The sequence below is a fragment of the Acinetobacter sp. WU_MDCI_Abxe161 genome (assembly GCF_025514355.1).
Classification (GTDB): domain Bacteria; phylum Pseudomonadota; class Gammaproteobacteria; order Pseudomonadales; family Moraxellaceae; genus Acinetobacter; species Acinetobacter pittii_E.
Genome location: NZ_JAHPTU010000009.1, coordinates 1 through 57,671 on the forward strand (window position 1 = coordinate 1; position 57,671 = coordinate 57,671).

Annotated in this window: 51 protein-coding genes, 3 tRNA genes and 2 pseudogenes (1 of these 56 running past the window's edge); 39 read left to right on the top strand and 17 right to left on the bottom strand. The window is 39.8% G+C overall.

What is annotated here, in order from left to right; translation table 11 throughout:
* Nucleotide 1: 1 nt before the first annotated feature.
* From KTI78_RS11255 to KTI78_RS11285, 7 genes are all read right to left on the bottom strand, one after another.
* Nucleotides 2-74, bottom strand: a tRNA-Glu gene (locus tag KTI78_RS11255).
* Between the two features lie 121 nt (nt 75-195).
* On the bottom strand, nt 196-1,095 hold the full coding sequence (locus tag KTI78_RS11260; RefSeq protein WP_262446159.1) for a hypothetical protein: 900 nt from the start codon (nt 1,093-1,095) through the stop codon (nt 196-198).
* Nucleotides 1,096-1,213: 118 nt separating this feature from the next.
* Complete coding sequence (locus KTI78_RS11265; protein ID WP_224992069.1) at nt 1,214-2,635, bottom strand: amino acid permease; 1,422 nt, start codon at nt 2,633-2,635, stop codon at nt 1,214-1,216.
* 128 nt (nt 2,636-2,763) lie between these two features.
* Nucleotides 2,764-2,839: transfer RNA gene (locus KTI78_RS11270), tRNA-Glu, on the bottom strand.
* A 25-nt stretch (nt 2,840-2,864) separates the two neighbouring features.
* Nucleotides 2,865-2,940 (bottom strand) — tRNA-Ala (locus KTI78_RS11275).
* 57 nt (nt 2,941-2,997) lie between these two features.
* Nucleotides 2,998-4,506, bottom strand: coding sequence for a glutamate--tRNA ligase (gene gltX, locus KTI78_RS11280; protein WP_262446160.1), 1,509 nt, complete (start codon nt 4,504-4,506; stop codon nt 2,998-3,000).
* 116 nt (nt 4,507-4,622) lie between these two features.
* Entirely contained in the window at nt 4,623-4,922 is a 300-nt protein-coding gene (locus tag KTI78_RS11285; RefSeq protein ID WP_016142869.1) for a hypothetical protein, read from the bottom strand.
* 398 nt (nt 4,923-5,320) lie between these two features.
* Between KTI78_RS11285 and KTI78_RS11290 the strand changes: the two genes are divergently transcribed.
* From KTI78_RS11290 to KTI78_RS11330, 9 genes are all read left to right on the top strand, one after another.
* Nucleotides 5,321-6,322: a sulfate ABC transporter substrate-binding protein gene (locus tag KTI78_RS11290; RefSeq protein ID WP_262446162.1), complete on the top strand. Its 1,002-nt coding sequence runs from the start codon at nt 5,321-5,323 to the stop codon at nt 6,320-6,322.
* Nucleotides 6,323-6,552: 230 nt separating this feature from the next.
* A complete protein-coding gene (gene rsmH / locus KTI78_RS11295) occupies nt 6,553-7,476 on the top strand; it encodes a 16S rRNA (cytosine(1402)-N(4))-methyltransferase RsmH (RefSeq protein WP_262446163.1) in 924 nt (307 codons plus the stop codon).
* Nucleotides 7,476-7,808 carry a cell division protein FtsL gene (gene ftsL, locus KTI78_RS11300; RefSeq protein ID WP_016142872.1) on the top strand — a complete coding sequence of 111 codons (333 nt, stop codon included), beginning with the start codon at nt 7,476-7,478 and terminating at the stop codon, nt 7,806-7,808. Before rsmH ends, ftsL begins: the two co-directional genes overlap by 1 nt.
* A gap of 11 nt (nt 7,809-7,819) precedes the next feature.
* Nucleotides 7,820-9,652: a penicillin-binding protein PBP3 gene (gene ftsI / locus KTI78_RS11305; protein ID WP_016142873.1), complete on the top strand. Its 1,833-nt coding sequence runs from the start codon at nt 7,820-7,822 to the stop codon at nt 9,650-9,652.
* A gap of 3 nt (nt 9,653-9,655) precedes the next feature.
* Nucleotides 9,656-11,155, top strand: coding sequence for a UDP-N-acetylmuramoyl-L-alanyl-D-glutamate--2,6-diaminopimelate ligase (locus KTI78_RS11310; RefSeq protein WP_262446164.1), 1,500 nt, complete (start codon nt 9,656-9,658; stop codon nt 11,153-11,155).
* A gap of 8 nt (nt 11,156-11,163) precedes the next feature.
* Nucleotides 11,164-12,564, top strand: a complete 1,401-nt coding sequence (murF, locus tag KTI78_RS11315; RefSeq protein WP_262446165.1) for a UDP-N-acetylmuramoyl-tripeptide--D-alanyl-D-alanine ligase — start codon at nt 11,164-11,166, stop codon at nt 12,562-12,564.
* Nucleotides 12,565-13,683 (top strand): phospho-N-acetylmuramoyl-pentapeptide-transferase, encoded by a 1,119-nt coding sequence (gene mraY / locus KTI78_RS11320; protein WP_002116751.1) that lies wholly within the window; start codon nt 12,565-12,567, stop codon nt 13,681-13,683.
* A gap of 59 nt (nt 13,684-13,742) precedes the next feature.
* Nucleotides 13,743-14,075: a hypothetical protein gene (locus KTI78_RS11325; protein WP_262446167.1), complete on the top strand. Its 333-nt coding sequence runs from the start codon at nt 13,743-13,745 to the stop codon at nt 14,073-14,075.
* Nucleotides 14,076-14,077: 2 nt separating this feature from the next.
* The gene (locus KTI78_RS11330; RefSeq protein ID WP_016142877.1) at nt 14,078-14,902 is read left to right on the top strand and encodes a putative RNA methyltransferase; all 825 of its coding nucleotides are present in this window, start codon (nt 14,078-14,080) and stop codon (nt 14,900-14,902) included.
* A gap of 59 nt (nt 14,903-14,961) precedes the next feature.
* On the opposite strand, the gene ponA is transcribed toward KTI78_RS11330, so the two are convergent.
* Entirely contained in the window at nt 14,962-17,523 is a 2,562-nt protein-coding gene (gene ponA / locus KTI78_RS11335) for a penicillin-binding protein PBP1a (RefSeq protein ID WP_262446168.1), read from the bottom strand.
* A gap of 161 nt (nt 17,524-17,684) precedes the next feature.
* Between ponA and KTI78_RS11340 the strand changes: the two genes are divergently transcribed.
* The 16 genes from KTI78_RS11340 to KTI78_RS11415 all read left to right on the top strand — a co-directional run bounded on the left by KTI78_RS11340 (nt 17,685) and on the right by KTI78_RS11415 (nt 38,171).
* Complete coding sequence (locus tag KTI78_RS11340) at nt 17,685-18,743, top strand: pilus assembly protein PilM (protein WP_224992062.1); 1,059 nt, start codon at nt 17,685-17,687, stop codon at nt 18,741-18,743.
* Complete coding sequence (locus KTI78_RS11345; RefSeq protein WP_262446169.1) at nt 18,743-19,384, top strand: PilN domain-containing protein; 642 nt, start codon at nt 18,743-18,745, stop codon at nt 19,382-19,384. The genes KTI78_RS11340 and KTI78_RS11345 overlap by 1 nt, the downstream gene beginning before the upstream one ends.
* Nucleotides 19,381-20,160 (top strand): type 4a pilus biogenesis protein PilO, encoded by a 780-nt coding sequence (locus KTI78_RS11350; protein ID WP_239975231.1) that lies wholly within the window; start codon nt 19,381-19,383, stop codon nt 20,158-20,160. The genes KTI78_RS11345 and KTI78_RS11350 overlap by 4 nt, the downstream gene beginning before the upstream one ends.
* Before the next feature lie 11 nt (nt 20,161-20,171).
* Nucleotides 20,172-20,699, top strand: a complete 528-nt coding sequence (locus tag KTI78_RS11355; RefSeq protein WP_262446170.1) for a pilus assembly protein PilP — start codon at nt 20,172-20,174, stop codon at nt 20,697-20,699.
* A gap of 62 nt (nt 20,700-20,761) precedes the next feature.
* Complete coding sequence (gene pilQ / locus KTI78_RS11360) at nt 20,762-22,927, top strand: type IV pilus secretin PilQ family protein (RefSeq protein ID WP_262446171.1); 2,166 nt, start codon at nt 20,762-20,764, stop codon at nt 22,925-22,927.
* Between the two features lie 11 nt (nt 22,928-22,938).
* The gene (gene aroK / locus KTI78_RS11365) at nt 22,939-23,508 is read left to right on the top strand and encodes a shikimate kinase AroK (RefSeq protein ID WP_016142884.1); all 570 of its coding nucleotides are present in this window, start codon (nt 22,939-22,941) and stop codon (nt 23,506-23,508) included.
* Between the two features lie 28 nt (nt 23,509-23,536).
* Nucleotides 23,537-24,619: a 3-dehydroquinate synthase gene (aroB, locus tag KTI78_RS11370; protein WP_016142885.1), complete on the top strand. Its 1,083-nt coding sequence runs from the start codon at nt 23,537-23,539 to the stop codon at nt 24,617-24,619.
* Nucleotides 24,620-24,635: 16 nt separating this feature from the next.
* Entirely contained in the window at nt 24,636-25,520 is an 885-nt protein-coding gene (locus KTI78_RS11375) for a hypothetical protein (protein ID WP_262446172.1), read from the top strand.
* A gap of 461 nt (nt 25,521-25,981) precedes the next feature.
* A complete protein-coding gene (gene gltB / locus KTI78_RS11380; protein ID WP_238514466.1) occupies nt 25,982-30,457 on the top strand; it encodes a glutamate synthase large subunit in 4,476 nt (1,491 codons plus the stop codon).
* A 69-nt stretch (nt 30,458-30,526) separates the two neighbouring features.
* Nucleotides 30,527-31,948 carry an FAD-dependent oxidoreductase gene (locus KTI78_RS11385; RefSeq protein WP_016142888.1) on the top strand — a complete coding sequence of 474 codons (1,422 nt, stop codon included), beginning with the start codon at nt 30,527-30,529 and terminating at the stop codon, nt 31,946-31,948.
* Nucleotides 31,949-32,121: 173 nt separating this feature from the next.
* Complete coding sequence (locus KTI78_RS11390) at nt 32,122-33,009, top strand: metal-dependent hydrolase (RefSeq protein ID WP_262446173.1); 888 nt, start codon at nt 32,122-32,124, stop codon at nt 33,007-33,009.
* A 129-nt stretch (nt 33,010-33,138) separates the two neighbouring features.
* The gene (locus tag KTI78_RS11395; RefSeq protein ID WP_002117090.1) at nt 33,139-33,729 is read left to right on the top strand and encodes a LemA family protein; all 591 of its coding nucleotides are present in this window, start codon (nt 33,139-33,141) and stop codon (nt 33,727-33,729) included.
* 24 nt (nt 33,730-33,753) lie between these two features.
* Complete coding sequence (locus KTI78_RS11400) at nt 33,754-34,836, top strand: TPM domain-containing protein (protein WP_262446174.1); 1,083 nt, start codon at nt 33,754-33,756, stop codon at nt 34,834-34,836.
* Nucleotides 34,830-35,390: a TPM domain-containing protein gene (locus KTI78_RS11405; RefSeq protein WP_125738857.1), complete on the top strand. Its 561-nt coding sequence runs from the start codon at nt 34,830-34,832 to the stop codon at nt 35,388-35,390. The genes KTI78_RS11400 and KTI78_RS11405 overlap by 7 nt, the downstream gene beginning before the upstream one ends.
* A 348-nt stretch (nt 35,391-35,738) precedes the next feature.
* Nucleotides 35,739-36,251 carry a pilin gene (locus KTI78_RS11410; protein WP_057105476.1) on the top strand — a complete coding sequence of 171 codons (513 nt, stop codon included), beginning with the start codon at nt 35,739-35,741 and terminating at the stop codon, nt 36,249-36,251.
* 291 nt (nt 36,252-36,542) lie between these two features.
* Nucleotides 36,543-38,171 carry a PglL family O-oligosaccharyltransferase gene (locus tag KTI78_RS11415; RefSeq protein WP_262446175.1) on the top strand — a complete coding sequence of 543 codons (1,629 nt, stop codon included), beginning with the start codon at nt 36,543-36,545 and terminating at the stop codon, nt 38,169-38,171.
* A gap of 43 nt (nt 38,172-38,214) precedes the next feature.
* Here KTI78_RS11415 and bfr read toward each other — a convergent pair whose 3' ends face one another.
* From bfr to gmk, 7 genes are all read right to left on the bottom strand, one after another.
* Nucleotides 38,215-38,679, bottom strand: a complete 465-nt coding sequence (gene bfr / locus KTI78_RS11420) for a bacterioferritin (protein WP_000678123.1) — start codon at nt 38,677-38,679, stop codon at nt 38,215-38,217.
* 243 nt (nt 38,680-38,922) lie between these two features.
* Nucleotides 38,923-39,117 (bottom strand): bacterioferritin-associated ferredoxin, encoded by a 195-nt coding sequence (locus KTI78_RS11425; RefSeq protein ID WP_000289091.1) that lies wholly within the window; start codon nt 39,115-39,117, stop codon nt 38,923-38,925.
* Between the two features lie 220 nt (nt 39,118-39,337).
* Nucleotides 39,338-39,721, bottom strand: a complete 384-nt coding sequence (locus tag KTI78_RS11430; RefSeq protein WP_002116996.1) for a RidA family protein — start codon at nt 39,719-39,721, stop codon at nt 39,338-39,340.
* A 144-nt stretch (nt 39,722-39,865) separates the two neighbouring features.
* Complete coding sequence (locus tag KTI78_RS11435; RefSeq protein ID WP_016142894.1) at nt 39,866-41,971, bottom strand: RelA/SpoT family protein; 2,106 nt, start codon at nt 41,969-41,971, stop codon at nt 39,866-39,868.
* A 15-nt stretch (nt 41,972-41,986) separates the two neighbouring features.
* The gene (locus tag KTI78_RS11440; RefSeq protein WP_014207816.1) at nt 41,987-42,142 is read right to left on the bottom strand and encodes a hypothetical protein; all 156 of its coding nucleotides are present in this window, start codon (nt 42,140-42,142) and stop codon (nt 41,987-41,989) included.
* Nucleotides 42,143-42,180: 38 nt separating this feature from the next.
* Nucleotides 42,181-42,459, bottom strand: coding sequence for a DNA-directed RNA polymerase subunit omega (gene rpoZ / locus KTI78_RS11445; RefSeq protein ID WP_002116990.1), 279 nt, complete (start codon nt 42,457-42,459; stop codon nt 42,181-42,183).
* 72 nt (nt 42,460-42,531) lie between these two features.
* On the bottom strand, nt 42,532-43,161 hold the full coding sequence (gene gmk, locus KTI78_RS11450) for a guanylate kinase (protein WP_002116973.1): 630 nt from the start codon (nt 43,159-43,161) through the stop codon (nt 42,532-42,534).
* Between the two features lie 122 nt (nt 43,162-43,283).
* Here gmk and ispH point away from each other — a divergent pair, with 122 nt between their 5' ends.
* The 13 genes and pseudogenes from ispH (at nt 43,284) to rplS (ending at nt 54,665) form a co-directional block, all read left to right on the top strand.
* Nucleotides 43,284-44,234, top strand: coding sequence for a 4-hydroxy-3-methylbut-2-enyl diphosphate reductase (ispH, locus tag KTI78_RS11455; RefSeq protein WP_016142896.1), 951 nt, complete (start codon nt 43,284-43,286; stop codon nt 44,232-44,234).
* Between the two features lie 171 nt (nt 44,235-44,405).
* Nucleotides 44,406-44,879 carry a Tfp pilus assembly protein FimT/FimU gene (locus KTI78_RS11460; RefSeq protein ID WP_262446176.1) on the top strand — a complete coding sequence of 158 codons (474 nt, stop codon included), beginning with the start codon at nt 44,406-44,408 and terminating at the stop codon, nt 44,877-44,879.
* Entirely contained in the window at nt 44,873-45,433 is a 561-nt protein-coding gene (gene pilV / locus KTI78_RS11465) for a type IV pilus modification protein PilV (protein ID WP_262446177.1), read from the top strand. Before KTI78_RS11460 ends, pilV begins: the two co-directional genes overlap by 7 nt.
* Complete coding sequence (locus KTI78_RS11470; RefSeq protein WP_262446178.1) at nt 45,433-46,434, top strand: PilW family protein; 1,002 nt, start codon at nt 45,433-45,435, stop codon at nt 46,432-46,434. Before pilV ends, KTI78_RS11470 begins: the two co-directional genes overlap by 1 nt.
* Entirely contained in the window at nt 46,431-47,240 is an 810-nt protein-coding gene (locus KTI78_RS11475) for a PilX N-terminal domain-containing pilus assembly protein (protein ID WP_262446179.1), read from the top strand. Before KTI78_RS11470 ends, KTI78_RS11475 begins: the two co-directional genes overlap by 4 nt.
* An 11-nt stretch (nt 47,241-47,251) precedes the next feature.
* Nucleotides 47,252-47,945, top strand: a pseudogene (locus KTI78_RS17660) (hypothetical protein); the annotation flags it as partial.
* Nucleotides 47,946-48,352: 407 nt separating this feature from the next.
* Nucleotides 48,353-51,397: pseudogene (locus KTI78_RS11480) on the top strand (pilus assembly protein); the annotation flags it as partial.
* Between the two features lie 10 nt (nt 51,398-51,407).
* Nucleotides 51,408-51,890, top strand: a complete 483-nt coding sequence (locus KTI78_RS11485) for a type IV pilin protein (protein WP_239967069.1) — start codon at nt 51,408-51,410, stop codon at nt 51,888-51,890.
* Nucleotides 51,887-52,312 (top strand): type IV pilin protein, encoded by a 426-nt coding sequence (locus KTI78_RS11490; protein WP_239967070.1) that lies wholly within the window; start codon nt 51,887-51,889, stop codon nt 52,310-52,312. The genes KTI78_RS11485 and KTI78_RS11490 overlap by 4 nt, the downstream gene beginning before the upstream one ends.
* A gap of 147 nt (nt 52,313-52,459) precedes the next feature.
* The gene (gene rpsP, locus KTI78_RS11495) at nt 52,460-52,711 is read left to right on the top strand and encodes a 30S ribosomal protein S16 (protein WP_000260334.1); all 252 of its coding nucleotides are present in this window, start codon (nt 52,460-52,462) and stop codon (nt 52,709-52,711) included.
* A 19-nt stretch (nt 52,712-52,730) separates the two neighbouring features.
* Nucleotides 52,731-53,279 (top strand): ribosome maturation factor RimM, encoded by a 549-nt coding sequence (gene rimM, locus KTI78_RS11500; protein ID WP_002116736.1) that lies wholly within the window; start codon nt 52,731-52,733, stop codon nt 53,277-53,279.
* Between the two features lie 42 nt (nt 53,280-53,321).
* The gene (trmD, locus tag KTI78_RS11505) at nt 53,322-54,077 is read left to right on the top strand and encodes a tRNA (guanosine(37)-N1)-methyltransferase TrmD (protein ID WP_262446181.1); all 756 of its coding nucleotides are present in this window, start codon (nt 53,322-53,324) and stop codon (nt 54,075-54,077) included.
* A 219-nt stretch (nt 54,078-54,296) separates the two neighbouring features.
* Nucleotides 54,297-54,665 carry a 50S ribosomal protein L19 gene (gene rplS, locus KTI78_RS11510; protein WP_002116654.1) on the top strand — a complete coding sequence of 123 codons (369 nt, stop codon included), beginning with the start codon at nt 54,297-54,299 and terminating at the stop codon, nt 54,663-54,665.
* Nucleotides 54,666-54,716: 51 nt separating this feature from the next.
* Here rplS and KTI78_RS11515 read toward each other — a convergent pair whose 3' ends face one another.
* Together KTI78_RS11515 and KTI78_RS11520 are read right to left on the bottom strand one after the other, a co-directional pair.
* Entirely contained in the window at nt 54,717-55,658 is a 942-nt protein-coding gene (locus tag KTI78_RS11515) for a lipase family alpha/beta hydrolase (protein ID WP_262446218.1), read from the bottom strand.
* 115 nt (nt 55,659-55,773) lie between these two features.
* Nucleotides 55,774-56,808, bottom strand: a complete 1,035-nt coding sequence (locus KTI78_RS11520; protein WP_262446182.1) for a lipase secretion chaperone — start codon at nt 56,806-56,808, stop codon at nt 55,774-55,776.
* A gap of 153 nt (nt 56,809-56,961) precedes the next feature.
* On the opposite strand from KTI78_RS11520, the gene truB reads away from it, so the two are divergent.
* A protein-coding gene (gene truB / locus KTI78_RS11525) for a tRNA pseudouridine(55) synthase TruB (protein ID WP_016142907.1) crosses the window boundary here: on the top strand, nt 56,962-57,671 show its 5' portion. The gene runs 196 nt beyond the window's last position; the window shows 710 of its 906 coding nt (coding positions 1-710); its start codon is at nt 56,962-56,964; its stop codon lies off the right edge, out of view.

Sequence of the window (57,671 nt, forward strand, 5' to 3'; positions counted from 1 at the left end):
GCGTCCCTACGGGGATTCGAACCCCGGTTACCGCCGTGAAAGGGCGATGTCCTAGGCCTCTAGACGATAGGGACGTTTCAGAGGTGGGCGTATATTAGGTCGATTTAATAAAAGTGTCAAATAGTTTTCTGAAGAAATATTAAAAAAAACAGCCAAGCGATTAAAAATAACTCAAATCGTAGAAAATATATACGTTTAGCCTCCATTTTTCTGAAAAGGCTCAATAATTGCCTTTATAACCGAGGGGTGTTGTAGATACCCTAAAATCTCATGCGGCTGGTTAGCGAAAGTATAAATTTTCTGATTAATAATAGGCGGCTCAAAATTAAATGGAGCCTCGCATAATGGAAATGCGGTCAAAAAATCATCTTGTGAGTAAAAATTAAACCAATCACCATGGATACAGGGTGGTCTAGAAATTGGACTGGCAAGCTTGCTTTGAATCACGCGAAAAGATAAAGGAGAAGCTAGCGTTATAAATCGTTTAATCGAAAACTGATAAGTAGGGTCCGAAAGAAGGTTAAAAGCAATAACCGAGCCGAGAGAATGAGCAACGATAATATAATCTTCGTCTTCTCGCATTTTCTTTAAAATCCGCTCATTCACTTCCTGCATAAACTCAGGATTAGACAAATACATATATGTTTCAATTAAAAACTGCTGGATCAAACTTTCATGCAATTTAGGGAAGTTATTTAAAAGTACGACTAGCTCTTTGAGTACGCGGTCTTTTACAAGCTGAGAAGTGAGATAAAGTCGTTCCGAAAAGCTTTTTTCAGCTGGATCTGTTGCTGGAGGTAATAAGGGAACAAATGGGGTGTGTTCTTTAGCTGGGGGATTGTTGTGATGGAAGTGAATGGGCAAATAATTATTTAAAAATGATTTAGGTAATAACGTATTAAGGTCTAATTGATTGCTTAATTGATATTTAGTCATTAGGTCGCCATAAAACGGCATATGAATATGAAGATCGCGGACATTAATTTTGCAAGGCATTTGTTTTAGGCCGAGCTTAAATACTTTTAACCAATGCTCTTTCAAGCGATGTGCTGTGTAGTTTTGTTGATTCATCCCGTGGATAAATATAATTTTCATTCTATACAAGATTTTGTTTTTAATATAAATTTCAATCTACAACGGTATCTTGTCGAAAACCAGTATGTAGGCAAAAAAAAGTGTAGCTTTTTGCTACACTTTTTTCACAACAATAAGTTTAGGCCTTATTGCGGTAAAAAATAAAATAACTGAGATAGCATAAAGCTGTGAAAATTAGACAGCCTACAAAACCGGCACGCATTTCAGGATCTGCTGCCATACTTAAACAAGTAATAAAACAGAAAACGAAACCTAAAATTGGCACAATAGGGAATAGAGGGGCAGCATATTGTAAGTCTTTAACCGTATGGCCTGATCGATACCATTGGCGACGGAAATTGAACTGACTTAAACAAATACTCATCCATACAATGACCATAGTAAAAGCCGCAACACCAAGCAGATTTTTAAAAATAGTCTCTGGTGCAAATTGCTCTGATAACAAACCCGGAATGGCACCGAACATCGTTACCACTAGAGCTACAATCGGTGTTCCACTTTTTGATAGAGTGGCAAATACGCTAGGCAGTAATTTTTGTTCCGACAGTGACCACATCATACGTGAAGCAGCATAAAGTCCAGAGTTTGCTGCCGAAAGCAGAGCTGTAATAATTACAAACCTAATAATATCATCCGCATATGGAATGCCAATATAATTAAATACAGTAACGAAAGGGCTGCTACTTACGCCGTCACCGCCTAAGCCAGCAAGTTGGAAAGGAAGTAAGGCACTAATAACAATGATGGTACCTACAAAGAAAATAAGTAGACGCCAGATTGCAGCATTAATTGCTTTTGGAACATTTTGAGCCGGATCTTTTGTTTCACCTGCTGCTACACCAATTAATTCGGTTCCTGAGAAAGCAAAATTAACAATTAACATGGTTGTAAAAATAGGAATTAAACCATGAGGGAACCAGCCTTGAGCTGTCAGATTGCTAAATAGAGGAGCAGTTTGGGAACCATGGAATGGAATTAAACCAAAAATTGCTAATAAGCCCAGCACAATAAAGGCAATGACGGTAACGACTTTAACAAGGGCCAGCCAGAATTCAGATTCAGCGAAAATACGAGTTGAACTAATATTTAAGCCAAAAATAGTAACCGCAAAAATAATTGTCCAAATCCACATTGAAATATGCGGGAACCATTCTTGCATGAGTAGAGCAGCGGCTGTGAATTCGGTTCCAAGCGTTGCCGTCCAAGTTAGCCAGTACATCCAAGAAATCATGTAGCCCGTACTTGGACTAATATATTTTTTGGCATATGCACCGAAAGAACCTGAAACAGGCATGTGTACAGCGAGTTCTCCTAGGCAGAGCATAACCATGTAAGCGATCGCGCCACCAAGAATATAGGCAATAATTGCGCCAATAGCTCCAGTTTGTGAAATGACTTCCCCTGAACCTAAAAATAGACCAGTTCCGATCGCTCCGCCCAGTGATAACATCACAAGATGGCGAGTACTCATGGCTCTTTTTAAAGGTGCAGTACTGTTCTGATGCTGATGAGCATCTAGTTGATTGTCAGATGGCTGCATATTACACATTGAGAGAATTAAGAAAGACGCTATTTTAGATAAAATAGACAAATGTGCAATCTAGAAAGAGATAAAGAATAAACAGTAAGGTGACGATAGAGTCTTTTAATAATTATTAAAGCAGAATATGGCGTCCCTACGGGGATTCGAACCCCGGTTACCGCCGTGAAAGGGCGATGTCCTAGGCCTCTAGACGATAGGGACTTGATGAGGCAAACACAAAGGAGCGTGGTGGAGTCAAGCGGGATCGAACCGCTGACCTCTACAATGCCATTGTAGCGCTCTACCAACTGAGCTATGACCCCAGTTTGTGTGAGCGCAATCTTAGGGTGAATGCGCTCACACGTCAACAAAAAAATGAATTAAACTTCGCTAGTTGCGTCATTTTTCGGCAATTTTAAGCTCTCATTGAGTTTTTCCCAATTTTTAACTTCTTTCTTACTTGGTGCACCCACAATTTCTAGGGCATGACGTAAGCGAGCGAAAGTTAAATCAGGTCCAAGCGTAACCATTGACTGCATAACTGGTGTTGAGCTCGTTGAACCGGCAATTGCAATAAAGAACGCTGGCATAAAATCACGTAATTTAATGCCCATCTGATTTGCAAGATCCATTAGGATTTGGCTAACGGTGTCATTATTCCAAGTAAATTGGCCTTCAAGACGCCAAATTGCAAATTGCAAACTTTGACGAACTTGCTCTTGAGTCAATTTTTTACTTTCAAACATTTCTGCTGTGATTTGTGGCATATGGTTGAAATAGAAACCAGCCCAATTCACAGCTTCTGAAAGTAAATTAATACGTGGTTGAATAGCGGCAGCAATGTCTTCTAAAGTGCTGCGGTCACTTTTCCATGTTAATAAGCGGTCTAATAATTGACCTGGAGTTAACCCTTTGATCCATTGACCGTTAAGCCAGTTCAATTTTTCAACGTCAAAAATTGGTCCGCCTAGTGATACACGTTGAATGTCAAAGTTATCCATCATGTCTTGTAATGTGAAAACTTCTCTTTCATCTGGCATTGACCAACCCATACGGCCTAAATAATTTAACAAGGCTTCTGGTAATACACCGATATCGCGGTAGTAGTTAATTGATGTTGGGTTTTTACGTTTAGATAGTTTTGATTTATCTGGGTTTCGCAACAATGGCATGTGACAAAGTGTTGGCATTTCCCAACCAAAATATTGGTAAAGCAATTGATGCTTTGGTGCAGATGGAAGCCATTCTTCACCACGCAATACATGAGTGATTTCCATTAAATGGTCATCAACAACGTTAGCTAAATGGTAAGTTGGTAAGCCATCTGTTTTAAGAAGAACTTGCATATCGACTTGTGCCCAAGGAATTTCAACCTCTCCACGGAGCAAGTCATTAAATTTACAAACACCTTCTTCAGGCACTTTCATACGAATGACATGAGGTTCACCCGCTTCAAGACGGCGAGTCACTTCTTCTTGGGAAAGCTTTAAGCCGCGGCCATCATATTTTGGTGTTTCGCCACGTGCTTGTTGTTCCGCACGCATCTGGTCAAGTTCTTCTGCTGTTGCAAAACAGTAAAAAGCATGACCTTTTTCAACAAGTTCTAATGCGTATTGCTTATAAATTCCCATACGTTCAGATTGACGATATGGTGCATGCGGACCACCTACATCTGGACCTTCAGACCAATTCAAACCTAACCAACGTAATGAATCCAAAATCATTTTTTCAGATTCTGGTGTAGAACGAAGTTGGTCTGTATCTTCAATCCTTAAAATAAATTCTCCACCATGTTGTTTTGCAAAACACATGTTAAATAAAGCAATGTAAGCTGTGCCGACATGAGGAAAACCGGTAGGGGAAGGTGCAATACGAGTACGAACTTTCATAGATAAAGGGTCAGAATAAAAATTGAAACTATTATAACGAAAAAGCCCAGTATTCTGACGTTTTATTTAACGTCAGTCTGGGCTAAAACTGAAACGAAGAGGGGGTGTTTCAGATTTTAAGAAGCATGCGGCTGAAAGATTGCCTGAACAAAACGTGAAAAACGCTCATGTTGTGCAGCTAGAAAATTTTGAGTTGGTGTAACGCGAATCGTATTTAGAACTTTAAGTTCATCATTTGTAGACGGTAACACAATAGGGTTGCGTTTTTGTTGATCTAAAGCTTTTTCAATAAGTGAAGTTTGCTTATCTGAACCAGTTTTATTTGGAGTATCTTTAAGTACTGCTGCTGCAGAGAACTGTGATGCCAAACCCAGCACCAAACTTAAGCTTAACGCTTTTCCATAATGAATTTTCATTGTAAATCATCCCCTCTGTTCATTACATTTCATCTATTTTTTGAGTTTAACAAAATGTAAAATTACGGTAATACTACGATTTAAACATAAATCTTAATAAAAAAGTTGAACTGTGTCACAATTTTTACAAAATTTACCTATATTTTAATCTGGTCGACTTAAATGTAAACCATATGTATCCTTTGCACTTCATTATTTATCAAATTAATGTGTAGATAAAGTGAAGGTCCTAAATAAGTTGTAAGAATAATTACAAAATTTTTCAAAAATGAATAACTCAGACTTTCTAAAGTATATCTTTAAAAAAGATTAGTAATAAAGATATAAATATAAGTAATTGATTGTAAAAAATAAAATTAAAAATATAGTAAAACTAAAATGAATGATGGATTTTGTAAATGAAAAAAATATCAATAATGGCTGTCGCTTTGTATATGGGAATGGCGGTAACAGCAGCTCAAGCAGCTACTTCTTTTTTAAATGTCTCTTATGACCCGACGCGGGAGTTTTATCAAGAATATAATCAGGCTTTTGGTAAGTTTTGGAAACAGCGGACAGGGCAAGATGTTGAATTTAAACAATCACATGGGGGATCTGGTAAGCAGGCTCGTGCAGTAGCAACAGGGCTTGAGGCTGATGTAGTAACGTTAGCACTTGCGAATGACATTGACGAGATTGTGAAAGCTGGTTTTATTCAACCAAATTGGCAAAAAGGATTTCCAAATAACTCGGCGCCCTATACTTCAAGTGTCGTATTTTTAGTGCGAAAGGGTAATCCAAAAAACATACGCGACTGGAATGATTTAACAAAACCGGGAATAGAAATTATTACACCTAACCCTAAAACAGGTGGCGCACCGCGTTGGATTTATCTATCTGCGTGGGGATATGCTTTAAAACAGCCGGGTGGAAATGATGCTAAAGCTCGTGAGCTGGTTAAAAAGCTTTATCACAATGTGAAAGTGCTTGATTCAGGAGCACGTGGTTCACTTACAACATTTGCTGAACGTGGCATTGGTGATGTTTTATTGTCTTGGGAAAATGAAGCATTATTGGCAACTAAAGGACTAGATAAAGATAAATATGAAATTGTTTATCCATCAATTTCGATTTTAGCTGAACCATCTGTCGCAATTGTAGATAAAACAGTAGATAAAAATGGAAACCGGACCTTGGCAAAAGGTTATCTGAACTTTTTATATTCACCTTTAGGCCAAGAATTGGCTGCTAAACATTATTTCCGACCGCGTAATGCTCAAGTGGCTGCGAAATATGCAGCGCAATTCCCAAAAATTAAATTATTTACCATTAATGATGTATTCGGTGGCTGGGCTAAAGCACAGAAAACTCACTTTGCAAATGGCGCTATTTTTGATCAAATTTATGGTGGCAAACAGTAAATAGAATGTTTAAAAAACAGTAGTCCAAAAGAAAAGTTAAAAGCTAAATATTTATAAAGAAAGTAAGCAAACTTAAAAAAGTGGGCTTGCTTTCTTTTTTTGCTTAAAAAATGCTAATAAAACGGTTTTATCTATGAAAAATTAATATTTTCCTACAAAAAGCCGTTTGGTGTTGGACATAAACAAGGTGATAATGTGCAGTTACATTTTTACGCAATGATTTAACACCTATGTCGCATATTTCTGTCTTACTTTTTGAGACCGTTGAGAGCTTATTGGCAGATCGCACAACAGGGGTGTATATCGATGCAACCTTCGGACGAGGTGGGCATACACGTTTATTGCTCTCGAAACTTGATGAAAATGCACGAGTGTATGCATTTGATAAAGACCCTCAAGCTTTGGAAGTTGCGGCTGCTTTGGCACAAGAAGATCCAAGATTTACTATTATTCATGCCAGTTTTGCTGATATTAAAGAAAAAATGCAGGAAATTGGTGTGATGAGTGTTGATGGCATTATGGCTGACTTAGGGGTGTCATCTCCTCAACTCGACCAAGCTGAGCGTGGTTTCAGTTTTATGCAAGATGGTCCGTTAGACATGCGTATGGATAACTCTAAAGGATTAACTGCGGCTGAGTGGTTGCTTGAAATTGAAGAAGAACAATTGGCAAATATTATTTATCAATATGGCGAAGAACGTTATAGTCGACGTATTGCAAAAGCTATTAAACTGGCTGGAAGACTCGACACGACAGCACAGTTGGCAGAACTTGTTAAAACAGCTCATCCAAAATGGGAAAAACATAAGCATCCAGCCACACGTACATTTCAGGCAATTCGTATTGCTATTAATAAAGAACTAGATGATATTGAAGTATTTTTACCACAAGCTGTAGACTTGCTAAAACCAAAAGGACGTTTGTCTGTGATTAGCTTTCATTCTCTTGAAGATCGCTTGATCAAACAATTTATTCAAAAAGAATCGACTTTGGCAGAAGATTTTGGCTGGGGGATGCCACAGCAACAGGTAGATACAAGAAGGTTAAAGAAAATTTCACGGGTTCGTGCGAGTGAAGAAGAAGTAAAAGCGAATCCTCGTTCACGTAGTGCATGGCTTCGGGTTGCTGAACGCTTGGAACAAAAAGGCGCGTAATGAAAAGCAGTGATGAAATTGAAACCACCGAAAATAAAGTGGTGAAAAAAGTTGTGGTATATACCGTACTAGTGGCACTTGTTTTTATTAGTGCCATGATGGTGGTATTTCAAGTATTTGAATATCGTCATGATTATAGAGAGCTTAGCTCTTATATGCGTGAGCGTGATGATCTCAATGCTGAATGGGGGCGTTTGCTTATTGAGCAACAAACCTTCGGTGCAACAGCACAGATTGGTACGCGTGCTGTAACCCAACTACGGATGTTTTCGCCACCTGCTGCAGAAACGGTGGTAATTTCTTTACCGATGACCTCAGAGCAAAATAAGTAAGGCCTTGCTGTATGGTAGATAAGCGAACAAAGCAAACACGGAAAAAACAGCAGTCTATTTCGGAAAAACCAACTCTTGCCTTTGATATGTGGCGGTTTTATCTGCTCTGGGCAACAGTACTGCTCTGTTTTGTTGTATTAATTGCACGTGCATTTTATGTGCAAGTCATTAATAAAGACTTTTTACAAAACAAGGCCAATGCCAATATTTTGCGTACGGAACGTATTGAGGCAATGCGTGGGGTGATTAGCGATCGCCATGGCGTGCCTTTAGCGATCAGCACTCCGATCATGAAAATCGTAATGGATCCGCGTGATTATTTTGATACTAAGCATTTATATGACGAAATTACGGCAGAATTAAAGAAAGATCCGAATAATCGTAAGTTAAAACGCCAATTACCAGATAAAAACCTGAATCTTGATGAATTGGCTGATGTGGTTGGCTTAGACCGTGCTGATCTTAAGAAACAGATGAATGCACGTCCACGTTCTCGTTATTTAGTTTTGAAAAAAGAAGTGCCACCACAACAGGCAGATCTGATTACAAAGGGTAACTTCCAAGGCGTTTATGCCGAGAAAACGTATAAACGTTATTATCCTCAACCGCAGCCAAATGCTCAGATTATTGGTCTAACAAATAGTGAAGGCCAAGGGATTGAAGGCTTGGAAATGCAGTTGAATAAACAATTGTCAGGTGTGGATGGTGAGCAAAAAATTATTCGTGATAAACGTGGTAACCGCTTAAAAGTTTCAGAGGTTATTCGTGAAGGTGAGCCAGGCGAAAACATCACTTTAAGTATCGACTCTCGTTTGCAATATATTATGTATCGTGAGTTGACTGCTGCTGGCGTTGCAAATAATGCCCGTTCGGCAACAGCAATTGCTGTAGATGTTAAAACAGGTGAAATTCTGGCAATGACCAGTTGGCCATCTTATAACCCGAATGATAAAAACGGCTTATCTAATAAAGATGCTATGCGTAACCGCGGTGCGATTGATATGTTCGAACCAGGTTCTACCATGAAGCCTTTTACGATTTCTGCTGCGCTCGAAACTGGAAAATACACTCCAAATACGATTGTCAACACTTCACCTGGTTCAATGCGTTTAGGTTGGCATACCATTCGCGATACACATAACTATGGCGCTTTGACGGTTAGTGGCGTAATTATCAAGTCATCAAACGTAGGTTCGGCAAAAATTGCGTTATCACTTCCTAAGGAAACATTACCGAGCTTCTTTAATCGTGCTGGCTTTGGTAAACGTTCTGCTGTGAAGTTCCCTGGCGAAAGCTCTGGTTTAGTGCTTCCCGTAAGTAAATTAAACTCTTCTCAAATCGGTACTATGGCTTATGGTTATGGTCTAAATGCAACTATTCTCCAGTTGGCGCAAGGCTATGCAATGCTTGCAAACCATGGGGTGAAAATGCCTTTAAGCCTACATAAGCTCGATCAAGCACCGAAAGGTGAGCAAGTTCTTGCTCCAAAAATTGCTGATCAGGTTTTGCTTATGCTCGAGCAAGTAACTATGCCGGGTGGTACTGCCAAACAAGCTAATATCCCAGGTTATCGTGTTGGCGGTAAAACAGGTACGGCTCATAAACTTCGTGCAGACCGCAAAGGTTATTCAAATAATGAATACCGTGCTTTATTTGCAGGTGTAGCTCCGATTAGCGATCCTCGTTTAGCAGTTATTGTCGTTGTTGAAAATCCACAAGGTCGTTATTACGGTGGTTTGGTGGCGGCCCCTGTTTTTGCACGCATTATGCAAGAATCATTGCGTTTAATGAATGTGCCGCTTGATAAGCCCCTTGATACTTCAGTAAATCCTATTCGCAGGTAAGCTATGTCTGTTTCTTTTCAAGAAATTAATCCAGTCGAGATTGATGCACACTGGTCTAAGCAGCCTTTTCAGGGTTTTAGCTTAGACAGCCGTAAGGTTGAGTCAGGCCAGATCTTTATCGCTTTGACCAGTTATAGCCAACCTGAAAAAACGCGTACCTTTGCTGAGTCGGCTTTAGCGAATGGTGCGCTTGCCATCATTAGTGAGACTGAGCTGGGTGTGGCAAATGAGTGGGTGTGTCCTGATGTACGTCAACTTATGGGCGAATGGCAAGAGCGTTATTTACAGCGTATAGATCCTGTGACGCCAGCACGTATTATTGCCGTGACTGGTACAAATGGTAAGACCACAATTTCGCGTCTAGTGGCTGAATTAATTAGCTCACAACAACAGCGTTGTGCCGTGATGGGTACTACAGGTAATGGTATTTTGCCAGACTTAACGCCATCAACTCATACTACGCTTGATGCTTTACACCTACAAAATGCATTGCATGATTATGCTAAACAAGGTGCGACTTTTGCTTCTTTAGAGGCAAGTTCACATGGTTTAGAGCAGGGACGTTTAAATGGCTGTGCTATTGAGATTGCCGTTTATAGTAATTTGAGTCGTGATCATCTGGATTATCATGGAACTTTAGAAGCTTACGCAGAAGCAAAGGCTCTTTTATTCCGTTTCAATTCTTTAAAAGTAGCTGTTATTAATTTAGATGATGAGCATGCTGCTCTCATGATAAATGCAGCAAAGCAAAATCCTGCTCAACCAAAAATTTTAACGTATTCACTTACTCAAAATACTGCCGATTATTATATTACTGACCTAAGTTATAGTTTAGCTGGGGCAACATTTAATTTAGTGAGTCCGCATGGTTCTTTTGCGGTACAAAGTCCATTATTGGGGCATTTTAATGTTGAAAACTTGGTTGCAGCCCTCATCGCTGCTGAACAAGCGGGTTTTGATTTAAAAGCACTAGTCGCTTTCGTTCCTCAACTGATTGGTGCGCCAGGCAGAATGCAGGTCATTCGCGATGGTGATCGCTTATTTGTTGTTGATTATGCGCACACACCAGATGCATTAATTCAAGTACTTAAAACATTAAAACGCCATGTTTCGAATCAACTTTGGGCAGTATTTGGATGTGGTGGAGACCGTGATCGCGGTAAGCGTCCACTTATGACTCAAGCAGCTTTAGATGGCGCAAACCCGATTATTTTGACTTCTGATAATCCACGAACAGAAGACCCTGAACAGATTTTTTCAGACATGAAACAAGAAATCGATTTTTCAGGGCACCGTATGCATGAAATTCATGACCGCCGTGAAGCAATCAAATTTGTTGCACAGCAGGCTCAGCCTGGCGACATCGTTGTGATTGCTGGTAAAGGACATGAAAATTATCAAGAAATTAATGGCGTGCGTCACTGGTTTGATGATGTTGTCGAAGTGCAATCAGCGATTGCTGCGCAATATCATACTGTAGACGCTGCTTACCCTGCACAATAGGACAAATTATGCATACTTCAACCACCAGTACCGTGCCTTTGGAACCGTGGACAGCTCAACAATTACAACAGGCAACACAGGGCTACTGGCATAAAGACCAGATCCCTCAAACTGAAATTAAACGTATTTTGACGGACTCGCGTCATGCGGAAACTGGGGATGCCTTTTTAGCGCTAAAAGGTGAGCGTTTCGATGCGCATGATTTTGTTGCGCAAGTTGCTGAAAATGGTTGTCAAATCGCCATTGTTGAACGTCCGCTAGATGTCGATATTGCTCAATTAGTCGTTGCCGACACCCGTTTGGCTTTAGGACAACTTGGCGCTTATCGCCGTGAGCAAAACCCACAATTAAAGGTAATTGCCTTGACGGGCAGTAGTGGTAAAACGACGACCAAAGAAATGTTGGGAAGTATATTGTCGCGCTTAGCATCGACATTAATTACCCGAGGCAATTTAAATAATGACCTTGGTGTCCCGATGATGTTGCTAGAGCTTCGCAAGGAACATCAATATGTGGTGATGGAGTTGGGTGCAAACCATCAAGGCGAGATTGATTACACCTCAAAACTTGTTCAGCCCCATGTTGCAGGTATTTTAAATATTGGTACAGCTCATCTAGGTGAATTTGGTGGGCGTGAAGGTATTTGCCGCGCTAAATCGGAAATTTATCACCATATTTTACCAAATGGCGTTGCAATTGTGCCGCAACAAGATGACTTTACTGCTGAAATTCTTGAAGCTGCAAGGTCGCATCGCATTTCTACATTTGGTGTAGGAGGCGATGTCTATGCAACAGATATTGAATTATTGCCTCAGTCAACGAATTTTAACCTTCATACACCGCAAGGTAGTAGTGCCGTTAAGCTTCCTTTTGCTGGCGAGCATAATGTTCAAAATGCGACCGCAGCCGTAGCTTTTGCTTTAGCACTTGGTATTGGACTAGAAGATATTGTTCAAGGTTTAGAGCAAGCTGAGGGAGCGAAAGGTCGTCTTAACTTTATTCAAAAGTCACCTTACTTATTTATTGATGATACCTACAATGCCAATCCGACTTCTATGCGCGCTGCTGCACAAGTGTTGTTGCAGCAACAAGGCGTAAAAGTGATGGTCATCGGGGATATTGGTGAGTTAGGTGATAGCAGTTGGCAAGAGCATCATGATTTAGGGCGTGATCTCGCCGAGCTTCCTTTAGACCATATTATTGCGGTTGGGCAGTTTGCTCCAGCTGCTCTCGAGGGTGCAGGCTCTCATTCTAATAAAATGAAAGCATTTCAGACACAAGCTGAGGCGCTTCCATTTTTAATTAATCTAATCCAAACACATCAACCCCAGTCCATGAGTTTCCTGTTTAAAGGTTCTCGCTTTACTCATATGGAAACGTTGATGGCTGATTTGATGGAGAAACTTTAAATGCTGTTATGGTTGTTTGAACAACTTGCGGGCTATCACAGCTCGTTTCAGGTCGTTCGTTATTTAACATTACGTTCTTTACTCAGTGTATTAACTTCACTGACCATTGGTCTGGTCCTTGGGCCGATCATGATTCGTAAATTACAAGCGTTAAAATACGGTCAGGCAGTAAGTTCGTTTGCTCCTGAAAATCATGCTAAAAAAATGGGTACACCAACCATGGGCGGGATTTTAATTCTGCTTTCAATTGGTATTAGTACCTTGCTATGGGCTGATTTATCTAACCCTTATGTCTGGATTGTGCTTGGTGTAATGGTTGTGTTCGGTGCTGTAGGCTGGGCAGACGACTGGATTAAAATTCGCTATAAAGACAATGCGGGTTTACCTGCACGTAAGAAGTTTTTCTGGACTTCTGTTGCGTCCCTTGGGGCTGGTATTGCGTTGTATTTAATCGCAACTCAACAGTCCAATGCAGAACATACCGCAAACATGTTGGATTTATTGATTCCATTCTTTAAGAATCTTTCAATACCACTCTCAATTGTTCCGTTAGGTTTAGCGTTTATTGTGTTTACCTATCTGGTAATTAATGGTGCTTCTAACGCAGTTAACTTAACAGATGGTTTGGATGGCTTGGCAATCATGCCAGTGGTTATGGTAGCGACGGGCTTGGGCGTATTTGCTTACTTGTCTGGTGACATCCGTTTCGCTAACTACTTACATATTCCGTATGTGAAGTATACCTCTGAGCTTGTGGTAATCTGTTCTGCCATGATTGGTGCAGGTTTAGCATTCCTTTGGTATAACGCGCATCCTGCTCAAGTATTTATGGGTGATGTTGGCGCTTTAGCTTTGGGTGCGATGCTTGGAACAATTGCAGTTATGGTGCGCCAAGAAATCGTATTTGCAATTATGGGCGGTGTATTTGTAATGGAGGCAGTATCTGTATTCTTACAAATCGGCTCGTTGCGTATGCGTAATAAACGTGTGTTCTTAATGGCGCCGCTGCATCATCATTATGAAAAGCAGGGCTGGAAAGAAACGCAAGTCGTGATTCGTTTTTGGATTATTACAATTATATTAGTAGTTTTAGGTCTAATGACTTTAAAATTGCGATAGATCTTATTTTAGTGTCAATATAAAGCCAGTTCTACTGGCTTTTTTTATTGGAGAGGTGAATGACAAAAGTTGCTGGTCTAGACCAATTATCTGTGATTAATCAAAAAGTAGTTGGAGAGGACGAAGTATTACCTCAAGTTGTACTTAAAGATGGAAGTCAAGTTCAAACAGGAACTGTAGCGACAATGCTACACAATATTGAATTATATAATGCAGGGGAAAGAGGACAAATTGAGGAAGAATTGAAAATTGCAATTCCAACTTTGATCAAAGTAGGTCTGTTTGATTTATTTCAAGTAGATGAATGGATTAAGGGAACAAATACAGGTCGCACCTTTGTTGGTCTGCATGCAAAGGCTTATTTACAACAAAAAGAACAAGAGAATAATTAAAAGTGGCTAAGCAAATTTTAATGTGTCCAGTGTGTCGTCAGCCTCTAAATTTAACTGAAAGAACATGGCGATGTGAGCAAGGGCATAGTTACGATGTGGCTAAACAAGGCTATGTCAATTTACATGTTGTGCAACATAAACATAGTAAAAACCCAGGGGATACACCCGAGTCAGTAGATGCGCGCCGAGCTTTTTTACAAGGCGGTTACTATCAGCCATTACAGCAGGCTGTAGTCGATTTATTAAAGCAACTCGATGTAAAAGCGATACTCGATATTGGTTGTGGTGAGGGCTACTATACAAGTGCCATGCAGCAAGTCGTTGAGCACTGTGTTGGTGTTGATATTGCAAAAACTGCTGTACAGCGCGCGGCAAAGCTCAATCCTGAAGTAACTTGGGTTGTAGGAACAGGGGCGACTTTACCGGTGCTAGACCATAGCATGGATGCCTGCACCAGTTTATTTAGCCCGATTCCCCAAGCCGAAATTGCGCGTGTTTTAAAAGATGAGGGTTATTTAATAGTTGTTACGCCTGCCTCTGAACATTTGTACGCCATGCGTGAGGCTCTTTTTGAACAAGTGAACCCTCACACACCAGAAAAGTTTGTAGAGCAGTTGCAAGATTTGTTTGAGCTAAAACAAGAGCAAATTATTGATGCACCTTTTGTGCTTGAGCAGCAGGCTTTAAAAAATCTGATTGCTATGACGCCTTATGCTTACAAAGCTTCTCCTGAGCGCCGTTCACAGTTAGAGCAGCACTCACAATTAGAAGTAACAGCATCTTTTCAAATATATGTTTTTCAGAAGCGCAATAAAAAAGCCATCTGATGATCTATTTTTAAGAGCGCAAAAAAAAGAAGCCATCTGATGATGGCTTCTTTTTTTTGCTATTCAATCTGATTAATCAGATTTTCTAATTCATCTTTTTCACGCTTAGGCGCAGGCTCCTGTGAAGGTTTCATAGCAGGAGGCGCAGCCTTAGATGGAATAACAATTTCTTCGCCCGGTAAATCAGAGAAGTCATTGTCATTGCTCAGTTTTGGTTGCGGCGGTGCTGGACGGTAGAGCGGACGCGCTAATGGTGGAGCAGCACGATAAGTTTTCTTATCGCCTACTTCAGTAACGGTTTGTTGTTTGTCGCGAGAAATAGGGCCTTGAGCGTCTTTATCTAAACGAACCCAAGCTGCTGGCGTACCTTGCAATGCTTGACCCATAAAGTTAATCCAGATCGGCAATGCAGCAATACCACCATATTCACGGCGACCAAGTGTAGTCGGTTGGTCAAATCCAACCCATGCTACAGTCACTAACTTACCGTTGAAGCCTGCAAACCATGCATCTTTTGCATCATTCGTAGTACCTGTTTTACCACCTAAATCACTACGGCCAATTTTAAGCGCAGCACGACCTGTACCATGCTCGATTACGTCACGTAAGATATTCGCCATATCGTAAGCAGAACTTGATTTTAAAATACGTTGAGCTTGACGATATTGACTGTTGTTTTTATCAGTCTGTTTAAGATTAAGCTGCTTAGCGGCTTTTTCCTTCTGCTCTACGTCTTTATTCGTAACTTCGATGACTTCATCATCAGTCGTTGTAGTTTTTTGCTCATCACCTGTTGTGTCAGGTGCATTAATACATGGAATACATGCGTATTCCGGTTTGGCTTCATAAATAACTTTGCCGTAAGCATCTTCAATACGTTGAATGAAGTGCGGTTGTACACGATAGCCACCATTTGCAAACGCTGCATATCCAGTTGCCATTTGAATTGGTAATACTTGAGGCGTACCTAGTGCAATGGTGTAGTTACGTGGAATTTGATCTTCTTGTAAACCAAAATCCATAAATAATTGGCGAGTACGTTCAATCCCTACAGTTTGTAGAAGTCTTACTGATACGGTATTACGAGACAAATACAAAGCACGACGTAATGGAATCATACCTAGGTAACGCCCATCAGAGTTTCGTGGTGTCCATTTGCCAATCGTAATTGGGCTATCATTCACCATGCTATACGGGGTCATACCTCTTTCTAATGCTAAAGCATAGAGGAATGGCTTGATCGTAGAACCCGGTTGGCGCCAGCCTTGTAAGGCACGGTTAAATTTTGATTGGTAGAAGTTATAGCCACCTACAATTGCTTCAATTGAGCCATCATTTGGGTTAATTGCAATAAGTTGACCTTGAACTTTAGGAACCTGAACTAAAGACCATGCGGTTTTATTATCATTCGGGCGTAAACGAACAATATCTTTAACTTTTACAATTTGAGATGCGCGCGAAGGAGCACCACCTACACTATTTGCATTGCGATAGGGACGTGCCCATGACATGCCTGACCACTGAACAGTAACGGTTGAGCCATCTTGCATTAATGCTTCAAAAGAGCTGCTATTTACCTTAGTAACTTGCGCAGGATAAGTGTTGGCATATGCTCTAAATTCACTTAATGGTTTGTCATGCGCTTCTGCACCACGCCAGCCATGACGACGGTCATAAGCTTCAAGACCATCTTGCACAGATTTTTCTGCAATCGCTTGGCGTTTAGCATTAATCGTTGTGTAGACTTTATAACCAGAATCAATCGCTTGTTCACCAAAGTGCTTTACAAGTTCTGAACGAACCATTTCACCAGCGTACGGGTGAATATTATTTAAATCTCGATTGGGCATGTTCAGGTTAATCGGTTCTGCTACACCTTTTTGATATTCTGCTTGAGTAATATAACCCAGTTGTAACATACGACCCAAAATCCAGTTACGTCGTTCGAGTGCACGTTCCGGATTAACCACTGGGTTGTATTTAGATGGTGCTTTTGGCAAACCAGCGATCATTGCCATTTGGGCAACACTCAGTTCATTAATACTTTTGTTGTAATAAATCTTGGCTGCTGCCGCGATACCATACGCATTTTTGCCTAAGAAGATTTTATTCACATAGAGACTGAGAATTTCTTCTTTAGATAAATTCTGCTCAATTTTTCGAGCCAAAAAGATCTCGGTTATTTTACGTTTTAGGGTTCTTTCTGGACTCAAATAATAGTTCTTTGCAACTTGCATGGTGATCGTTGAACCACCAGTTTGCACATCTGAACCTGTCACACTTTCACTTAAAGCACGACCTAAGCCTTTAAAACTGATCCCGCTATGTTCAAAGAAAGAAGAATCTTCTGCTGCTAAAAATGCATGAATAAAAGCAGGAGGAATTTGTTTGTATTCAACTGGAATAGAAAGCTTACCACCATACTCGGCAATCAGTTGATTATCCGAGGTATAGACCTGTAGCGGTTTTAAAAGCGGAGCTTTTTTTAGTGAACTCATTTCAGGGAGCGATGGGGCGATATAGAGATACATGCCATAAAAGCCCATCGGAAGTGAGACTAAGATAATAATAATGATCAAAAAAATTGGACGCACGAAGCCCAAACTGGATAGCTTTTTCATGATAAGTAAGCTTTAATAAGATCGAATACAAACTAATTGTGGTCAGTATAGCCTTTAGACATGCGGATTGTTAGATGAGATATTGTATCCGTGTAAAAATAAAGACCTAGATTATTGGTTTGTAATTTTTTTTGGGGATAAAAAAATAATAGGACAATAGTGTGCTCAGGTTATATCGTAAACCGAATAAGGGGTTAATGGGCGTCGATATTAGTTCGACTTCTGTTAAGTTGTTAGAGCTCTCTGTTAAGAACGGTAAATATTGGGTGGAAAGTTATGCTTTGACGCCTTTACCTGAGAACAGTGTAGTTGAAAAAAATATCTTAAATCCAGAAGCAGTTGCAGAAGCTTTGGAACGGGCGATGAATTTAGCAAATCCCCAAACCAGTAATGCTGCAATTGCTGTTCCGACATCGACGGTCATCCATAAGACCATCGAAATGGATGCAGATATGAACGATGATGAACGTGAAGTTCAGATTCGATTAGATGCGGAGCAATATATACCGTTCCCTTTGGATGAGGTGAGCCTTGATTTTGAGGTTTTACCAGATCGACTGCCAAATCCAAATCGTGTGAATGTACTTTTAGTCGCAACGCGCACAGAAAATGTTGAAACACGCGTAGAAGTACTGGAACTGGTAGATTTAACGCCTAAACTTGCTGATGTCGAGAGTTATGCTGTCGAGCGTGCTTTTAGTGTGTTTGCTGATAGCTTACCCATGGGTGCAAATACTATTGGTATTTTAGACATTGGCCATACCATGACCACATTATCGGTTATGCAAAATGGCAAAATCGTTTATACCCGTGAACAAGTCTTCGGTGGTAAACAGCTTACTCTCGAAATTCAAAGCCGTTATGGTTTGTCATTAGAAGAGGCGGGACGGGCTAAGAAAGAACGTTCTTTACCAGATGATTATGACATCGAAATCTTAGAGCCATTTTTAGATGCTGTAGTGCAGCAAGCGGCTAGATCGCTACAATTTTTCTTTTCTTCATCTCAATTCAATGAAATTGACCATATTTTGCTAGCAGGCGGGAATGCCAATATTCCAGGGCTAGCTAAATTGTTGCAACAAAAACTTGGTTACCGAGTCACTATTGCCAACCCGTTTTTACAAATGGGTTTTTCTCCTCAAGTCGACATTCAAAAAATTGAAAACGATGCCTCATCACTAATGGTGGCATGTGGCTTGGCTTTAAGGAGTTTTGATTAATGGCAACAATTAATTTACTTCCTTGGCGTGATGGGCTTAGGGAGCAGCGTAAAAAACAATTTATTATTTTATGTTTTGGGGTCGTTGTTTTGGGGATAACCACTGTATTTTCCGAGTGGTTTTATTTGAATCAAAAATTAGATGATCAAGAACAAGCGAATCAGCTCATCATCAGTACAAACCAAAATCTAGATCAACAACTTAAAACCTTAAACGGTTTGCAAGAACAACGTGATGCCATTATTGAGCGTATGAAACTCATTCAAGGTTTGCAAAGTCAGCGTCCAGTCGTCGTGCGTTTGGTAGATGAATTGGTGCGCGTGACTCCGGCAGCTATGTATTTGACCAAATTCAGTCGAACTGGAGATAAATTTACCATTGAAGGTAAAGCAGAAAGTCCAAATACAGTTGCAGAGTTATTACGTAATCTTGAGGCATCTCCATGGTATCGCAATGCTTTTATGAATTCTTTCTTGGCGACTGAAGAGAAAAAAGATAAGGCTGTGAGTTCTTTGCTTCCCCGAGTGGAAGATAGCTATGGCAGTTTTGTCGTTACTGTTGATGTAGGGGAAATGGGAGTGACAGCAACAGATGATACTGCCAACTCATCTGTAAGTACGGATAAGGAGGTAGCAAAATGAGTCTTGATGAACTTCATGAGCTGTCTTTAGAACAAGCTCCATCTAAGAAAAAAAAGATTACCTTAGAAAAATTTCTTCAGCAATTTAACACACTCGATATGAACAGTTATGGTAGCTGGCCATTATCTGTGAAAATTACGTGCTGGATTTTTATTTTCTTTGCTGTATTGGCCTTGGGATATTTTGTTGCTATTCAGCCAAAGCTCCAAGCAATTGATAATGCTCAAGCACAAGAAAGTAATTTATTAAATGAGTTTCGAGAAAAAGATTCAAAATTACGTAACTTGCAGCAATATCAGCTTCAACTTCAAGAGATGCAAGCCAACTTTAATCAGCAGTTAGAACAATTGCCAAAGGAGACCGAAATTCCAAGTTTAGTTGAAGATATTAACTTAACAGGGGTGAATTCTGGTCTGAAGTTTAAAAATATCCGTTTAGAAGATGAAGTGAAGCAGGAAATTTTTATTGAACAGCCAATTACGATTGAGGCAACAGGCGATTATCACGCTTTTGGTGCTTTTGTCAGCAGTATTGCCGCATTACCGCGTATTGTAACCATGCACGATTTTGTCGTTGAAGCTGCTCCTGTTAAAGATAGTAAATCAGATATTCCTGTGCTTAATTATGCTATTAAAGCAAAAACTTATCGCTATATGGGAGCAAGTGAAAGCCAAAATAATAATGATTCACAAGGGATAAATGGTGAGAACCAAGCCAACACCTCCGATAGCCATAATGTAAATATTCCTTCTATCAAGAAGTCAAAGCGAAAGTAGGAGGATAATTAATGAAACTAAAGAAAATTTTACTTTCTCTGGGGATAGGCTTGGTTTTAGTTGGATGCGACTCAAGAATCGACGCCGTAAATCAGCAAATGGCCGATATACGTAATCAGCCACCACAAGCTATAGAACCTGCACCTTTTTTTACACCTGTGCCTCAGTTTAATTATGCAGCCCATCAGTTAAAGAGTCCTTTTTTACCAAGCTCACTTGCGGCTGAACTCAAAATTATGGCTGGAAAACAGGTATATCCGAATTTCTCCCGCGCACCTCAGCCACTCGAAAGCTATGCATTAGAATCCTTAAATATGAAAGGAAGTATGCGTAACAACCGCGGACAAGTCATGGCGCTTATTCAAACACCTGACCACCAAATTGAGCGTGTACAGGTGGGGAACTATATCGGAATGAATCAAGGCCGGATTACCCATATTGGTCCGACTCAGATTGATCTGGTGGAAATTGTTCCTGACGGACGAGAAGGCTATGTGGAGAGACCAAGAACCTTAGTGTTAATTGGACCTGCACCCTAAAATTTAGGGAATAACAAAGAAAAAGTATTTTTAAAGATTATTTAATTGGGGATGGTTAGACAATGAATCACGTATTCAGTCAGTTTTCTATGGGGGCTGTAGCGGTTGCAATTATGCAGGTTGCATCTGCACAGGTCAGCATGACCAACATAGCACCGACGCAAATAGCGGGTCAGGGTACGGAAATTCGAGTGATGTTTAATGGTTTGCCGCCGCAACCACAAGCATATCAACTTGAAAATCCTTCACGCTTAATTTTAGATTTTAATAAAGCGCAGCAGAATCTCACACAGACAAAAGTAGCGATTGGAACTAATGAGGCGAGCTCGGTCGATGTAAGCTCTGATGATCAGCGTTCACGTTTAACAGTAAATTTAAATGAGGCAGGTGCTTTTACTACTCGTATTGAAGGCAATACTTTTATTTTAAAAATTAATTCAGCTCAAGCTGTAGCGAAACCCGTACCAACAAGTGTCGTGCAACCCCAAGGTGTTTCAAATATTGGTTTCCAGCGCGGTAGTCAAGGTGAAGGCCTTATTGTTATTGACTTGCTGGGAAGTAATACCCCTGTTGATGTTCAACAACAAGGGAGTAAGGTCGTGGTGAGAACGTTAGGCTCTAAAATTCCCACACACTTAGCTAAACGCTTAAATGTAAATGATTTTGCTACGCCTGTTTCGACAATTGAATCTTATAATGAAAAAGGCAATGGCGTTATTACGATTCAAACTACTGGTAGCTATGAATATATGGCTTATCAGGCAGAAAATAAATTGACCATTAGCTTAAAGCGTCCGCAGGACAAAAATGTAACCTCTTTATATAAGACACCTAATTACTCTGGTAATAAGCTTTCTCTCGATTTTCAAGATATTGAAGTTCGTCGCGTTTTACAGTTACTGGCTGATTTTACTGGCATTAATATGGTTGCGGCTGACAGCGTTCAAGGTAATATTACTTTGCGTTTAAAAGATGTTCCGTGGGATCAAGCACTTGATATTATTTTAAAAACTAAAAATTTAGATAAACGCAGAAATGGAAATGTAATTTGGATTGCTCCAGTTACAGAATTGATTAAGGCTGAAGAAGAAGAGGCAAAAGCTGTTGCACAGAGTGTGAAATTAGCGCCATTGCAAACTGAGTATATTCAACTGAAATATGCACGAGCTCAAGATATTATGAGCTTAGTTACCAAAGGCTCAAACAATAGTAATGGTTTGCAGAGTACGTCTGGCGGGGGTACTTCAACCTCAACCAATTTAAATACTGGTGTTGATAGTTTAGGTAATAATGTAGGAAGTTTATTGAGTCCACGTGGAACAATTACCCAAGATGACCGTACCAATACCTTAATTATTAACGATACGGCTCAGTCGATTGATCAAATTCGCAAAATGATTGATCTTTTGGATGTACAAGTTAAACAGGTTATGGTTGAGGCACGTATTGTAAGAGCCTCTACTTCTTTTACTAAAGAACTCGGTGTTAAATGGGGCATATTATCGCAAGGGATTACTAATAATAATAATTTGTTAGTAGGTGGTAGTGAAACAACCTTGTGGAATTTACGAGAACCTAAAAAAGATGAAACCACAGGTGGTTATAAATATACGATTGAACGCCCAGACAATTTAAATGTCGATTTAGGGGTAACTAATCCAGCTGGAAGTATTGCCTTTGGTTTGATTAGTATGTCGGATTTTATGCTTGATCTCGAACTTTCTGCACTACAAGCTGATGGCTATGGTGAGGTGATTTCCACCCCTAAAGTGATGACCGCAGATAAACAACCTGCAAAAGTTGCAACAGGTCAACAGGTTCCATATCAAACCACGACGAATTCTGCTGCTGGAGCTACAGCAAGTACATCATTTAAAGATGCGCTTTTAAGTTTGGATGTTACTCCGAGCATTACGCCTGATGGTAAAATTCAAATGAAATTGGATATTTCAAAGGATTCTGTGGCTGGCGCGGCTCCTAATGGCGAGTTAATTTTAAATAAGAATCAGATTAATACTAATGTGCTCGTCAATAATGGTGAGACTGTTATTTTAGGAGGAGTATTTGAGCAGACAACTTCTAACTCACAAACCAAGGTTCCTTTCTTTGGAGACATTCCTGTCGTTGGACGTTTATTTAGAAAAGATGTGAAATCTGATGATAAGCAAGAGTTACTGATTTTCGTTACGCCACGAATTGTTAATGACACTTTGGTGAGAAATCATTAATATATTTTTTAATGAAAGCAATTGAAATAGGTGGCGCCTTGCCAAGCAAAGCGTTTGAAACCCTGCCAAATATTTATTTGGTAGGGCCCATGGGGGCAGGAAAAACAACCGTTGGACGTCATTTAGCCGAACTATTAGGGCGTGAATTTTTAGATAGTGATCATGAAATTGAACGCAAAACAGGCGCCACTATTCCCTGGATTTTTGAGAAAGAAGGGGAAATTGGATTTCGTACCCGTGAAACCGTAGTCATAAATGAGTTGACTTCCCGTAAGGCTTTGGTGTTAGCGACAGGAGGAGGGGCGATCACTCAAGCACCCAATCGCGAATTTCTAAAGCAACGTGGTATAGTTGTTTATCTGTACACCCCTGTAGAACTACAATTACAACGAACTTATCGCGATAAAAACAGACCGTTATTACAAGTTGAAAATCCTGAACAAAAATTACGAGATTTGTTAAAAATACGTGACCCTTTATATCGTGAAGTTGCTCATTACACGATTGAAACCAATCAGGGCGCTGCTCGTGATCTTGCTCAAAAGATTCTGCAACTTATTTTGTCCAACCCGCTAAAATAGCCAAACTTACTTGTGGTTTTATAAACTCATGCAAACTTTACATGTTGAATTAGGCGAACGCCGTTATCCTATTTTTATTGGCAGTCAACTTGATCCTAAGCAGTTGCTTGAGCCTTATCTTCATGGTCAACAGGTTATGATCGTGAGTAACGAAACGGTTGCTCCTTTATATTTATCTCACTATCAAGAAGCTTTAAAAAGTTTGGGTAAAACTGTAGCGACTTGTATTTTGCCTGATGGTGAAAAATATAAAGATATTCAGCATTTAAATTTGATTTTTGATGCATTACTTGAAGCTGGCTTTAATCGTGATTGTACGGTTTTAGCTTTAGGCGGTGGTGTTATTGGTGATATGGCTGGCTTTGCATCGGCATGTTTCCAGCGCGGTGTTTATTTTGTTCAGGTTCCAACTACGCTCCTTTCACAAGTAGATTCAAGTGTAGGCGGTAAAACTGGTATTAACCACCCACTCGGTAAAAATATGCTAGGTGCATTTCAGCAACCTCAAGTCGTTTTAGCTGATATGGCACAACTCAATACTTTACCTGATCGAGAGTTATCGGCTGGATTATCGGAAGTCATTAAATATGCTTTATTAGGCGACGCTGATTTTCTCGTTTGGTTAGAGCAGAATATGGATGGGTTGATTGGACGGGATGCTGAGCTTTTAGCGGAAGCTGTTTATCGTTCATGTGCTCATAAAGCGCGTATTGTGGCTAATGATGAAAAAGAGCAAGGCGAACGAGCTTTACTCAACTTGGGGCATACTTTCGGCCATGCAATTGAATCTTACTTGGGTTATGGCACTTGGTTACATGGTGAAGCAGTAGCAACAGGTATGGTAATGGCCGCTGATTTATCACAACGCTTAGGTTGGATTTCAAGCGATGATGTAGAGCGTACAAAAAAAATTATTCAACGCGCTAATTTGCCGATATCATGTCCAAAAATTCCATTGGATGAATTCCTTGGATATATGGCTCATGATAAAAAAGTCCTCAATGGTCAATTACGCTTAGTGTTGTTAAAGCAACTTGGTCAAGCAGTAATTACCAAAGACTTTGATGTCGAACTCATGAAACAAGCTATTTTGGCGAATCAACACGGATAATAAATTAAGGTAACACATGACTGTATCACGTACACTTTGGCAGAATGTTCAACAATATATCTGGTTGGTGGGTGGTATCGTCTGCTTGTTTCTGGCCTTTATTTTCTGGGTCATGACCGATAGTAAGAAGCTAGTTGAAGTTGAAAAAGCAGCTGATGCAGATGCACCAGTGCAAATTCAGCCTGAAAAAGTAGCAACAACTGCTAATTTAGGGGCTTTAGCTGATGAAGTTAGGCCTCTTGATTTAACGACTCGTACGGTTGCTTCTGGTCAACATGAGGCAGAGTTCCGCGGTACAAAATTTATTAATGAAAATAAGAAACAATGGACGCTTGAGCTTTTCCGTGCGTCTGATGAAGATATTATTAAAAACTTTTTAAAAAATCGTCCAGAGCGCAATAAATTTATCTACTTCCGTTTAAGTGGAGATAAGCAATCTGAACAATATGTATTGACGTATGGCGTATTTAAACGTTCTGAAGATGCTATTCAACAATTAACTCAACTGAATCTTGATTTGCCTGAGTCAGTTAAACCTCATCCCCAACAATTCTCGACCTATGCACCCTTAGTTAATGATTTGGGAGCGGATGAAATGAAAGGTGGAATGAGCCAAACTTATGAAGTGCGATTACGTCCAGCTGCCTTGCCTAAAATTGATGAGTCATTACTCATAGGGTCTGGCGTAGGCGGAACCGTGAATACACAACCTAAAGTAGCTTCTCCAACAACAAACTCTACAACTCGAACAACAATTATTCGTCGAGATGCTGAGGGAAATGTAGTGGATGTACATCAGTCTAATTCTGGTGCAGCTGATGCGGCTAAAAAGGCTCAACAAAATCGCACGACTGAAGTTTCTACAAAAAATGCAACAAATGAGGGCACACGAGGCAATTAATCATAAGGTTGAATTGCTCTATTATGGTGCAAAAATAAAAAACGTATATATATTTTGATCGACAGTGGTGCATATTTGGTCATTTATTAAAATGATAACCTGAATAAAACCTACCTATTTTTAACAAAAATAAATACTTAACCTCTAAAAATTATATTGGCATAGTTTTTGCTTTATTCTTGTGCTTATTAATGTGCTATAAACTATTTTGGCGCTCTAAAGAGTGAATTCTATGCAGAGTCGTGGGGTCGAACTGCTTTAAAAGAGTGCGAAATAAGTCAAAACATTTTTCTAGCAAAAACCAGTGTACGTAAAAATGGAACAGCGTATATTGGCTTATCAGCCCAAAATTTTTTTTTGCGAAACATTGAGCTAACTATCGTCCATAGGCAATATCGCAGAAATAAGTTGTTTGTTTGACGCTCGAAAGAGCCTTATTGAAAGAAGGGTACGCTATGCACATGCCATCGCCTAATACTGTAGCTCCCGCTCAAGGTTTATATCAGCCTGATGAGTTTAAGGATAACTGTGGTTTTGGACTGATCGCCCATATGAAGGGTGAATCAAGTCATCATCTTGTGGAAACCGCGATTCACAGTTTAAGTTGCATGACGCACCGTGGTGGTATTGCCGCAGATGGCAAGACGGGAGATGGTTGCGGCTTACTATTGGCGATGCCAAAGCAATTTTTCCGTGATGAAGCAAAAAAACTGAGTGATATTACACTGAGTGAAATTTTTGCTGTGGGTACTGTATTTTTAAATACTGATCCAGCATTAGCGCAACATTCTAAAAATATTTTAACGAAAGAAATCGAGTCAGATGGCTTACGTGTACTGGCTTGGCGTGTTGTCCCTACAAATAACGATGCACTAGGTGAAATTGCTCTTCAATCGCTCCCTGCTTTTGAACAGGTTATTGTGAACTGCCCAATGGGTGTGACTGAAGTTGAATTTAACCGTAAATTATTCTTGGCACGTCGTCGTGCAGAACAACAATTACAAAATGATCCGTCATTCTATGTGACTACGCTTTGTTCGACAGTAATCAGCTATAAAGGCTTGATGATGCCGGCTGCAATTGCTGAGTTCTATACAGACTTAGCAGATGAGCGTTTAAAATCACATATCGTGGTATTCCACCAACGCTTCTCTACCAATACATTACCGCGTTGGCCTTTGGCTCAGCCATTCCGTTATCTTGCTCATAATGGTGAAATCAACACAATTACAGCAAACCGTAACTGGGCGTTGGCGCGTACTCCTAAATTTGAAAACCCATTATTACCAGGCCTCACAGAGCTTGACCCAATCGTTAACCGTACGGGATCAGACTCATCAAGCTTAGATAATATGCTTGAGATCTTGGTGGGTGGTGGTATGGATTTATTCCGTGCCTTACGTATGCTCGTGCCACCAGCTTGGCAAAACGTAGAAACTCTAGATGCAGATTTACGTGCTTTCTATGAGTTCAACTCTAAGCATATGGAAGCTTGGGATGGTCCAGCTGGTCTTGTTATTCAAGATGGTCGTCATGCGATTTGTATGCTTGACCGTAATGGCTTACGTCCTGCACGTTGGGTGATTACCAAAAATGATTATATTACCTTAGCATCTGAGATTGGTGTTTGGGGATATGAGCCTGAAGATGTTATTTCTAAAGGTCGCGTAGGCCCTGGCCAAATTTTAGTAGTTGATACCCTAACAGGTAAAGTACTTGATACTAAAGATGTTAGTACGCATTTGAAAAACATGCGTCCGTACCGTGAATGGTTGCGTGACCATGCAATTCGTTTAAAAGCAAATCCAGAACTTGAAGAACAATTAGTCGATAAAGGTTTAACTGGTGATGCTTTAAAAGCAGCTCAAAAAATGTTTATGGTGACATTTGAAGAGCGCGATCAATTGTTGCGTCCAATTGCTGAAAGTGGACAAGAAGCTGTAGGTTCTATGGGTGATGATACGCCAATGGCTGTATTGTCTCGTCAAGTACGCCACGTGACAGATTATTTCCGTCAACAGTTTGCTCAAGTAACAAACCCGCCAATTGACCCACTACGTGAGTCAATTGTAATGTCGCTCGAAACCTGTTTAGGTCGTGAGCAGAATGTATTTGAGCAAGGTCCTGAGCATGCTGATCGTATCATCATCTCTAGCCCTGTATTGTCAAATTCAAAAATGCAGCAAATCCGTAGCATTGAGCGTCCGGGTTACGAAGCAGTTGATATCAACTTAAACTATGCTGAAGAAGAAGGTTTGCAAGCTGCGATTACGCGTATTTGTGAAGAAGCGGCGCAAGCAGTTCGTGACGGCAAAACTTTAATTGTTTTAACAGATAAAAATATCCGCCAAGGTTTATTACCTGCAAACGCAGCACTTGCAACAGGTGCGGTACATCATTACCTCATCAAAACTGGTTTACGTACTGATGCGAACATCATGGTTGAAACTGGTTTTGCACGTGATCCGCACCAATTTGCGGTATTACTTGGTTTTGGTGCAACCGCAGTTTACCCATACCTTGCATATGACGTGATCAATGATTTGATTGCTAAAGGTGAACTTTTAGGTGATCCAATTCATGCGCAAGCAAACTTCCGTAAAGGTATTGAGAAAGGCCTATTAAAAGTTCTTTCAAAAATGGGTATCTCTACCGTTGCGTCTTACCGCGGTGGTCAGCTTTTTGAAGCAGTAGGTTTGTCATCTGAAGTTGTTGATCAATGTTTCTTAGGCGTTCCAAGCCGTATTCAGGGCGCAACATTTGCTGACCTTGAAAAAGATCAGAAAAAATTAGCAGCAACAGCTTGGTCAAATCGTAAGCCAATTGATCAGGGTGGTTTGCTTAAATTCGTATTTGATAAAGAGTACCATGCGTTCAACCCAGATGTGATTAATGCATTACATAAAGCTGTTCGCTCTGGTAAATACGAAGACTTTAAAGAATATGCTGAGCTGGTGAATAACCGTCCAGTAGCGACAATCCGTGACTTATTTAAGCTAAAAACAACGAATTCAATTCCTGTTGAGCAAGTTGAATCAGTTGAAGATATCTTGCCTCGCTTTGACTCGGCAGGTATGTCTTTAGGTGCTCTTTCTCCAGAAGCACATGAAGCAATTGCAATCGCGATGAACACGATTGGTGGCCGTTCAAACTCTGGTGAAGGCGGTGAAGATCCTGTTCGTTACGGAACAATTCGTAACTCGAAAATCAAACAGATCGCATCTGGTCGTTTTGGTGTAACTCCTGCATACCTAACTTCTGCAGAAGTATTGCAAATTAAAGTTGCTCAAGGTGCAAAACCAGGTGAGGGTGGTCAGTTACCAGGTGGTAAAGTAAATGGCTTAATCGCGCGTTTACGTTACTCGGTACCGGGTGTAACGCTAATTTCACCACCGCCACACCATGACATTTACTCAATTGAAGATTTGTCTCAGTTAATTTTTGACTTGAAACAAGTTAATCCGAAAGCAATGGTATCTGTGAAATTAGTATCTGAACCGGGTGTAGGAACAATTGCAGCAGGTGTTGCTAAGGCATATGCGGACTTCATTACCATTTCTGGTTATGACGGTGGTACGGCGGCATCTCCACTTTCTTCAATTCACCATGCGGGTTCTCCATGGGAATTGGGTCTTAGTGAGGCGCATCAAGCACTTCGTGTAAACGACTTGCGCGGAAAAGTACGTGTACAAACTGATGGTGGTTTAAAAACTGGTCTTGATGTCATCAAGGCAGCAATTTTAGGTGCGGAAAGTTTCGGCTTTGGTTCAACACCAATGATCGCTCTAGGTTGTAAATACCTCCGTATCTGTCACTTAAACAACTGTGCAACTGGTGTTGCAACTCAACAAGATCATTTACGTCAAGAACACTACATTGGCGAGCCAGAAATGCTCATCAACTTCTTCCACTTTATTGCGGAAGAAACGCGTGAATGGTTGGCTGCTTTAGGTGTTTCTTCGTTGAAAGACTTAATTGGTCGTGTTGATTTACTTGAAGTATTACCGGGCGAAACTGAAAAGCATGCTCACCTTGATTTAAGTGCATTATTAACTTCACATCCTTCTGCTGAAGGTAAAGCGCAATACTGTCAAGTAGAAGGTAATGCACCATTTGATAAAGGCGTTTTAGCAGAGAAAATGGTTGCTGAAATACTTCCTGCAATTGAATCAAGTGCAGGCGGTCAGTTCAACTTCAAGGTCGTGAACTGTGACCGTTCGATCGGTGCTCGTGTATCAGGTGAAATTGCTCGTCGCTATGGTAACTTGGGTATGGAAGCACATCCTGTTGTAATGAACTTAACTGGTACGGCTGGTCAGTCTCTTGGGGTTTGGAATGCTGGTGGTTTACATATCCGTCTTGAGGGTGATGCAAACGACTACGTAGGTAAAGGTATGGCTGGTGGTCGTATTTCGATTTTCCCACCACAAGGTTCGCCTTTCCAAACACAAAATACAGCAATTATTGGTAATACCTGTTTGTATGGCGCAACTGGCGGTAAGCTTTTTGCAGCAGGTACAGCGGGTGAGCGTTTTGCAGTTCGTAACTCTGGTGCATTTGCTGTAATCGAAGGTGCCGGTGATCACTGTTGTGAATATATGACAGGTGGTGTTGTGACTGTACTTGGTAAAGTAGGCCATAACTTTGGTGCGGGCATGACTGGTGGTTTTGCTTATGTACTTGACCTTGATAATGACTTCGTAGATTACTACAACCACGAATTGATTGATTTAAATCGTATTTCAACAGAATCTATGGAAGATCATAAAGAGTTCTTGTTGCGTATTATCGATGAGCACATTAAAGAAACTGGTAGTGCTTGGGCTTATAAAATCCGCAATGAGTTCGATTTCTACAGCCGTAAATTCTGGCTTGTGAAACCAAAAGCTGCTAATTTGCAAACGCTTTTGAAAACAACACAAGCTGACCCACAATAATTCCACGACTGCAAAGACATAGGCAGGTGCGGGCAACAAGGAAATCCGCGCCTACCCACGGAGAGAGACATGGCAGAACGCCTAAATAATGACTTTCAATTTCTGGATGTACCTCGTCAAGATCCAGAGAAAAAAGATATTACTGTCCGCAAAGCAGAATTTGTGGAAATTTATAAACCTTTTACATCGGAAACTGTCACTAATCAGACACACCGTTGTTTAGGCTGTGGTAACCCTTATTGTGAATGGAAATGTCCTGTACATAACTACATTCCAAACTGGTTAAAACTCATTGCTGAAGGCCAAATTTTCCAAGCTGCTGAGCTTTGTCATCAAACGAATACGCTACCTGAGGTATGTGGTCGCGTATGTCCACAAGACCGTTTATGTGAAGGTGCTTGTACCTTAAATGATGGTTTTGGCGCAGTGACGATTGGTAATGCTGAAAAATATATCAACGATACAGCCTTTGCTTTGGGCTGGCGTCCAGATATGTCAGGCGTAAAATGGACTGACAAAAAAGTTGCAATTATTGGTGCGGGTCCTGCTGGTTTAGGCTGTGCGGATATTCTAGCTCGCGGCGGTGTTAAACCAGTTGTATTCGATAAGCGTCCTGAAATTGGTGGCTTACTTACATTCGGTATTCCAGAATTTAAAATGGAAAAAGATGTAATGAAACGCCGTCGTGAAATTTTCACAGGTATGGGCATCGAATTCCGTTTAAATACGGAAATTGGTAAAGACATCACGATTGATGAATTACTTGCAGAATATGATGCTGTATTCATGGGTATGGGTACTTACACCTACATGAAGGGTGGTTTCCCAGGTGAAGATCTTGACGGTGTTTATGATGCACTTGATTTCTTGATCTCTAACGTGAACCGTTGCCAAGGTTGGGAAAAAGACCCAAGTGAATACATCAGCTTAGATGGTAAAAAAGTGATTGTTCTAGGTGGTGGTGATACCGCTATGGACTGTAACCGTACGTCTTTACGTCAAGGTGCTCACGATGTAACTTGTGCATACCGCCGTGATGAAAGCAACATGCCAGGCTCTGCACGTGAAGTAAAAAATGCCTATGAAGAGGGTGTAAAATTCCTATTCAATCGCCAACCGATCGAGATTGTTGGTGAAAACGGCAAAGTGACAGGCGTAAAAGTGGTAACGACACAAATGGGTGAACCAGATAGTCGTGGCCGTCGTAGCCCCGAGCCAATTCCTGGTTCTGAAGAAGTATTACCAGCAGATGCAGTTTTACTTGCTTTCGGTTTCCGTCCAAGTCCAGCGGACTGGTTTGGTAATGCGAATATTAATCTTGATGGTTCAGGCCGTGTTGTGGCAGCTGAAAAACAAGAGTTCAAATTCCAGACATCAAACCCGAAAATCTTTGCGGGTGGTGATATGGTACGTGGTTCAGACCTTGTCGTAACTGCGATCTGGGAAGGCCGCCAAGCTGCTGAAGGTATTTTGGACTACCTTGGTGTTTAATAAATTAATTTGTTAAAACTCTTAAAAAAGCCTACTTAAAGTAGGCTTTTTTATTATCTACCATTAATCAGTTTGATGTTTTTGGCAAATACAATAAGCTTTTTCGCCCTTTTTAGCTTTTTAGGCTCGCGACATACTCGAAACCTCCTTCTTCAATACAATAGGTGTTGAATATGAACATCGCAGGTATGACGGCAGAAAAATCATATTTAAATCGTCGAAAAGCGTTGGGTATTACAGTGCGTCGTCTTGAATTTAATCCAAAAGCGATTAAACGGCACTATTTTGCAAAATCGCCCCTCATGTCTCATTTTTTAACTGCACTCTCGTCAACGTTTCCGGTAGGAGAGCAATTTTTCGTAAATAGCGTACGTAATGTTCGCGATAAAGTTTCAGACTCTCAACTACAAGCACAAATTGCGGCTTTTATTGGACAAGAGGCCATGCATTCCAAAGCACATGGCGAGTTTAATGAAGCTTGGCGACGTGATGATTATAATCTGGACAGTTTTCAAAATTGGCTAAATCAGCGCGATAAATATTTAAGAACAATTTCACCTAAGCTGCAATTGGCATTGACCTGTGCGTTTGAGCATTTCACTGCTTTACTTGGGGGATATATATTGCAGCATCCAGAGCTATTAAGAACGCTAGATGAAGATGCGCTAAAACTTTGGGTATGGCATGCGATTGAAGAAATTGAACACCGTTCGGTCGCATTTGATGTCTATCAACATGTATATGGCGATGATCGTATCCGACGTTTATTGATGCGTAGTGTCACTACAGGATTTGCGAGTCTCGCTTTTTATGGGACAACGCGTTTATTTTGGCAAGATAAATGGAACAGCCTACCTAAAATTGGAGGTAATCTATTTGGATTGTATTTGCTAATGAAGATGCTTGTTCAGTTAATGCCAGAATACTTTGCATATTACAAAAAAGACTTTCATCCGAGTCAAAAAGATTATGGCAGGATGGTTAATTACTGGAAAAGCTCTTTAGCAGAAGAATATCAAATGGCAAGTTTTGAACAAGAAAAAGATCAGCGATTGAGCTAGTAGATAACCGGATCTAAAATCCGGTTTTTTAAAATCAATAAAATAAAAGCAACACAATAATGCCAAAATCATCATACAATCAGGCAAAGAGGTTAAAAATATAAAGAAAAACTTGAGGATAATGTGACGATGAAAACATTGAAACAATTTGCGATTGCAACAACACTTGCCAGTACCTTGCTGTTTTCGGGATGTGGTTATAACACTCTACAAGTAAAAGATGAGGCTGTAACAGCAGCTTGGTCTGAAGTACAAAACCAATATCAACGTCGTTCAGATTTGGTGCCAAACCTAGTCAATGTAGTGAAAGGTTATGCTAAACATGAAGAGCAAGTACTCACCGAAGTAACCCAAGCGCGTTCTAATGTTGCGGGTTTAAAAGTTGATAAAGAAGTTTTAGAAGACCCAGCTTTACTTGAAAAATATCAACAGGCTCAAAGTCAATTAACAGGGGCATTATCTCGACTCATTGCCGTTTCGGAAAATTACCCAGATTTGAAAGCTAATACCCAATTCCAAGAATTACAAGTTCAACTTGAGGGTACAGAAAACCGCATTGCAGTTGCACGTAATCGTTATATTACAACGGTACAAGACTATAACTCATATGTGCGTCAATTCCCGCAAGCAGTAACTGCAAAAGTAATTGGTATGCATCCAAAAGCCAATTTCTCTGCAGAAGCGTCTGCTCAACAGGCTCCAAAAGTTTCTTTTGATTAATTTTATAAATCAAAGGAGTGCCGTATGAGAAATACTCTATTGCTTCAATCAAAGCAAATTAAGGTCTTTATTTCGACCTTAATTTTGCTCTGTTGTGGTGTTCTTTTTCAGAATACGGCATGGAGTGAAAGTAATATTGCAACTGCTACGGATGAGACTGATACAGTAGTTGCTGGCAAAATTATACAAAAGCAACAAGCTCAAGCTTCTTCAACTAAATTAGAGGGGCAAGCTGCTTCAAGTGCTGCCCCTCAAGTCCAAGTTGCTAACGATATGGCTGATGGTGAATCAATACGTGGTTTGCCAACTTTAAATCAGCCAGTAATTGATCAAGCTAACATTTTAAGTGAGGCTGAGAAGCAACAGCTCGATCAAAAAATTCTAAGTTTATATCAACAAGGCAAAGCACAGATTGGTATTGTGATTGTTCCTACTACTGGCCAAGAAGATATCTTTGATTATGCATTACGCATTGGTGAAAAGTGGCAATTGGGATCATCTAAACGTGACAATGGATTACTCATTGCAGTTGCTGTAAATGATCGCCGTATGCAAATTTTAACCGGCTATGGTTTAGAAGGTGTGTTACCTGACATTGTGGCAAGTCGGATTATTCGAAACCAAATTACACCTTATTTTAAACAAGCCCAATATGCGCAAGGTTTAAATGCAGGTCTGGATGAAATTGGAAGAATTTTAAATCTTGATCCAGAAGTAGCTCAGCAAGCTGCTCAAGATTTGAAAGAACGCCAACATCAAGCTGCTGAAGAACAACAAGCCAAACAGACAACGCTGACAATGGCTTTATTTATTCTGGTTGCTGGAATTGTGGGTTCATTTATTGTCGGTCGTCCACTTAGTGCCTCTACAGCAGGTGTCGCTGCTGCAGTAGCAGGTTTTGTAAATGGTGCTGGGCTAGTGACCAGCTTGTTACTTGGTTTTGGTATTTTCTTTTTACTCATTACTTCAATTGCCCAACTTATTTTACAAGCCATTTTAAGTGGTTCTGGTGGTGGCGGTCGCGGAGGTGGCTTCGGTGGAGGTGGTGGAGGCTATGGCGGCGGCGGAGGTCGTTTTGGCGGTGGAGGTGCTTCAGGCTCATGGTAACAACATCAGAAACAACACAAATTATTACTCAACCAAAAATTGAGGAATCAGTAGAACCTAGCCTAAAACGTTGGTTCAAGCACTTTTGTTACTTGCCAGCCAGCAGCCGATATTTTTCCAAACAAGATAAACAAGCTATTGCTGATGCGGTACAGCAGGCAGAACATGGGCATGTTGGAGAAATACAGGTTGTAATTGAAGGCCATATTCCATGTTCACAAGCCTATAGACAAAATACACGTTTAAGAGCACAGCAATTATTTGCAGAATTAGGTGTTTGGGATACTGCATTAAATAGTGGTGTATTGTTATACCTAAATTTATGTGAACGAACAGTAGAAATCATATTTGATCGCGGAATTCGAAATGCGACTAACGATCAAGTCTGGCAACAGATTTGTGAAGCAATAGTACAAAAGCTTAAGCAAAAAGAATATCAACAAGCTGTAGTGATGGGCGTACAACAAATTGGAGAGGTGATGTCACGGTTTTATGACGAAAACATGCCTGATCAATCCAATGAATTAGGCAATGCTCCGATTATTCTGAATTAAACTACTTGGTAACATTCCTATATTAGCTAATTTACTTAATTTTATTTTTAAAGGTGGCTGACAAAAAATGTCACCTTTTTTTCTATTTTTAATGAGATTTTTATCACAATAAAGAATTAAAAAATTGAAATAGGTGATGAGCTGTTTTTTATTAGTGACATATTACTAATAAATTTTGAGTGACAATTTTTGTCAATTATTTACAGCGGTTATAAGTCTGATAATAATTAAACTTAATATAAGTGTTTGTTTTTAAATGTTAATAAAAGTTGGCATGGATGCTGCAATATAGTTAATAGCTGAAAAGCTTATATAAAAACATACATACAATCTTTGGGGAAAAAGGCTATGAATGCACAAAAAGGTTTTACATTAATTGAACTCATGATCGTGGTTGCGATTATCGGTATTTTGGCGGCAATTGCGATTCCGCAGTATCAAAATTATGTGGGTCGTTCAAATGTTGCTTCAGCTGTTCAAACGTTGACGTCTAATAAAACTGGTTTAGAGAACTATGTAATGGAAAATGGTTTCTTTCCAGATGGAAAGAAACAATCACAAGCGGAAGTGAAAGATGCGCAAGGAAACGTAACGACACCATATTTACCTGATCAACGTATGAAAGAAGGTTTAGGGATTGTTCAGCCTTCTTTCGGTACGATTGAGCTTCAACAGAAATCAACAACGGCAGGTACGGGTAATATCGTTCTTACTTTCAATACAGGCAACCCTGGTATTAAAGGCAATAAAGTTCAATTACACCGTGCAGAAGATGGTACATGGACTTGTGAAACAACTATTGATGGAAAATATGCTGCGAAGTCATGTAGTGTTGTTACAGCATTAAGTCCTGCGTCATAAGTTGCTTTTCAAGAAAAAATGCACTCAATTGAGTGCATTTTTATTAATTAAAAGATTATCAGATATTTTTTTCGTATTTTTTAGAATATAGATGCTAATCCAAATTGTATATATTGAAGTTTTATAAAATAAATATAATAGTAAAAAATTTAATCCAATGATAAAAATTATTTAAGTTTATTGTCATATGAACAAGTTTCTAAACGGAGCGGAAAGATATAAATGGAAGCGACTTTTTCCTACTCTCTTCCATGTATAATTCTCTCAAATTTTGATCTTTAACCTATCGCTATGCAAGTATTCTTCCTATTCCTCGCTGCAATCCTGTTGGGCTTTGCATGGTTGTCGCCATTTCATTATAGCCCTTGGGTAATGTTTTCAAGTGAAGTGAGTACATTCGGGGCTGGGTTATGCGTACTAGCCGTCCTAATTCAACAAAACATTAAAATTCCTAGAGCACAACTCTTATTGTTGCCATTTACCTTAATTCCGCTAGTACAGTGGGGCTTTGGTCTTGTTTTTGATTTGAGTACGGCCTTACTAAGTTCATTTTACTTGCTAGGTTTTTGGTTTATGGTCTTGGCAGGTTACAACCTATCTTTAGATCAGCAAAAGAGAGATCAAATTTTTTCTGGCTTTAGTTTATTAACAATTATTGTATCAATTGCGACCTGTTTTATTTCAATCTGCCAGTGGTTAAATATCGAGTCACATTTTGTCCATATGCTTCACCTGATTGGTAATCGTCCTTACGGAAATTTTGGTCAGCCCAACAATATGGCAACATTCCTAATTATTGGGTTATTAGGATGTTTATATTTATATGAAAAGAATAAAGTAACATTGTGGTTATTATTGCCTTCAGCACTGATTATTTTATTTACCATTGCATTGAGTCAGTCACGCACTTCATGGATCGTTTTTCCATTCTTATTCATCTACTGGATAGTTAAACAATTTAAAAAACAAAAAAGATTTGGGTTTATTCAAGGTTTTTTGTGGTGTGTTGGTTTTTTCGTAATGGCTGGCATAGTTCTGCCATTTGCTACTAGTTTAATTGAAGCATGGTCAACTACTGATGTGACCCAAGCAAATAGTTTAGTTGAAAGAGCGAGCTCTGGATATTTGCGTTTTAATATCTGGTCACAAATGTTGCTTGCTGTACAGCAGCACCCTTGGTTGGGTTATGGTTGGAATCAAACCAGTGTGGCACAAATGACGGTTTATCATGCTTTCCCAACAGGAGAGTGGACGACTAGTGCTCATAATGTGCTGCTCGATTTAATTATCTGGAATGGTATTCCACTGGGTACTGTAATCATTAGCTATTTTGCTTGCTGGTTTATTTGGTTAAACCAACAAGCTAAAAATACCATCTCAATTATTGCGATTATGATGGTATGTACAGTACTTATTCATGCCATGCTAGAGTTTCCACAGCGCTACGCTTATTTCTTGCTTACCTGTGGATACCTACTGGGTATTGTACAAGCGCAGACTCCTGTGCTTAAAGGAATTGTCCTCAGTAAACATCTTCTTCGTTTTTCATCGGCTGTAAGTTTACTACTTATTATTGCGATTTTGCGTGATTATAATGTCTATGTGATGAATAGTAATTTACTTTTTAAGAATAAAAAGCCCGATGCAGAATTTATGGGAAGCGGTAAAATTTTTGTTTTAACGCAGTTTGAGCAGCGGTTACGTTGGATTGAACTTAATCCCCAAAATGTTTTATCTGAAGCTGATTTGGTTGAATGGGCAAATTTTGTAAAGAATAAACCTACCCCATATAACTTACGTAAATACGCAAAATTACTCGCTTATAATGGAAAAGTAGAGCAGGCACAGCAGCAGATATTTATTTTACAGCATCTCTATAGGCAAAAAGTAACCCTACCAGAGTTATTAAAAGAGAAGTAATAAAAAAATCCCCTTAAGTATAAGGGGATTTTTTTATAAGAAATTACATTTGGCTCTGGATATAGTTTTCAATACCTACGCTGCCAATAAGATCAATTTGAGTATCTAGCCAATCCCAATATTCTTCTTCTTTTTCTAGAATTTCTTGAACGAGGTCACGAGTGACATAGTCTTGTTCCGTTTCAGCTAAAGCAACCGCTTTTTGAATTGCTTCTATATTTTCTTTTACTTTACGGATATCACACTGGAGAACTTCTTCTGTGTGTTGACCAATATAAAGTTTGCCTAAATGTTGAAGGTTAGGCAGACCTTCTAAAAATAAAATACGTTCAATGATTTTATCAGCATGTTTCATTTGACGAATTGATTCTTTATATTCAGCAGAACCAAGCTGCTCAATTCCCCAGTCATTAAACATGCGTGAATGCAAAAAGTATTGATTAATTGCAGTTAAATGATGATACAGCACTTGATTGAGCTGATTAATGACATCACGATTGCCTTTCATTGTAGCTACTCCAAAACAATTTCTGCCTCAAACTTAATCAAGGCAATCTATAAATCCATTTTAGTGAACAATCATGGAGATGGCGAGTAATTTATGGAACAGCAAATGAAAATCGCAATCAAAAACAACACAATATTAGAAAGAAGGTTTTTATGCCAAAAAAAACCGCTTGAATGAGGAACTATGAATGTTCCGCAAAAAGCGGTGGAGGAGTCAATAAATTTTGTTAAATATTCATTTTTATTATGCAGCTACAGAAATGCGAGCAGCGATTTCTGCTAATTCTTCGCTAATGATAGCGCGGGCTTCTGGTGCACAGCGTCCACAGCATGTACCAAGATCAAGCAAGTCGCGAATTTCACGATAGCTTTCAGCGCCATTTTCGATAGCGTCTTTAATATCCTGATCAGTAATGCCACGACACAAGCAAACGTACATGGGAGTGATCCCCAAATATAAATGCGATAATTGATATTATTGATAATTATTATCGTTTGTCAATGAAATTCATTTAAAATCTCATTTATCCTTATTGGGATTTTGAATAAAAAAAGACCACCTAAGCGGAAATCTAAGAATAATTTAGATTTTTACGCCAAGGTGGCTCATGTTTTAAAAATGAAATAGTGAAATTTAGATATTTTAATTTTTTTATATCTTATTGATTAATAATTACAATTCCGTCCATTTCCACTAATGCACCTTTTGGTAAGCTTGCTACACCAAGCGCTGCACGTGCAGGGTAGGGTTGAGCAAAATATTCACCCATAATTTGGTTGACGAGTTGGAAATTTGATAGGTCAGTTAAAAAAATATTGAGCTTAGCAATATCTGCAAGTGACCCACCAGCAGCTTCACAAACTGCTTTTAAATTATCAAATACACGGCGAATTTGAGCTTCAATACCTTCTACAAGTTCCATACTGTATGGGTCTAAACCAATTTGCCCTGAAAGATATAGCGTATTGTCTACTAAAATAGCTTGAGAATAGGTGCCGATAGCAGCAGGGGCATTTTCAGTATGAATGACTTGGCGGGACATTTGGTTCTCCTTGATTAAATCTATTTCCATCATAATCGATGATAGCTTTGGACAAAAGTACCATCGATTTAATTGATTAAGTGAATTTGGAAAGTTTGATTTTGTTAAGGAAACATAAATCTAGTCAATCATCTCTAGAGAAACTTAGCTTACTTTTGAAATTTCCATTTGTGGCGTAGGGGCATCTAAACGTTCAATACGTGGGAAGCCATAGTGCATGCGTAAATCACGAATGACTTTTGCAATGTGCTTACGGTTATTGACTACAATATTCACAAAAGTTCTCTGCTCATTTGAGTGAACCATCTCTACACCAGCGTTATTTTTACGACATTGATAAATCAGATCTGATACTTGTTCATCATTCATCGCCATATAAATAGCAAGGTAGGCTGTAAAACGGACATCATCTACATCATCTGCTTTCCATTGAAGCGGCATAATATTTTCAGGGTGTAGATGTTGTTCATGTAGTAAGTTATGACAGCGGATGCGATGCACAATTAATCCACGACGTGTTAAGTGTCCTTGAATTGGATCGCCTAAAATTGGATTGCAGCAGTGTGCATATTTAACGTCGACTCCTTCAGTGCTTTGAATAAGTCGATCTGAGTTTTCTACTTGGGGGTGTTTATCATGGGCAAACAGGTGATTTGCTACAAGTTGAGGTAATAAATCGCCTACTGCAATTTGTTCAAACAATGTATTTTTATTATCGATATGACGCCATTGCAACAGATCTAGCCAATCAGCGTCAGAAAGATCATTGATTGAACGATTAAAGAGTTTCAGTGCACGAGAAAGGGCTTGTGCACCAACTAGACGTTGTTCTTCGATATCTTGATCTTTAAGCACATGCTGTAAAGCACGACGAGCTTTCTGCGTATTAATAAAACTTAGCCAGTCTGGGTTCGGTGTGGCTAAAACATCTGTAATAATCTCAATAACCTGACCGCTAACTAATGGGGTAGAAAGTGGTTTAATCTCACCATCGACTTTTGCGCCAACGGCATGGTTACCTAAAAATAAACTTGCTGAATAAGCAAAATCAACTACGGTAGCACCTTGTGGTAGCTCATGCAGTTGACCATGCGGCGTATATACCCAGATTTTTTCTTGATGTAAGTAATCAAGTAAATCATTGAAAGTTGTTTTAGCACATTCGCCATCGATCAATGTATTTAAGTTCTGCATTGAGGCTTGAATGGCAGAACGACAAGTTTGCGGCGCATTTTCGCCTAACACGACCCCAAAACGAGCAGCTTTACGCATCAGCTCGGTTTGAATTGTAAGAGAGAGCGTCGTTTTTTCGCCTTTAAGCTTAATGAGTAAAGACTGGTTCCCGCCAGGTAATGGGCGACGAATATGGTCTTGATACTGGATAACCTGAAAGTTTTCTCTTAATGCTTCGACTAAGCGATCACAGTCGGCAATAGACTGTAAAACGATTTCAAAAGCATGACTATGGGTAAGCTCTTGGAGATCCATCTCGTTTTTAACGAAATGGCGTAATAATTCGATATTGTTATTTTTCTTTTTAATACGGCCTTGAATATGATAATTATGCAGAAGTTCAGCGAGGTTTTGTTCCCAAATACTTTGATATTTACAACGTTCTGGCTTTGTTTGAAGCAGTGCATTTTGAACGTTATCAAACATATCTAGATCAAGGTTTTGATAACAGAGATTCTCTAGATTATCGCCCATTTCATTCATGCCGACTAATCTTGCCATCGGTACAAATATATCAAAAGTCTCTTGTGCAATGCGGGCACGTTTATCAGGTCGTAGGGCGCCTAGCGTTGTCATATTATGATAGCGATCTGCTAATTTAATAATGATGACACGCGGATCTTGTAAGGTTGCTTGCAAAATCTTTCGGAATGAAGCTGCCTTGTTATATTCTTTATCGCTTGATTGACTAAGTTTGGTTACACCATCAACTAGCTCGGCAACGGTTAGACCAAATTTTTCAATAATATCTTCTTTTGTATATTGAGTATCTTCAATAACATCATGCAAAAGGGCTGCCATTAAAGTTTCAGCATCTAAACGCATGTTTGCAAGAATGCAGCTTACCGCAATCGGATGCAAAATATAGGGTTCGCCACTTTTACGTGTAATGCCAGTGTGCGCTAGATCGGCAAAATCGCAGGCAGCAAGCACTTTTTCGACTTCGCTTACCGATAAGTAAGGGTCGATAATTAATTTGAGCTGTTGCTTGGCTTGGCTGACCTCTTCGCCTGGCATAAATCACCCTTTTTCCTATTGCTGAAAAACTAAATCTATCTGCTTCTTAATGAAAAGCATATTGCGGAACTTGTCAATTTTTTCATTTGAAAAAGTGTATTTTTTTTTCAATGAAAATAATTGCTTTTCCCAATATGTTTGAATATGGCGCAAAGCCAAATAAAAAACCATCGCAAAAAAACGATGGTTTTTTTATGAAACAGAGTGAATTAGAAAGAAAAACCTTCTAAATTCAAGCTGTTTGTAGAAAGGGCAAGATCAAGACTAGAAGTTTGGTAATCTTGCTCACGTTGTTTAAGAATTTCTTTCGTAACGTGCCCTGCCGCGATTTCGCGCAAAGAAACTACAGTCGGTTTGTCGTTATCCCATTCTACAGTTGGCTCCATGCCTTGACGTGCCAATTGACGAGCACGTTTACTTGCAACGAGCACAAGCTCAAAACGGTTGTCTACATGATCTAAACAATCTTCAACGGTGACGCGTGCCATAAAAGTTCTCGTTTTGGAATGGTGAATTTGAACAGACTAAATAGTATAAAAGGCTTTCGATCTAGACTCAAGTTATTCCTGTTTTGGTTGAGGAGTAATCAAGTCTTGGATTAATGTTTGATGACGTTTTGCTTGCTGAGATAGCACTAAACGGTTCGCTGTAATCACAGCTTCAAGCTCATGTAAGGCTTTATTAAAATCATCATTGATAATGATGTAATCAAAGTTCGTGTAGTGCTGCATATCTTCTACTGCACAGCTTAAACGATGCTCAATGACTTCAACTGAGTCAGTGCCGCGATTAGATAAACGCTGACGCAGATCAAATTGAGTTGGAGGTAAAATAAATATTTGCTTTGATTCAGGGAAAAGTTTGCGGACTTGTTCTGCACCTTGCCAATCAATTTCAAGTAAGACATCGTGTCCTTGAGCTAACTGTTGTTTTACAGTAGCTTGAGAAGTGCCATAGTAGTTACCAAATACTTCAGCGTATTCAATAAAACCATCATGGTTGACTTGGTCTAGAAATTCATCTTTTGTAGTGAAGTGATAGTGAACACCATCTAACTCACCGGGACGTTGACCTCGGGTTGTATGCGAGACTGAAACATGTAAATTGCTCACACGGTCAAGCAGGGCTTTTACCAAAGATGTTTTGCCCGTTCCTGATGCAGCAGAAACGACAAACAATAGACCCGACATGATATTTTTCCTGATATGATAAAATATCTTCGCTATTGTAGTGTACCGTGCGTTTAAACTGAATAGTTTTAATTGCAAATATTCAAGAGAAATTCCCCTGTTTTATTAATTTTGAGGCTGTTATGGAAATTGTGTTAGCTAATCCGCGTGGTTTTTGTGCCGGTGTTGATCGAGCCATAGCAATCGTCAATCGGGCTTTGGAATGTTTTAACCCTCCTATTTATGTACGTCATGAAGTTGTACACAATAAATTTGTGGTTGATGACTTACGTCAGAGAGGGGCCGTTTTTGTTGATGAACTAGATCAGGTTCCAGATGACTCAATTGTAATTTTTAGTGCGCACGGTGTTTCAAAAGCAGTTCAACAGGAAGCTGAACGCCGAGGTTTAAAAGTTTTCGATGCAACTTGTCCTTTAGTGACTAAAGTTCATATTGAAGTGACTAAATATGCGCGTGAAGGTACTGAAGCTATTTTAATTGGTCATGAAGGGCACCCGGAAGTCGAAGGCACAATGGGGCAATATGACAAATTAAAAGGCGGTGATATTTATCTGGTTGAAGATGAAGCTGATGTTGCTGCGCTCACCGTACGACATCCAGAAAAATTAGCATTTGTTACGCAAACGACCTTATCTATTGATGACACAGCTAAGGTTATTGATGCTTTGCGTGCTAAATTTCCACATATTCAGGGTCCACGTAAAGATGACATTTGCTACGCTACTCAAAACAGACAAGATGCTGTACGTGATTTAGCAGAAAAATGCGATGTGGTATTGGTTGTAGGTTCACCTAATTCATCAAACTCAAATCGATTGCGTGAGCTTGCAGAGCGTATGGGTAAAGCTGCTTACCTTGTAGATAATGCTGATCAGTTAGAGCAGTCATGGTTCAATGAGACTTGCAAGATCGGCGTTACCGCTGGTGCTTCTGCGCCAGAAATCTTGATTAAACAAGTTATTCAACGTTTACAAGATTGGGGTGCTCAAGCACCGAAAGAGTTAGAAGGGCGTGAAGAGAATATTACTTTTAGCCTTCCTAAAGAATTACGCATTCATGTGACTCAAGCATAAAGTGTGACTTATTTAACATACTGATTTTAAAATAGTTAAATAGATAATTGTTGATATGACAGTTATCTGTTTTTTTATACCCTTTATCTGCTTTGTATTTGTTTTGTAAACATAAGACGTAAAATTTAATTAATAAATAAAAAATTTTTAAGTTTATTTGGGGTTCTGGGGATGAGGGGAATTATTCCGCAAGACGGGTTCACCTTGGTTGAACTTATGGTGACGATTGCGGTCATGGCTATTATCGCGATGATGGCTGCGCCGTCTATGTCAAATTTATTAGAAAGCAAACGACTAGATGAAAATCAACGAGACCTAATCAATACTTTGTCAGAATCAAAGAGCCAAGCAATACTTGGTCGCCAAGATGTATCCATTAATCTGAATTCAACAGCCTCAAATACACCGACTTCTTTTAATTGGAAAGCTGCTTCCAATAGCACTCTTGAGCTTAAAAATATCGCTGCTAATGGTACACAGAGCTCATCAACAGCGACGACTTTAACTTTTAATGCGAATGGAGTGGTAATTAATATTACTCAAGATACGCTTTTATCTATTTGTAATTCAAAAATAAATAAAAAGAAAATTCTTATTTTAACGAAGCTTGGCACATTAATTTTTAAAGCTGAGGAGACATGTTAATGCGGGGCTCTAAGCAAAAAACTCAAGCTGGGGTTGGTTTATTAGAAGTATTGGTCGCCTTAATTTTACTTGCGATAGGAATTTTAGGATATGTCGCTTTGCAAATTCGGGCTATGGATGCTTCTTCAGAAGCATTAAGTAAATCTCAAGCCATGATGATTATGAGAGGGTTAGCAGAAAATATTCGCGTAAATAATACTCAAGCTACTCAATATCCTGCATTTGTTCGTAGTTATAGCAATTATTCATCTGCTACTGCAGCTCCGACTTCCTGTTTCAATGCCGCTTGTACGCCTTCTCAACTTGCTCAATTTGATGCATATCAAGCAGCAAGAAATGCCGATCAACTTGGCATGAAAATCACAATGACAAATTGTCCTGGAGTTACAACCACAATGGCCCAGCAGAGGCAGTGTTTGTTTGTTTTTTGGGGGAAAACTTCTCCGGTAATTACAACAAATAGGGGAAGTATTAGCGCGGATGTGTCGAGTTGTATGAGTACAGATGGTGTTTATGCCAATAATTCAAATTGTTTGATGATGGAGGCATATTAATGGCTCACTCATTTGTATCGTGGAAACAACGGGGCTTTACATTAATTGAGCTTATGGTTGCATTGGCTTTAGGCCTAATTTTAGTAGCTGCAGCAACTCAATTATTTATTGGTGGACTTTTATCAAGCCGTCTACAAAAAGCAAATGCTGAAATACAAGATAGCGGTATTTTTGGTTTGGAATATATTGCCCGTGATATACGCCTTCTAAATTATGGAAATGTAACCAACCCAATATTAACTGATATGACGCCTTGGGGCGGCGTTGTGCTAACTGGCTCAACAGCAACTAATAATAACACTGTTAATTTTATCCCTAATGTCGGAGCAAATACTTATATTGCTGACACATTATTGAGCCGTGGTGCAGGCGATACGGTGAGTACAGTGAGTAATCACTGGAGAGGTTTTTCAAATATACAGAATAGTTCAAATACAGCTGTGCAAAGTGATCAATTGACGATTCAATTTATTGCGCCTACGAATATGACTAATTGTGAAGGTGTGAATGTCCTTGCAGGAGATTTAATAGTAGAGCGTTATTTTTTACGACTAGATAGCAATGGTACCTCCCAGCAAGATTATGCACTTGCATGTGATGCAAATACTCCCTCTATTGTAGCCACAGCTCAACCGACCACGATTGCCGGGTTGGGCGACGCTGGTCAAATTGTATTGCCGCGTATTGATCATTTTCATGTGCTGTTTGGTGCAAAAAATGCGGCTGGCAATTTTGCTTATTATACCATTCCCCAATATCGCGCTGCTGCACAGGCTGCCCGAGATGCCACACCATCTGTGATGCCGCCACGAATTCTTTCAATACAAATATCTGTATTAGCGCGTTCTACTAATAATGCTCAAAACAAAGCAATAGATCCGGCGCAGTCTTTTTTTATGTTAGATCAAACTGTGTACGCTTCTGATAATACAACTCGATTCTTACGCCGTACTTATAACGTAACAATTGCTCTACGAAATGCGATGGGGGAAAGTCTATGACCCATTTAACTCATAAAAGTAGGTCTAAAGAAAAAGGGGCAACCCTTATTGTTGTGCTTATTATTTTATTGATTGTTATTTCTGTAGGCGTTTTAGCCATAAGAGTGGCTATTGTTTCTTTAAAAGTTGCTACCAATAGCCAAGTTAGCCAATTAAATTTTCAGTCATCTGACACGCCTTTAGAACTCATTGTACAGATGAATCCTACCAATCTAACTAATATTACTAATGTGATTGGGGCGGCGCTCAAAGAGCATGAAAGTAACCCGGGTGCGGAATACAACTTTTGTTATAAACCTGTTTCTACAGCAACAAATTTTGCTCAGACCAGAGGTGCAAGTTTACTTCGAGCAGGAAGCGCTAATAATGCAGTCGTTGAAGATGGCGGCGTAGCGGGTTTCTGTGATTTAACAAGTGACTATGGAAGTAATCGCCAAGCAGTGGTTACTCAAGTTGCTGTAAGTATTCCAACAGATGCTGCTAGTGATATTCCAGGTTCAAATTTACCGCGAGGAACAAATACTTCGGAAGGTACACAACTTCCTAAAAGCATGTTGTCTACGCAGCGTATTCGAGTGATTACAACAGCTTTTTTACCAGCCTATGCATCTACCTCTATCGAAACTTTACAAAGAGATTGCTTAAGCACGAGTTCGGCAAAAATTAGCGACAATTTTGATACCGCTTTAACAGCTAAACAAACATTGGCTGAGTGTTTAGCAAATCATAACGTGCCTTTTAGTACTCAAGTTCAAGAATTTAACTATACCAATAAGCTCACTCAAATTACGGCACCGGGTTCATAATGGGGAATATCGTGAAACTAAAATTGAAGAATTTTAAGCCAAATAATTTATGGTATGCCATCTGTTCGAGTTCGGTTGCTTTTACATGGTTGATGACAAGCTCTGTGGTGCAGGCAAGTGATTTACAAATTTATGCTTCACCTACAGCGGGTAAAAAAACCATTGTAATGATGTTGGATACCTCTGGTTCAATGGGGGTAAATAGTAGTAGTAATTCAATTAATGCAGATTATGGAGTGTGTTCAGATCGTACAACTGTGCAAACTGATAGTGGAGGGAGTGGGTCTTATACATATTCCAGAACGTACTGCTCGGTGGCTTATTCGACTTCAATTTCGTCGAATTATCAAAGATTAAAGGACAAGTGTTATAATCCTAATAAAAATGCTGATGGTATTTATAGCGCTCGAACAGATTCCTTGAAATGCTATGATCGAATATCAAGGCTAAAGGATGGTATGTTTGCATTTTTGGATAGTAATAACTCCAGCTTAACAAATGTCCGGGTGGGATTGGGTCATTATTCTGTCAATGGGTCAGGAAATGCAGGAAAGATATTAGTACCAGCCGCTACTCTTGGTGCTACTAATTCAACCCAAAGGAATGCTATACGTACAGCTGTGATGGGGCTGACTGCAAGTGGAGGAACACCTACTGCCGCTGCATATGCTGAAGCAGCTGCATATTTGATGGGAACAACAACTAACGCACCTGTACAAATTGCAGTTGATGTTTATAGAAAGGAAGAAACAAGAAGTATAAGTAGTTATCAATGTCCTAGCAGCTATCCTTATTTGAGTACCAATGTGGCACCGCCGCTTTGCTATGAAAGATATGAGTCTTGGAGATTTCAACCATATCGAGGTAATAGTACCGAAGCTATACCAGTATATGGTCCTATTATAAATACTTACTATAGATGTGATAGCTTGAATGCTACAGATTTTAGTAATGAAATACAGACTTGTCGTTTTAATGGTTGGGTTTCTTTAGGGGGAACGGCTCCATCTAATCTTGCTCAAGATGGTTATTATACTGATGGCAACAATACTATTTATTACAAACAGGAAATGCAACTAGGAGCTAACTCGTATAGTGGTTTTAGTAGTTCTATTTCTGACTCTAAAAAAGCAGACTTACTTAGTTACGCCTCACCATTGCCAGCGGCTGCTGATCGAGTAAGTTGTGATGGTCAAGGAGTTTATATTCTATCTGATGGAGAGCCGACAAATAAGACTGATTCGACCCTTAATTCTATTATGAATGCTAGTCTGAGTAGTACGAATTTTGATTGCGCTGCATCAGGTGCACTAAGTAGTATTAACGATTGGCATTGTATGAGTAACTATGCGAAAAGACTTTTTAATGGTGGTGTAATCCAAAGCATAGCTGCTAATGCGACGAATCCTGTCAATGTTCCCATACAAACTGCTTTTGTTGGTTTTGGTAATGATTTTACAAGTTTAGGATCTAGTGATGTCGTTAATGCATGTAAATTGACATCCCGAACCCAAACAGATCGCGCAGGTGATGATGCTTGTTCGCCGAATCAAGGAACAAACGCAATTGCTAGTCCTGGTTATGGTAATGGAGGGTTTTTTGCAACGCAAACACCACAAGGTGTTACTGATAGTGTTATCGCATTTATTAATAACTTGGGTGCAGCACCTTTAGCACCGTTAACAACAGGTGTGATCTCTGTTCCTTATGATGCATTAAATCCTAAAAACTTACAGGAATATGGTTATTTACGTGCTTTTGAACCAAATCCAGCAAATGCATATTTAACATGGCGTGGTAACCTGAAAAAATATCATGTTGTTTTATCGGGAACAAATGCAGGTGCTTTTGAAGCTAACACTGGTGGTCTAGTCTACAACGCAAGTGGGGCATTTAGAGCGGGTACAAAAGATTATTGGAACAGCTCGAATTACAATGATGGAGGAAAAGTCTTTTTAGGTGGTTCATATTCGAATGTGCCTTTACCTGTTGCGGGACAAACAGAAGTAGTAGATAGCGTAGGAAATATCACTAAATATTACTATGCGGTACAAAGTAAAATTCGAAATCTATTTACTGATGTTTCTGCAGTTGCAACAGATGGTAGTCTCACCAAAATATCAACTAGTGGTACTAATCTATTAAAGATTCCTGCGGCTCCTGCTACAGGTACTAATCCTTTTGATAGTGTGGCTAATACAGCAAGTTATGTTTTAGGAAAATTTAATGCATCAACTGGACAAGATATTTTAAAAGCTTTCCCGATTAGCTTGAAGTTAAAAATATTAAATTATCTAGGTTATTCAACTGATATTAGCGCTACGTCTTTACCTTCGTCATTAGTTACATCGAATGAACCATATTTATCGATGGGCGGTAGTATTCATTCTTTACCGGTACAGCTCACCTATAATGGAACATTAGATGAAAATGGGAATTTAACATCTGCACGTGAACAATCCATTCTCTATGGAACGATGGAAGGTGGTCTGCATATTGTGGATGCTTCAACTGGTATAGAACAAATGGCTTTCGTTCCTGCCGATATTTTAAATGATCCAGTCGCTTCAAAAGCTTTAGTTGTTGGTCAAAGTGATGCTACAGCACCTGCACACGGTATGGATGGAGCTTGGGTATCCGACCCTGCATATAGTATTACTACAACGGGAAGTGGTAGCTCAGCAGTATCAAAAGTGACTGCAAAGCAAATGAATATTTATGGTGGCATGCGAATGGGGGGCAGCAGTTATTATGGCTTAAATGTCTTAAATCCTGCTTCACCTAAGCTCCTCTTTAGAGTAGGTGCAGACCAAACTGATTATAGTCGTATGGGGCAGAGTTGGTCTAAACCTGTACTTGCAAATATACGTTATAACGGGGTGATTAAACGGGTCATGATTGTTGGTGGTGGCTACGACCAATGTTATGAAAACCCGAATATTACCTTGAGTAACTCTTGCTTTACGAATGGAAAAGCAAAAGGAAACGCTGTTTATATTATTGATGCTAAAACTGGGGAACGCTTATGGTGGACTAGTGATACAGGCTCTAGTATAGATAACTCTAATATGAAGCATAGTATTGTGAGTCGTATTAGTACCTTAGATCGAGATGCTGATGGTTTAGTAGATCATTTATATTTTGGCGATTTAGGTGGACAAGTTTTCCGTATCGATCTTAATAATAATCAGACCAAAACAAATTCAACTTATAGCAGTTTTGGGGTTCGAGTTGTTCGATTAGCCAATTTGGCAACGAATGATGCTACTTATGATAGCTCGAACGACTATACAGCTGGGAATGCGCCGCGTTTTTATGAACCGCCAACAGTGACAATTCACGATTATGGAATCCGTACTTTTATTTCTGTAGGTATTGCTTCAGGCGACCGTAGTACACCTTTAGATGTTTATCCACTTACAGGCCGTGAGGGGATGTCACCAAGCACAGCATTAAGCGGAAGACCTGTAAATAACGTTTATGGAATTATCGATAAAGACTTTATCAAAAAGAATCTGATGTCTTTAACTGATAACCAACTTGAAACAAAAGATATTACTCGATCGACGCTTCGAAAAAATCCACAAATTTTACGGTCTGGGGAAACACGAGTAGCACAGATTTTCTTTCCAAACACTGGGGTGGGGCAAAGTGGTTGGTATCGCTCACTTTCTAGTATGAGCGATGGTACCGAAAAAGCTAATAATAGTTTCCGTATTAAAGGAGGTCTTAAAGCTTTTGAAGAGCCTATGGCAATTACTGGGACTTTAATTGTGCCTGTTTATGACCCACAGGGAACAGGTATTGTAGCGGCAGACCCATGTTTACCACGTGTAGTCGGTGAAACTGACCAGCAGACGTTCTGTTTACCATTTGGCGCCTGCCTTAATTCTGATGGAACAATTGATCAAAATAAAGAAAATCACAGTGGGTTTGAAACTGAAACTGGGAGTAACTGTCCAGTAGGAGTTTCTGAATGTAATGAAAATGTTATTGGCTCCGGTATTCGTGGCGTAACATTTGTACCAACGGAGGATAACCCACCTGCGACTAATAGTTGTGGGAAATTAAAGCTGTCTGGTAATGAGCAAGGGACTGGACAGTGGCAATGTACGAGTCATTTAGTTCCTACGCGTTGGTATGAGCGTTATCGTTAAGGGATGACTGATGAATAAATATTATATTCTGCGGTTTAATCAGGGTGTTACCTTGATTGAGCTCATGGTTGTCATCGTGATTGTCGCTATTTTTGCTTCGATTGCTATCCCTTCATATCAAAGTTATAGCCGTAGAGCGACGGCTTCTGCTGCTAAAGGTGAAATTCTAAAATTGGCAGAACAATTGGAACGGCATAAATCCAAGAACTTTACCTATAGAGGATTTACCACCACATCTGTAACGTTGCCACGGGGCGGTTATACGATTGAAATTAGTGATGATACGACGACAGGAAATTTATTGACGAATGGTGCGGCGAATGGGCAAACATGGGTCATTAAAGCGACAACTACAGATTCAAGAAACTTTAATTTTATTGCTAAAAATTCAGGTTTGCGTTGCCAAAGTTTAACAGCTACGGCTGTTGATAATGACTGTGGTGGAACAGTCACTTGCAATGTATGTGAAACAAATAGTGAGAATTGGCAATGAAGAATGGTTTTACCTTAATAGAGCTCATGATTGTAGTCGCAATAATTGCAATTTTAGCAGCTATAGCTACACCTTCGTATTTACAGTATTTACGCAAAGGACATCGTACAGCTGTTCAATCTGAAATGATGAATATTGCCCAAACATTAGAAGCAGAAAAAGTAGTTCACAATCGTTATCCATCGAATGCGACTATTACATCGATTTATGGTTCTAGTGTAAGTCCTCAACAAGGCCAAGCCTTATATAACTTGGCTTTTGCTAGTATAACTGATTCAAGTTGGGTGTTAACGGCTACGCCTATTGCTACTAGTTCACAAGCTGGTGATGGGATCATTTGTCTTAATGATCAAGGGCAAAAATTTTGGGCAAAAGGTGCAACTGATTGTGCGTTATCTGCTGCATCAAATTGGCTAGAGTAATTTTAAATTCAAAACTGCGGATAACTCAAAAAATAAACTTTCTTTCAGGGCGAAAATCACGTAGAATGTCGCCCTCTATGAAAGGGGTTTGAAGTGTTGCCGATGGTCGGCGCAGGGATAATCCGTAAGAATTATAAGGCTTTTATCATGGTTGTTATTCGTTTAGCACGTGGCGGCGCAAAAAAACGTCCATTCTATCAAATCGTTGTGACTGACAGCCGCAATGCACGTGATGGTCGTTTCATCGAGCGTATCGGTTTCTTTAACCCGACTGCACAAGGTCAAGCAGAAAAACTTCGTTTAGATGCAGACCGTTTTGCTCACTGGGTTTCTCAAGGTGCTCAACCTTCTGAACGTGTTGCTTCTTTAGCTGCTCAAGCTAAAAAAGCTACTGCATAATTTTTGTAGTAGGTAGCCCATGACATCAACACAGAATGTTCCCGAAGATCGTATTCAGATTGGACAGTTACGTTCAGCTTATGGATTGAATGGGTGGCTCTGGGTGTATTCAAATACAGAACCTATGAGCAACATGTTTGACTACCTGCCTTGGTACATTGAGACCAAGGCCGGTTGGCAAACAATAGATGTAAAACGTTGGAAACCCCATGGCAAAGGCCTAGTTGTCGCGTTGAAAGGTGTGAGTGATCGCACTGGAGCGGAAAGCTTGGTTGGCGCTAATATCTGGATTGCTAAGTCTCAACTGCCAAAAGCAGATGTAGATGAGTACTACTGGTCGGATTTGAAGGGCTTAACAGTGTTAGGTCTTGATGAGGAAGAACAGGAAGTAAACTTAGGAAAAATTCATGAGTTGTTTGAAACTGGAGCCAATGATGTGATGGTGGTGCATGCTACCCCAGACAGCATTGATTCAGAAGAGCGCATGATTCCTTGGCACAAAGATGTAGTACAACGTGTTGATCTTGAAGCTGGTCGTATTTACGTCAATTGGGGCGTAGATTATTAATCCTTTTAGGATTAATACAGCAGGAAAATAGAGGAGTCTGTAATGTTTTTTGCAGTCATTACGCTTTTTCCTGAAATGTTTGAAGCGATTACAGCCTACGGCATCAGCGGACGTGCGGCAAAACGAGATATTGTACAAGTCACTTGTATTAATCCTCGTGATTTTGCTGAGGGAAACTACAGAAGAGTGGATGAACGTCCATTTGGTGGTGGCCCCGGTATGGTGATGATGGCTGAGCCTTTGGCGAAAGCAATTGCGCATGCCAAACAGCTTGCCTCACAAGCAGGACATGTTCATGTCCCTGTGGTGTATATGTCCCCACAAGGCAAAACCTTAAATGAAAAGGCAGTACAGAAGTTTGTCGATTATGACGGCTTAATCGTACTGTGTGGACGTTATGAGGGAGTAGATGAACGTTTGATCCAGTATTATGTTGATCAAGAATGGTCAATTGGTGATTATGTTTTATCTGGTGGTGAACTGCCCGCTATGGTGTTACTTGACAGTATTATTCGCCGTTTGCCGAATGTAATGTCAGATGAACAATCAGCAGTACAAGATTCTTTTGTTGATGGTCTTTTAGATTGTCCACAATATACAAAGCCTGACCATTTTGAAGGGCTGGATGTGCCAGAGGTATTAAAATCTGGACATCATGGCAATATTGAAAAATGGCGGTTTTTGCAGCGATATCAACGAACTCTAGAGCGCCGACCGGAGTTGGCTGAAAAGGTTGAGTTGACTAAGCAGCAAAAGAAATGGCTAAAAGATACGCAAGAGAATAATGGTAACTCTTAATCGTTATTCTCAAGAACGAAAGTTCTGCAATCAGACGAGAAGCAATGCTTCGAGTTAAAGCATAATTCTATTTAATGAATAGTTTTATGTATATTTAAAGGCTCTTTATAGACATATTGTCGTAAAGGGAAAGATAAACGGGTTGATATGCGCTTTAGCCTCTATCCCCAGCGGAATCTCAGACCTCTTCTGACTCCGCACATATTGGAGATTCCCACAATGAGTGGTAAACATCCTTTAGTTCAAGCTGTTGAAAATGCACAGTTAAAATCTGATATCCCTGCTTTTGCTCCTGGTGACACTGTCATCGTTCAAGTAAAAGTAAAAGAGGGTGATCGTGAACGTCTTCAAGCATTTGAAGGTGTTGTAATCGCTAAGAAAAACCGTGGTTTGAACTCTGCGTTCACAGTACGTAAAATTTCTAGCGGTGTTGGTGTTGAGCGTGTATTCCAAACTCACTCACCAGTTGTTGCTAAAATCGAAGTGAAACGTCGTGGTGACGTTCGTCGTGCTAAACTTTACTACCTTCGTGACTTGTCTGGTAAAGCTGCACGTATTCGTGAAAAATTACCAGCTCGTAAAGCGTAAGCTTATAGCGAGTAAAAAAATGCGCCTTTTGGCGCATTTTTTGTTTAAAAACTATAATCCTTGAAGCTTTAAACGGTTTGCGTGTTGACGGTAAACCGAGACAGGATCGGAAGCAAAAATAGAACGTACCCCAAGTACTTGGTTCACTTCATCTAAATGATTCCAGTTGTAATCATCACGAATTGTTTTACCAAATTTGGCACTGCATCGGGAAACAAGTCCATCATTATCACCAAATGGATCGACTACTAAACCACTGCCAGTAAGCGCAATATCAAATGGGTCTAATGGGTTGGTGAGAGCTTTATTTCCTGAGAAAGAATACATATAGATACCTTTCTCTTGATATGCTCCTTCACCACAAGAAGTGCTCGGTATACCCATTGGGAACTGAGCATTAAATTTTGCAGAACCTTGCGTAGATAAGCTATGAGCTCCGGCTAAAGAATCGTGCGGATAGCTTGTCGGATCTAGGCCTCCTGCCCAAGTAATTGCTGCTGAAAACCAGTTTACTAGTGTTGCCAGTCCAGATAGAGGAGTACCCTCGACATTCAGGATGACATCTGCCATTGGTGAGCCCTTATGAGGTGCACCAATTGTGGTGAGTGAGGCAACTTTTTCTGGCATGATACCGGCCACATAGCGAATTGTCGGGCCCCCATGGCTATGACCGATTAAGTTGACTTTAGGTTTGCCAGTAATGGCAATGATTTCTTCTACTTGCTGGGCAAGTTGTTCTCCACGCACTTCTGTTGAGTTAAACGGGGATACTCTTGTCGCCCAAACATTTCCTCCATTACGAGCAAGGTCTGGAAGGATTTGGTACCAGTAATCGAGACCAAGGGTATCTGTTCCAACTCGGTTAAAACCTGCCATACCATGGTTAAAAACCATTGGATATTTGGTTTGTGCGTAAGATGAATAAACGAACGAGTTTTTAACTTGTTCAGCATTTGTGGCATGGGCCGCCGAAATACTCAGTCCTGAGAGCATTGCAGCGCAAAAAAACATTAACTTCCTTTTCATTTTTTACTCACTATTTTTATTTTGTATGAAAAGCAGCTTCTTACTGCTAGTGAATGTTTAGCCTATTCCTAAAAGAAAAGGCTCAATAATTAAATGGCAGTTCACCTCCCTGATCATGGACCGTCTCAAAAGTTCGAAGTCTTAATTGTTCTTGTGATGAGTTAAATTGTTGTTGGCGTAATTGTTGTATGGCTTGATTTTTAGCACTATCACTCATATTGCTTTTAATAATTTCATCTCGTCCACTCAAGTAACTTGTGACTCTCTGCTGCCAAGCACTACGCTGTGTATCTAAAGTTTCTAGCCTTTGAGTTGCTTCAGCTCCGACGAGTGCTGTACGCATTTGTCTAAGTTCTTCTGCTGAACCATGACGAGCTTTAATTCGTTTGGTCAGTGTATGTAAATCATCAAGTTTAGAGAGCTCTTGCAAGTTCTGTTGCCAGTCTTCTGGTAGTTGTTCAAAGCGTTCTTTGAGTTTTTGTGCCTTTTCAATTTCGCTTAAAGACGAGTCCTCAAGTATTTGCATACGGTCAAGCGTGTAGTTCTGATAGATATCTTCGGTTGAGAAAAGCCCTTCAATTTCTGTGACGGAAAAGAAACGTTTTCTTAAATCTTGAATTGAATTAAAAATCTTTTGAAAATAATTTTTATCTTGTTGTTTTGATGGAGGCGTTTGAATTTGAGCCAGTTGTTCGCGATATTTTAAGTAGCGGGCCCATAAATCTATAATCTGTGAGCGAGCGGGCTCAGAATATTTTCCTTGAATAAATTTCTCAAAGTGATTTTTGATTTGCTCTAAATCATTTTCTCCATATTGGGTAATAAAATACTCAAAGCAGTCGCGTGTTTGACTATTCACGACCAAATGTTGGGAACTATCAATTTTTAACTGACAGTTCACTTCGGTATCTTGCTGACTTTTACTATGGTAAGCATCTGCATTTAGCGTTGAGTTCAAAGAGATTTGAGGCGTAGATGCTAAGCTTTTAGCTTCATCCTGATTTAGTTGAGTTGATGTATTTTTTGAATCAGGACTTAACCAATATACACATGCAATGAGGCTCAAAATAAAAAATCCGAGCACGCACCACAATACCTTCTTCTGCATTCCTTGCATAAAGATATCTTCCTTAAGTTTTAATTTGTTGTTTTTTTACTCGATCATTAATGTGCCACAAAATAAGTGAAAAGGCACCTAAATATTGTGAAAATATCTTGCCGAATTTGCTAACATGTCGGCACTTTTTTCTAGCTTTGTGTTCCAGTAAAAATGACGACAAAAAATCAAAAAATTTCTCGTCGCCATATCAGTGGTGTATTTCTATTAAATAAACCATTAGGCTTAAGTTCAAATGCGGCTTTGCAAAAAGTGCGTTGGTTATATCGCGCCCAAAAAGCAGGTCATACTGGAGCTTTAGACCCATTGGCAACAGGTTTGCTCCCGATTTGTTTGGGAGAAGCGACCAAGTTTTCACATTATTTGCTGGACTCCACAAAGCGCTATCAAACCACTGTTCGATTAGGGCAGACCACAACAACAGGTGATGTGGAAGGGGATATTTTACAAGAACGTTCTGTCCCTGTTCTTAACCAAGAGTTTATTGAACAAACCTTAGAGAAATTTAGAGGTGATATTCAACAAGTTCCGCCCATGTATTCGGCTTTGAAAAAAGAAGGCAAACCCTTATATGAGCTTGCCCGAAAAGGTATTGAGATTGAGCGTGAAGCTCGCCCAGTTACAATTTATGCTTTAGAGCTCTTAGAATTTACCGAAAATACGATCACTCTGGATGTAACCTGCTCTAAAGGGACATACATCCGTGTACTCGGTGAAGATATTGGTGAGGCTCTTGGCTGTGGTGGGCATTTAACGATGCTAAACCGGACTCAAACAGGACATTTTGAGCTTATTCCGAGTTATACCATTGAATATCTGGAAAGCTTAACAGAAGAGCAAAGAGAAGCTTTGCTACTTCCAGT

Bases quoted from the DNA above. Each gene is read 5' to 3' on its own strand.
- KTI78_RS11440 (WP_014207816.1), bottom strand. From the start codon at position 42,142: ATGGTTTTTTATTTGGCTTTGCGCCATATTCAAACATATTGGGAAAAG.
- KTI78_RS11290 (WP_262446162.1), top strand. From the start codon at position 5,321: ATGAAAAAAATATCAATAATGGCTGTCGCTTTGTATATGGGAATGGCG.
- KTI78_RS11260 (WP_262446159.1), bottom strand. From the start codon at position 1,095: ATGAAAATTATATTTATCCACGGGATGAATCAACAAAACTACACAGCA.
- KTI78_RS11485 (WP_239967069.1), top strand. From the start codon at position 51,408: ATGAATAAATATTATATTCTGCGGTTTAATCAGGGTGTTACCTTGATT.
- KTI78_RS11385 (WP_016142888.1), top strand. From the start codon at position 30,527: ATGGCAGAACGCCTAAATAATGACTTTCAATTTCTGGATGTACCTCGT.
- KTI78_RS11310 (WP_262446164.1), top strand. From the start codon at position 9,656: ATGTCTGTTTCTTTTCAAGAAATTAATCCAGTCGAGATTGATGCACAC.
- KTI78_RS11410 (WP_057105476.1), top strand. From the start codon at position 35,739: ATGAATGCACAAAAAGGTTTTACATTAATTGAACTCATGATCGTGGTT.
- KTI78_RS11520 (WP_262446182.1), bottom strand. From the start codon at position 56,808: ATGCAAGGAATGCAGAAGAAGGTATTGTGGTGCGTGCTCGGATTTTTT.
- KTI78_RS11515 (WP_262446218.1), bottom strand. From the start codon at position 55,658: ATGCTCTCAGGACTGAGTATTTCGGCGGCCCATGCCACAAATGCTGAA.
- pilV (WP_262446177.1), top strand. From the start codon at position 44,873: ATGTTAATGCGGGGCTCTAAGCAAAAAACTCAAGCTGGGGTTGGTTTA.
- aroK (WP_016142884.1), top strand. From the start codon at position 22,939: ATGAAAGCAATTGAAATAGGTGGCGCCTTGCCAAGCAAAGCGTTTGAA.
- ftsI (WP_016142873.1), top strand. From the start codon at position 7,820: ATGGTAGATAAGCGAACAAAGCAAACACGGAAAAAACAGCAGTCTATT.
- pilQ (WP_262446171.1), top strand. From the start codon at position 20,762: ATGAATCACGTATTCAGTCAGTTTTCTATGGGGGCTGTAGCGGTTGCA.
- rplS (WP_002116654.1), top strand. From the start codon at position 54,297: ATGAGTGGTAAACATCCTTTAGTTCAAGCTGTTGAAAATGCACAGTTA.
- KTI78_RS11285 (WP_016142869.1), bottom strand. From the start codon at position 4,922: ATGAAAATTCATTATGGAAAAGCGTTAAGCTTAAGTTTGGTGCTGGGT.
- KTI78_RS11350 (WP_239975231.1), top strand. From the start codon at position 19,381: ATGAGTCTTGATGAACTTCATGAGCTGTCTTTAGAACAAGCTCCATCT.
- KTI78_RS11470 (WP_262446178.1), top strand. From the start codon at position 45,433: ATGGCTCACTCATTTGTATCGTGGAAACAACGGGGCTTTACATTAATT.
- murF (WP_262446165.1), top strand. From the start codon at position 11,164: ATGCATACTTCAACCACCAGTACCGTGCCTTTGGAACCGTGGACAGCT.
- KTI78_RS11355 (WP_262446170.1), top strand. From the start codon at position 20,172: ATGAAACTAAAGAAAATTTTACTTTCTCTGGGGATAGGCTTGGTTTTA.
- gltB (WP_238514466.1), top strand. From the start codon at position 25,982: ATGCCATCGCCTAATACTGTAGCTCCCGCTCAAGGTTTATATCAGCCT.
- KTI78_RS11400 (WP_262446174.1), top strand. From the start codon at position 33,754: ATGAGAAATACTCTATTGCTTCAATCAAAGCAAATTAAGGTCTTTATT.
- KTI78_RS11425 (WP_000289091.1), bottom strand. From the start codon at position 39,117: ATGTACGTTTGCTTGTGTCGTGGCATTACTGATCAGGATATTAAAGAC.
- ftsL (WP_016142872.1), top strand. From the start codon at position 7,476: ATGAAAAGCAGTGATGAAATTGAAACCACCGAAAATAAAGTGGTGAAA.
- ispH (WP_016142896.1), top strand. From the start codon at position 43,284: ATGGAAATTGTGTTAGCTAATCCGCGTGGTTTTTGTGCCGGTGTTGAT.
- mraY (WP_002116751.1), top strand. From the start codon at position 12,565: ATGCTGTTATGGTTGTTTGAACAACTTGCGGGCTATCACAGCTCGTTT.
- KTI78_RS11460 (WP_262446176.1), top strand. From the start codon at position 44,406: ATGAGGGGAATTATTCCGCAAGACGGGTTCACCTTGGTTGAACTTATG.
- KTI78_RS11325 (WP_262446167.1), top strand. From the start codon at position 13,743: ATGACAAAAGTTGCTGGTCTAGACCAATTATCTGTGATTAATCAAAAA.
- KTI78_RS11265 (WP_224992069.1), bottom strand. From the start codon at position 2,635: ATGCAGCCATCTGACAATCAACTAGATGCTCATCAGCATCAGAACAGT.
- KTI78_RS11345 (WP_262446169.1), top strand. From the start codon at position 18,743: ATGGCAACAATTAATTTACTTCCTTGGCGTGATGGGCTTAGGGAGCAG.
- KTI78_RS11490 (WP_239967070.1), top strand. From the start codon at position 51,887: ATGAAGAATGGTTTTACCTTAATAGAGCTCATGATTGTAGTCGCAATA.
- KTI78_RS11375 (WP_262446172.1), top strand. From the start codon at position 24,636: ATGACTGTATCACGTACACTTTGGCAGAATGTTCAACAATATATCTGG.
- gltX (WP_262446160.1), bottom strand. From the start codon at position 4,506: ATGAAAGTTCGTACTCGTATTGCACCTTCCCCTACCGGTTTTCCTCAT.
- ponA (WP_262446168.1), bottom strand. From the start codon at position 17,523: ATGAAAAAGCTATCCAGTTTGGGCTTCGTGCGTCCAATTTTTTTGATC.
- KTI78_RS11405 (WP_125738857.1), top strand. From the start codon at position 34,830: ATGGTAACAACATCAGAAACAACACAAATTATTACTCAACCAAAAATT.
- bfr (WP_000678123.1), bottom strand. From the start codon at position 38,679: ATGAAAGGCAATCGTGATGTCATTAATCAGCTCAATCAAGTGCTGTAT.
- rsmH (WP_262446163.1), top strand. From the start codon at position 6,553: ATGTCGCATATTTCTGTCTTACTTTTTGAGACCGTTGAGAGCTTATTG.
- KTI78_RS11475 (WP_262446179.1), top strand. From the start codon at position 46,431: ATGACCCATTTAACTCATAAAAGTAGGTCTAAAGAAAAAGGGGCAACC.
- trmD (WP_262446181.1), top strand. From the start codon at position 53,322: ATGTTTTTTGCAGTCATTACGCTTTTTCCTGAAATGTTTGAAGCGATT.
- gmk (WP_002116973.1), bottom strand. From the start codon at position 43,161: ATGTCGGGTCTATTGTTTGTCGTTTCTGCTGCATCAGGAACGGGCAAA.
- rpoZ (WP_002116990.1), bottom strand. From the start codon at position 42,459: ATGGCACGCGTCACCGTTGAAGATTGTTTAGATCATGTAGACAACCGT.
- KTI78_RS11430 (WP_002116996.1), bottom strand. From the start codon at position 39,721: ATGTCCCGCCAAGTCATTCATACTGAAAATGCCCCTGCTGCTATCGGC.
- rimM (WP_002116736.1), top strand. From the start codon at position 52,731: ATGACATCAACACAGAATGTTCCCGAAGATCGTATTCAGATTGGACAG.
- aroB (WP_016142885.1), top strand. From the start codon at position 23,537: ATGCAAACTTTACATGTTGAATTAGGCGAACGCCGTTATCCTATTTTT.
- KTI78_RS11390 (WP_262446173.1), top strand. From the start codon at position 32,122: ATGAACATCGCAGGTATGACGGCAGAAAAATCATATTTAAATCGTCGA.
- KTI78_RS11435 (WP_016142894.1), bottom strand. From the start codon at position 41,971: ATGCCAGGCGAAGAGGTCAGCCAAGCCAAGCAACAGCTCAAATTAATT.
- KTI78_RS11415 (WP_262446175.1), top strand. From the start codon at position 36,543: ATGCAAGTATTCTTCCTATTCCTCGCTGCAATCCTGTTGGGCTTTGCA.
- KTI78_RS11395 (WP_002117090.1), top strand. From the start codon at position 33,139: ATGAAAACATTGAAACAATTTGCGATTGCAACAACACTTGCCAGTACC.
- rpsP (WP_000260334.1), top strand. From the start codon at position 52,460: ATGGTTGTTATTCGTTTAGCACGTGGCGGCGCAAAAAAACGTCCATTC.